Annotated in this window: 47 protein-coding genes and 1 tRNA gene (1 of these 48 running past the window's edge); 4 read left to right on the top strand and 44 right to left on the bottom strand. The window is 42.5% G+C overall.

Annotation, left to right across the window (positions count from 1 at the left end; genetic code table 11):
• Positions 1 to 1,170: the 3' portion of a 6-phosphofructokinase gene (locus LI112_RS09930; protein WP_227190650.1), read on the top strand. Its footprint begins 63 nt before the window's first position; 1,170 of the gene's 1,233 nt are visible here — the last part of the coding sequence; its start codon lies off the left edge, out of view; its stop codon occupies positions 1,168 to 1,170.
• 104 nt (positions 1,171 to 1,274) lie between these two features.
• Here the strand turns inward: LI112_RS09930 and LI112_RS09925 are convergent, their stop codons facing one another.
• From LI112_RS09925 to LI112_RS09890, 8 genes are all read right to left on the bottom strand, one after another.
• On the bottom strand, positions 1,275 to 2,672 hold the full coding sequence (locus LI112_RS09925) for a uracil-xanthine permease family protein (RefSeq protein ID WP_055056311.1): 1,398 nt from the start codon (positions 2,670 to 2,672) through the stop codon (positions 1,275 to 1,277).
• Positions 2,673 to 2,911: 239 nt separating this feature from the next.
• Positions 2,912 to 4,600 (bottom strand): S8 family peptidase, encoded by a 1,689-nt coding sequence (locus LI112_RS09920; protein WP_227190649.1) that lies wholly within the window; start codon positions 4,598 to 4,600, stop codon positions 2,912 to 2,914.
• Between the two features lie 100 nt (positions 4,601 to 4,700).
• Positions 4,701 to 5,456 carry a prolipoprotein diacylglyceryl transferase gene (locus LI112_RS09915; RefSeq protein WP_227190648.1) on the bottom strand — a complete coding sequence of 252 codons (756 nt, stop codon included), beginning with the start codon at positions 5,454 to 5,456 and terminating at the stop codon, positions 4,701 to 4,703.
• On the bottom strand, positions 5,453 to 6,286 hold the full coding sequence (locus tag LI112_RS09910; protein WP_055056308.1) for an arginase family protein: 834 nt from the start codon (positions 6,284 to 6,286) through the stop codon (positions 5,453 to 5,455). The genes LI112_RS09915 and LI112_RS09910 overlap by 4 nt, the downstream gene beginning before the upstream one ends.
• Positions 6,287 to 6,379: 93 nt before the next feature.
• The gene (gene fba, locus LI112_RS09905; protein WP_005424805.1) at positions 6,380 to 7,243 is read right to left on the bottom strand and encodes a class II fructose-1,6-bisphosphate aldolase; all 864 of its coding nucleotides are present in this window, start codon (positions 7,241 to 7,243) and stop codon (positions 6,380 to 6,382) included.
• A 124-nt stretch (positions 7,244 to 7,367) separates the two neighbouring features.
• Positions 7,368 to 8,150, bottom strand: coding sequence for a hypothetical protein (locus LI112_RS09900; RefSeq protein ID WP_022388355.1), 783 nt, complete (start codon positions 8,148 to 8,150; stop codon positions 7,368 to 7,370).
• Complete coding sequence (locus LI112_RS09895) at positions 8,147 to 9,409, bottom strand: DUF5716 family protein (RefSeq protein ID WP_005424802.1); 1,263 nt, start codon at positions 9,407 to 9,409, stop codon at positions 8,147 to 8,149. The genes LI112_RS09900 and LI112_RS09895 overlap by 4 nt, the downstream gene beginning before the upstream one ends.
• Positions 9,406 to 12,957 carry a DUF5717 family protein gene (locus LI112_RS09890; protein WP_227190647.1) on the bottom strand — a complete coding sequence of 1,184 codons (3,552 nt, stop codon included), beginning with the start codon at positions 12,955 to 12,957 and terminating at the stop codon, positions 9,406 to 9,408. The genes LI112_RS09895 and LI112_RS09890 overlap by 4 nt, the downstream gene beginning before the upstream one ends.
• 158 nt (positions 12,958 to 13,115) lie before the next feature.
• Between LI112_RS09890 and sigK the strand changes: the two genes are divergently transcribed.
• Positions 13,116 to 13,736, top strand: coding sequence for an RNA polymerase sporulation sigma factor SigK (gene sigK / locus LI112_RS09885; RefSeq protein WP_044925652.1), 621 nt, complete (start codon positions 13,116 to 13,118; stop codon positions 13,734 to 13,736).
• Positions 13,737 to 13,809: 73 nt separating this feature from the next.
• A complete protein-coding gene (locus tag LI112_RS09880; protein ID WP_227190646.1) occupies positions 13,810 to 15,954 on the top strand; it encodes a DUF5722 domain-containing protein in 2,145 nt (714 codons plus the stop codon).
• 95 nt (positions 15,955 to 16,049) lie between these two features.
• Here LI112_RS09880 and LI112_RS09875 read toward each other — a convergent pair whose 3' ends face one another.
• The 9 genes from LI112_RS09875 to mtaB form a co-directional block, all read right to left on the bottom strand.
• Complete coding sequence (locus tag LI112_RS09875; protein WP_005424796.1) at positions 16,050 to 17,276, bottom strand: U32 family peptidase; 1,227 nt, start codon at positions 17,274 to 17,276, stop codon at positions 16,050 to 16,052.
• The gene (locus LI112_RS09870) at positions 17,273 to 17,920 is read right to left on the bottom strand and encodes an O-methyltransferase (protein ID WP_022388351.1); all 648 of its coding nucleotides are present in this window, start codon (positions 17,918 to 17,920) and stop codon (positions 17,273 to 17,275) included. Before LI112_RS09870 ends, LI112_RS09875 begins: the two co-directional genes overlap by 4 nt.
• Complete coding sequence (locus LI112_RS09865; RefSeq protein ID WP_022388350.1) at positions 17,917 to 18,318, bottom strand: endolytic transglycosylase MltG; 402 nt, start codon at positions 18,316 to 18,318, stop codon at positions 17,917 to 17,919. The genes LI112_RS09870 and LI112_RS09865 overlap by 4 nt, the downstream gene beginning before the upstream one ends.
• Before the next feature lie 47 nt (positions 18,319 to 18,365).
• On the bottom strand, positions 18,366 to 18,701 hold the full coding sequence (locus LI112_RS09860) for a YlbF family regulator (protein WP_022388349.1): 336 nt from the start codon (positions 18,699 to 18,701) through the stop codon (positions 18,366 to 18,368).
• Between the two features lie 5 nt (positions 18,702 to 18,706).
• Positions 18,707 to 20,554, bottom strand: coding sequence for a ribonuclease J (locus tag LI112_RS09855; protein ID WP_227190662.1), 1,848 nt, complete (start codon positions 20,552 to 20,554; stop codon positions 18,707 to 18,709).
• A gap of 290 nt (positions 20,555 to 20,844) precedes the next feature.
• Positions 20,845 to 21,102, bottom strand: coding sequence for a DUF1292 domain-containing protein (locus LI112_RS09850; protein WP_005424787.1), 258 nt, complete (start codon positions 21,100 to 21,102; stop codon positions 20,845 to 20,847).
• Between the two features lie 15 nt (positions 21,103 to 21,117).
• Positions 21,118 to 21,540 carry a Holliday junction resolvase RuvX gene (gene ruvX / locus LI112_RS09845; RefSeq protein WP_022388347.1) on the bottom strand — a complete coding sequence of 141 codons (423 nt, stop codon included), beginning with the start codon at positions 21,538 to 21,540 and terminating at the stop codon, positions 21,118 to 21,120.
• A 3-nt stretch (positions 21,541 to 21,543) separates the two neighbouring features.
• A complete protein-coding gene (locus LI112_RS09840) occupies positions 21,544 to 21,816 on the bottom strand; it encodes an IreB family regulatory phosphoprotein (protein WP_005424783.1) in 273 nt (90 codons plus the stop codon).
• 111 nt (positions 21,817 to 21,927) lie between these two features.
• Positions 21,928 to 23,250, bottom strand: coding sequence for a tRNA (N(6)-L-threonylcarbamoyladenosine(37)-C(2))-methylthiotransferase MtaB (gene mtaB / locus LI112_RS09835; RefSeq protein WP_022388346.1), 1,323 nt, complete (start codon positions 23,248 to 23,250; stop codon positions 21,928 to 21,930).
• A 170-nt stretch (positions 23,251 to 23,420) separates the two neighbouring features.
• Here mtaB and LI112_RS09830 point away from each other — a divergent pair, with 170 nt between their 5' ends.
• Complete coding sequence (locus tag LI112_RS09830) at positions 23,421 to 23,657, top strand: HPr family phosphocarrier protein (protein ID WP_005424779.1); 237 nt, start codon at positions 23,421 to 23,423, stop codon at positions 23,655 to 23,657.
• A gap of 106 nt (positions 23,658 to 23,763) precedes the next feature.
• Here LI112_RS09830 and thiI read toward each other — a convergent pair whose 3' ends face one another.
• The 27 genes from thiI to LI112_RS09695 form a co-directional block, all read right to left on the bottom strand.
• Positions 23,764 to 24,945 carry a tRNA uracil 4-sulfurtransferase ThiI gene (gene thiI, locus LI112_RS09825; RefSeq protein ID WP_022388345.1) on the bottom strand — a complete coding sequence of 394 codons (1,182 nt, stop codon included), beginning with the start codon at positions 24,943 to 24,945 and terminating at the stop codon, positions 23,764 to 23,766.
• 19 nt (positions 24,946 to 24,964) lie between these two features.
• A complete protein-coding gene (locus LI112_RS09820) occupies positions 24,965 to 26,119 on the bottom strand; it encodes a cysteine desulfurase family protein (RefSeq protein ID WP_005424776.1) in 1,155 nt (384 codons plus the stop codon).
• A 36-nt stretch (positions 26,120 to 26,155) separates the two neighbouring features.
• Positions 26,156 to 26,899, bottom strand: coding sequence for a 16S rRNA (uracil(1498)-N(3))-methyltransferase (locus tag LI112_RS09815; protein ID WP_005424774.1), 744 nt, complete (start codon positions 26,897 to 26,899; stop codon positions 26,156 to 26,158).
• A gap of 4 nt (positions 26,900 to 26,903) precedes the next feature.
• Positions 26,904 to 27,857 (bottom strand): 50S ribosomal protein L11 methyltransferase, encoded by a 954-nt coding sequence (prmA, locus tag LI112_RS09810; protein ID WP_022388344.1) that lies wholly within the window; start codon positions 27,855 to 27,857, stop codon positions 26,904 to 26,906.
• Between the two features lie 168 nt (positions 27,858 to 28,025).
• Entirely contained in the window at positions 28,026 to 29,207 is a 1,182-nt protein-coding gene (gene dnaJ, locus LI112_RS09805; protein WP_005424768.1) for a molecular chaperone DnaJ, read from the bottom strand.
• Positions 29,208 to 29,347: 140 nt separating this feature from the next.
• A complete protein-coding gene (dnaK, locus tag LI112_RS09800; protein WP_005424767.1) occupies positions 29,348 to 31,231 on the bottom strand; it encodes a molecular chaperone DnaK in 1,884 nt (627 codons plus the stop codon).
• A 170-nt stretch (positions 31,232 to 31,401) separates the two neighbouring features.
• Positions 31,402 to 32,046 carry a nucleotide exchange factor GrpE gene (gene grpE, locus LI112_RS09795; protein ID WP_044925649.1) on the bottom strand — a complete coding sequence of 215 codons (645 nt, stop codon included), beginning with the start codon at positions 32,044 to 32,046 and terminating at the stop codon, positions 31,402 to 31,404.
• Positions 32,047 to 32,076: 30 nt separating this feature from the next.
• Entirely contained in the window at positions 32,077 to 33,129 is a 1,053-nt protein-coding gene (hrcA, locus tag LI112_RS09790) for a heat-inducible transcriptional repressor HrcA (protein WP_022388958.1), read from the bottom strand.
• A 264-nt stretch (positions 33,130 to 33,393) separates the two neighbouring features.
• Complete coding sequence (locus LI112_RS09785) at positions 33,394 to 34,551, bottom strand: pyridoxal phosphate-dependent aminotransferase (protein ID WP_005424755.1); 1,158 nt, start codon at positions 34,549 to 34,551, stop codon at positions 33,394 to 33,396.
• A 120-nt stretch (positions 34,552 to 34,671) separates the two neighbouring features.
• Positions 34,672 to 36,672, bottom strand: coding sequence for an excinuclease ABC subunit UvrB (gene uvrB, locus LI112_RS09780; RefSeq protein ID WP_117592773.1), 2,001 nt, complete (start codon positions 36,670 to 36,672; stop codon positions 34,672 to 34,674).
• 91 nt (positions 36,673 to 36,763) lie between these two features.
• Positions 36,764 to 37,312: a hypothetical protein gene (locus tag LI112_RS09775; protein ID WP_227190645.1), complete on the bottom strand. Its 549-nt coding sequence runs from the start codon at positions 37,310 to 37,312 to the stop codon at positions 36,764 to 36,766.
• Between the two features lie 92 nt (positions 37,313 to 37,404).
• Positions 37,405 to 38,916, bottom strand: coding sequence for a CoA-transferase (locus LI112_RS09770; RefSeq protein ID WP_055056298.1), 1,512 nt, complete (start codon positions 38,914 to 38,916; stop codon positions 37,405 to 37,407).
• A gap of 204 nt (positions 38,917 to 39,120) precedes the next feature.
• Positions 39,121 to 40,929, bottom strand: coding sequence for a Na/Pi cotransporter family protein (locus tag LI112_RS09765; protein ID WP_005424740.1), 1,809 nt, complete (start codon positions 40,927 to 40,929; stop codon positions 39,121 to 39,123).
• 278 nt (positions 40,930 to 41,207) lie between these two features.
• Complete coding sequence (locus LI112_RS09760; protein ID WP_005424739.1) at positions 41,208 to 42,176, bottom strand: hypothetical protein; 969 nt, start codon at positions 42,174 to 42,176, stop codon at positions 41,208 to 41,210.
• 127 nt (positions 42,177 to 42,303) lie between these two features.
• Positions 42,304 to 43,677 carry a fibronectin type III domain-containing protein gene (locus LI112_RS09755; RefSeq protein ID WP_173904312.1) on the bottom strand — a complete coding sequence of 458 codons (1,374 nt, stop codon included), beginning with the start codon at positions 43,675 to 43,677 and terminating at the stop codon, positions 42,304 to 42,306.
• Between the two features lie 117 nt (positions 43,678 to 43,794).
• A complete protein-coding gene (locus LI112_RS09750; RefSeq protein WP_173904311.1) occupies positions 43,795 to 44,967 on the bottom strand; it encodes a S41 family peptidase in 1,173 nt (390 codons plus the stop codon).
• A 156-nt stretch (positions 44,968 to 45,123) separates the two neighbouring features.
• On the bottom strand, positions 45,124 to 46,029 hold the full coding sequence (gene ftsX, locus LI112_RS09745; RefSeq protein WP_117592769.1) for a permease-like cell division protein FtsX: 906 nt from the start codon (positions 46,027 to 46,029) through the stop codon (positions 45,124 to 45,126).
• Entirely contained in the window at positions 46,019 to 46,702 is a 684-nt protein-coding gene (gene ftsE / locus LI112_RS09740; protein ID WP_044925660.1) for a cell division ATP-binding protein FtsE, read from the bottom strand. The genes ftsX and ftsE overlap by 11 nt, the downstream gene beginning before the upstream one ends.
• Before the next feature lie 228 nt (positions 46,703 to 46,930).
• A complete protein-coding gene (locus LI112_RS09735; protein WP_005424730.1) occupies positions 46,931 to 48,019 on the bottom strand; it encodes a CdaR family transcriptional regulator in 1,089 nt (362 codons plus the stop codon).
• A gap of 142 nt (positions 48,020 to 48,161) precedes the next feature.
• Positions 48,162 to 49,025: a YitT family protein gene (locus tag LI112_RS09730; protein WP_055065964.1), complete on the bottom strand. Its 864-nt coding sequence runs from the start codon at positions 49,023 to 49,025 to the stop codon at positions 48,162 to 48,164.
• Between the two features lie 104 nt (positions 49,026 to 49,129).
• A complete protein-coding gene (locus LI112_RS09725; RefSeq protein ID WP_227190644.1) occupies positions 49,130 to 49,531 on the bottom strand; it encodes a PqqD family protein in 402 nt (133 codons plus the stop codon).
• Positions 49,510 to 51,408, bottom strand: coding sequence for an OPT family oligopeptide transporter (locus LI112_RS09720; RefSeq protein WP_005424727.1), 1,899 nt, complete (start codon positions 51,406 to 51,408; stop codon positions 49,510 to 49,512). The genes LI112_RS09725 and LI112_RS09720 overlap by 22 nt, the downstream gene beginning before the upstream one ends.
• Positions 51,409 to 51,557: 149 nt before the next feature.
• Positions 51,558 to 53,351 (bottom strand): nitric oxide reductase activation protein, encoded by a 1,794-nt coding sequence (locus tag LI112_RS09715; RefSeq protein ID WP_171030245.1) that lies wholly within the window; start codon positions 53,349 to 53,351, stop codon positions 51,558 to 51,560.
• Positions 53,344 to 54,261, bottom strand: coding sequence for an AAA family ATPase (locus tag LI112_RS09710; protein WP_117592765.1), 918 nt, complete (start codon positions 54,259 to 54,261; stop codon positions 53,344 to 53,346). The genes LI112_RS09715 and LI112_RS09710 overlap by 8 nt, the downstream gene beginning before the upstream one ends.
• Before the next feature lie 20 nt (positions 54,262 to 54,281).
• Positions 54,282 to 56,396 carry a glutamine synthetase III gene (locus LI112_RS09705; RefSeq protein WP_005424721.1) on the bottom strand — a complete coding sequence of 705 codons (2,115 nt, stop codon included), beginning with the start codon at positions 56,394 to 56,396 and terminating at the stop codon, positions 54,282 to 54,284.
• Positions 56,397 to 56,452: 56 nt separating this feature from the next.
• Positions 56,453 to 57,358, bottom strand: a complete 906-nt coding sequence (locus LI112_RS09700; protein WP_022388140.1) for a diacylglycerol kinase family protein — start codon at positions 57,356 to 57,358, stop codon at positions 56,453 to 56,455.
• Positions 57,359 to 57,518: 160 nt separating this feature from the next.
• Positions 57,519 to 57,592, bottom strand: a tRNA-Met gene (locus LI112_RS09695).
• Positions 57,593 to 57,671: the final 79 nt, after the last annotated feature.

Here is a 57,671-nt window from a genome sequence, read left to right as displayed (position 1 = left end):
CTCTACGGTGTCGTTTCTGAAGGTCTCTCCCATCCTGACACGATCGAACATGTATATGGTATGGTAAATGGTATCGAAGGCTTTTTAAATGACTGTATTCTTGATTTCGAAGAAGCTCTTCCGGGCGAAGATCTGAACGGACTCAAATCAACTCCGGGCGCCTATCTTGGTTCCTGTCGTTACAAGCTTCCGGAATCTCTGGAGGATCCGGTCTACCCGGCTCTTTTTAAAAAATTTGAAGAATTAAATATCGGCTGGTTCTTCTATATTGGCGGCAATGATTCCATGGATACCGTCAGCAAACTTTCACGCTATGCCGAACACATCGGAAGTTCTATCCGCGTAATTGGAGAGCCCAAAACCATCGACAATGATCTTGTACACACCGATCATACTCCCGGCTTCGGAAGTGCTGCGAAATATGTCGCTTCCACTGTCCGCGAGATCACAACCGATGCCAATGTATATGAAAAGAAATCTGTAACGATCATCGAGATCATGGGACGGCATGCCGGATGGCTGACTGCCGCCAGTGCACTGGCCCGCAAATACGATGGAGACAATCCGCTGTTTATCTATCTTCCGGAAGTTGCTTTTGATCAGGATGTCTTCCTTAAGGATCTGGAGAAAGCATTCGAAAAGAACTGTAATCTGATCGTATGTGTCTCCGAGGGAATCCATGACGCAGATGGTACTTTTATCTGTGAATATGACAGTTCCGTAGGAACCGATACTTTCGGTCACAAAATGCTTGCAGGCTGCGGCAAATATCTCGAAAATCTGGTACGCAGCCGTCTCGGTGTCAAAGCCCGTTCCGTTGAACTGAATGTCAGTCAGCGCTGCTCTGCATCTCTGATTTCTGCCACAGACCAGAAGGAAGCCATAACTGCAGGAAAGTTTGGTGTTCAGGCTGCTCTTAACGGTGAAACAGGCAAAATGGTATCTTTTATCCGCCAGACAGACTCTGAAGGTAATTATCAGATGGTATGCGGACTTGAAGATGTCAACGCAATCTGCAATGAAGAAAAAACAGTTCCACTTACATGGATCACTTCTGACGGACATGATGTCACAGAAGATTTCATCCGTTACGCCCGTCCGCTCATTCAGGGAAATATAGAGATTCCTCTCGGCGAGGACGGACTGCCAAAATTCGTATACCGAAAATAAAATGCATCCTCTCGGAGCGTTTGGGGCTTTATTGGAATATTACAAAGTAATTTCTTATAAAGTCCAAAATCTCCACTCCCGATTGACAGAGAGTGGAGATTTTATTATTCCTGTTCAAATTCTTCATGATCCTGCTGGATCTTTTCTTTTACTTCTTTCTTTAATTCTTTTTCGTGTTTTTTTTCATCGCGGCTCTTCGGAAGAATAATATTCAGAACAACAGCGATCAGCGTTGCAAGCACCACCGGTGATTTTCCAAAAATAGTAGTTACCCAGTCCGGGAAACTGGCAAGTGCAGCAGATGCCTGAGAGACACCAACTCCAATTGCAGCGGCAAGTCCGACAATGGAAGAATTTCTGTAATCCATTTCTGCTGATGCAACCAGCTTCATTCCTGTCATAGCTATCGAAGCAAACACAGAAACAGTTGCTCCTCCGAGTACACATTGCGGAATAGTGGTAAGAAGTGCCGAAAATTTCGGTACGATTCCGGCAACTCCAAGAATTGCTGCAGCCAGTCCAAGTACCCAGCGATTGATAACTTTAGTCGTTGTTACGATACCAACATTCTGACTGTAAGTCGCTGTCGGAAGTCCTCCGAGCAATGCCCCCAGAATATTTGTCACGCCATACGCCATGATGCCGTTCTGCAGTTCTCTGTCCTCCGGAACTCTGTCCATTGCTCCAATCGTTGTCGCAGAGTAATCTCCGATGGCCTGTACAGAATTAATGGCAAACAGAAGCCCGATCGCAACGCATGCAGAAATCTCAAAATGGATTCCAAAATGCATAAACTGTGGAAGCTGAAATACTTTTGCTTCTCCGACACTTGAAAGATTTACCATTCCAAAAGGAATCGACACCACATATCCTACGAGAATACCGATCAGTATCGAAGCAAGCTTCAGGATTCCCTTTCCAAAATGATTCAGTGCAGTAACAACGGCAAGAGTCAGAAAAGCAACCACCCAGTTCTGCCATGAACCATAATCAGGGTTACTTGTTCCGCCCGCCATATAGTTAATTGCTGTCGGATACAGGGAAAGTCCAATGGTAAAGACAACTGTTCCTGTGATCAGTGGTGGAAAAAATACCCGGATTTTTTTTACCAGGATTCCCATAACAAAAGCAACAATGCCACCTATGATCTGCGCACCAAGAATCGAACTGATTCCATAACCTTCTGCAATTGCCTGCATACTTGGTACATAAGCAAAACTTACCCCCATGATCATCGGCAGTCCTGAACCTAAAGTAAAACCATTCTTCTTTCCAATCGGAAAAAGCTGAATCAGGGTTGACAATGCGGATACAACCAGAGATGCCTGTATCAGGATAACTCTGTCTTTTGCACTCAGGCTATTTCCGCCAACAGCACCTGCCACAATGATTGCCGGTGTTACACATCCTACGATCATGGCAACGACATGCTGCAGTGCCAGCGGAAGTGCTTCCTGAAACTTCGGGATACCATTCAGTTCAAAAATACTACCTCTTTTCATGATTCCTCCTGCCCGGTTTTCAATATTGTTTTCTCATCTGTGTATTGAAAATCCTTTTTCTGACTGTAATTGCTCGAACAGTCTTATTTTTTTAGTAATTATAACAAATTTAAGGCTTAAAAACAATTCGTAAGCCTTAAATATTTTGCTGTCATAGATACTAAAGTTTACTGCCTTTTTTTGTATACTTTTTCTCAATACTCAAATTAGCTAAACAATATTTAACCAATCCTATCTTTTCACGTCAGCAACTCAAACGTATGATACAAGTCTACTCTGCCATATCCCCACTCCGGGTTGGGATAGACCTCCCCAGCCTCTCGCACTGCACCTCTGCTCAGATAGTGTTTTACACTGTTTCCAGTAAAATATGGCTCATTTCCCCGGACCAGTGCCCACTCAAAAAGGAGTGCTGCGATCCCCGCCGTCTGTGCGGCTGCAAGACTTGTTCCGGTAGCCGGTGCAAACTCCTTTCCCGGACCGATTGAAGCCGTCAGAATTCCTACCCCTGGAGCAGCAAAATCGGGTTTTACGATATTTTCTGCATTGTATCCACGGCCTGCCTGAATGAACAGGCTGTTATCCCGATGCTGATATGCTGTGACGGTCATCGCATCTTCAGTATCTCCAGGAGCAGTGACCGTATAATCCGGTGATGACTGCAAAAAATAGGTTTCATCAGAAATCATCCCTCTTACCGGAAGCCATATATGAAACCTGCTTTTTCCCGGTATTTTCTCTTCCACCAGAAACTTCCAGATTCCCGATGCTGGATGCTGAAATCGAATAAAGATCAGCGTGTTTCCTGTTCTTCTTTCAATTGGCACATAATTCACCAGTACTTTTGTTTCTACAAATACAAAAGACAGTTCCTGCGTTCTGTTCTTTAAAGATGTGCTGACTGACAGTTTTTCCCCTGTCGGTGACTGAATCGTCATATAATAAGAACCGGGAGAGTCCCCCCAGAATTCTGTCATAAATCCTCTGGTACTCTCCCGGTCACCAACTCGTAGTTCTACAGTATCTTCTGTATCATTCGGTCCAAATTCTCTCAAATAATGGTGTCTGGCCGTTCCTTCATTTCCGGCAGGAACAGATACTGCGTTCTGTGTAAATGCTGCAATACTATTTATATATTCATTCAAAGGCCCTTCTCCCTGATGTGCCCCCATACTGGTTCCAAGGCCTATACAAATGGAAAGTGGCATCTGCTGTTCCTGGGCGATGCGCAGCACATAAGAAATTGCCAGCATAATATCATCTTCCTGAAAAATATCAGTATCACGCGGTAAAAGATAAAAATCCCGAAGATAATTTTTTGCCTGCTTCAGCTTCACAATTACAAGTTCTGCCTCTGGCGCTGCCCCGCAAAAATTTTCTTTTTCGATACGATATCCGGCAGCCGTTGCTGCACTTCTCGTCCCATGTCCATTTGTATCACTGGAAGGCACGATTTCCCATGGATTTTCTGATGCAAGCGCCTGTTCAATCTGTTGTCGGCTGAACTCTCTTCCAAACGGAATTCTGCCATCCGCTCCCCCTTCCAGTGTCTGATCCCAGATACTTAAGATCTTACTTTGCGCACCATTATGAAATGCCGGATGAAGATAATCGATTCCAGAATCAATGACCGCAACCAAAGTTCCCTTTCCCTGCAATTTGAGATATGGATGGTTATGCAGTCTTGTCACACCAGATGCACTCAGTACACCTGTGTCCATATATGTATAGCACCGTGGTATGGATGAGTAGGAATAACTACTCAGTTCCAGTTCCGGCACTTCCTTCATCGGTACATACAAAATCCCGAACAGATCATTTACGATCTGAAATGTCTCATCAGACTCGTAATCAAAACCACCCTGTGTATTCTGTTTATATCGGATAATAAAATTTTCATACTGTTGATTCTGTGCCGGTACAGGCATTATACTCACGCTCCGGTCATTTCGGTCTTCCTTACTAACCTATGGCCGCAGACTATTTTTTATACTGATAAAATCAAACTCAAAAATCCGTATTTCTGATTTAATCTGCCTTCTTTGATCTGACTGCCAGTATCACGATACCTGCTACCAGGATAAACAAACTGATAAACTGCGAAGTAGAAAGCATTCCCACACTTCCCCGAATCAGATCACCCCGGAAAAATTCCAGGACAAACCTGCCGATACTGTAAAAGATCAGATAACAGGCGGCCACCTGTCCATCCTTTTTTTTATGCTGCGCAATATAAAGAAGGATTCCAAAATGCAGAAAATCCAATATACTGGAATAAATCTGTGTCGGAATCAGCGCCACATGATTCGGTGCAAAATCTGAATTCTGAAATGTAATAGAAAATATGCTATTTGTCTCACGACCATAGCAGCAGCCTGCCAACAGGCATCCGATCCTTCCAAATCCCTGCGCAAGTGCCACAGATGGCATCACCAGATCAAAGTATTTCCAGAAATCTGTTTTTTTGATATAGCAATACAGACAACCCGCCAGAATCCCGCCGATAATACCTCCATACACAACAAATCCATCTGAAATTGTATCCAGAATATAATGTGGATCCTGCACAATACTTCTCCATTCCGTGATCCAGAATAAAATTTTTGCACAGAACAGTCCTCCCAGCAGGCACCAGATCACTAATGAAAAAACATGGTCCCGGTCCAGCCTCTGTCTCTTTGCTCTGTAATCTGTAACGATCCAGGCAGCAATCACACCCAGTGCGATCATAAAGCCATATCCATATACCGTCAGTGGTCCTATAGTAAACAGTTCATTTCTCATATATCCTGTCTCCTCTCCCGGATCTGCGGAAAGTATTTTTTCCACAATTCAAGAAGTTTCTGATTCGCCCTGTCATTCAATAGATTTCTCTCGCATGCATCAGGATCACATTCTCCACAGATATCCATTCCCAAAATCTGCTGTTGTTGCAGCACGATTTCCAGAAACTTTTGAAGTTTCTCAAGGCTCATATCACCCTGGCTCCATGTTGTTGACGCATCTGCTGTACACAGCACATCTTTATCCACGGAAATATACATTGGAAGATCTGCACGCAGATTCCTGAAAAATGTATTCTTTTCCTCACCTGTCATTGCCAGCAACTTTTCTCTGGACAAAAACTGTACTTTCTGCTGAAATTCCGGTTCAACCTGCGTATAGGCCTCTTCATCCGGTCCAACAAGAATTACCTCTTGCAGCATCGGTACTTCTTCCAAAGATGCCGCAATCCATCCACCACAGGATAAAAGGCCTCCAAAGGCCGGCAGTTGCATATCCGTATGATTATCAAATACCAGAAGCCGGAATGGATGTTCCATCTTTGACAGCCACAGCCGGCTTACATAATGATAATTTCCTGAATCAATGAAATGTATACCATTTCCCGTATAGTTCTTTATATCATCCAGTATCCGGTTTTGCGCTTCCTCATCACAGTAACAGTTACTTCCCGGTAAATCCTGTACCTCCAACCAGGATATATCTTCCTGCATTTCTGCATGGTTCCGGTAAAACTGCTGTTCTTTGTAAATTCCGGAAAAATTCATGATCACAATTTCATTGTTCTCTGTTCTGTTTTGTTCTTTATTAATAGTCTTATTTTCTGCCATAGAAACATCTTACCATGAAAATGCAAAAAAAGGAACCAGTGTCTGGAGACACTGATTCCTTTATTCTTTTCTACCTTATAAAAAGTGTACTTCTCAGGCTTTGTTAACGGATCCGAAAAGTTCCATTTTTTCTTTAACTGTAGCTTTGATTGCTTCAGTTCCTGGAGCAAGAAGTTTACGTGGGTCAAATCCTTTACCCTGCTCGTCCTTGCCTTCTTCGATATATTTACGTGTAGCTGCTGCGAATGCAAGCTGGCATTCTGTATTAACATTGATCTTGGATACACCAAGGTCGATTGCTTTCTTGATCATGTCTGCCGGGATACCTGTACCACCGTGAAGTACAAGTGGCATATCTCCTGTCAGCTTCTGGATAGCATCCAGTGTCTCAAAGCTCAGACCTTTCCAGTTAGCCGGGTATTTACCGTGGATGTTACCGATACCTGCTGCAAGGAAGTCGATACCAAGATCTGCAACCATCTTGCATTCCTTAGGATCTGCACATTCACCCATACCTACTACACCATCTTCTTCGCCACCGATAGAACCAACTTCTGCTTCCAGAGACATTCCATGCTCTGCAACGATCTTAACCAGTTCTTTTGTTTTTTCTACGTTCTCTTCGATCGGATAATGGGAACCATCAAACATGATAGATGTGAAACCGGCTTCTACGCATTTCAAGCATCCTTCGTAGCTGCCGTGATCCAGGTGAAGTGCAACCGGAACTGTGATATTGAGTTCCTCGAGCATTCCTTTCACCATACCAACAACAGTCTTATAACCTGTCATGTATTTTCCTGCACCTTCGGATACACCAAGGATAACCGGAGAGTTGAGTTCCTGTGCTGTAAGCAGGATTGCTTTTGTCCACTCAAGGTTGTTAATGTTGAACTGACCTACTGCATAGTGACCAGCTTTTGCTTTTTTCAACATTTCTGAAGCGTTTACTAACATGATAAATTCCTCCTAATCTTTTTGGGCGGTATTACCAAACCCAAATTATAAGTCTAGTTTAACAGATTAAATCTGTTTCGTCTACTATAATCGTGCAAAAAAACTGTATACATTGTTACAATTTTCACGAACCCGTACTTCTGTGATATTCTCGTGTCAGTCTGGTGAGTATTTCGTCCATATTTGTCTTATTCACCACCAGCTCCGGTGTTTTGGAAAACTCCTGAAGTCTCTCTCGGATATTCTGCAGAACTTCCTTCTCTGTCCCTATTGATTTTGCCATTTTTTCATATTCTGAAGATGTTCTTGTCATTCCAAAAGCGATCAGATAAGCTTCCAGTGCCTCCCGGCTCCTGCTTCCCTCGTATGCTTTTCGAAAATACTCTGTAGCTTTTTCCATCTGAAACAGATAACTGTAAGCACAGCCAAGATTGTGGTACACTTTTTCTGTCATCCCCTCACGGATTTCCTCAAGATCTTCCCTTTCCAGAAGATTCTGGTAAACCTGTATCGCATGTACATACATTTCATTCTCCATTAATGCATCTGCCTTCTGTTTCTCACGCATTGCCGGAGTTTCTTCATTCATCTTCTGCAGACGTACATTCAGTTCTTTCAGTTCTTCATATGTCAAATAATTGATTTCTTTAAATACCGGATAAACAATATCTTCCGCACTTGCAAATTTGCTGATCTTGGAACGAAGTTTGGCTGCCAGTGCCGGAAGTTCCAGTTCCTCCTGTATCCAGCTGCACAATCCTTCATTCATGATCGTCTGGTCGATCAGATACAGATTATGATACAGATAATAGCAGAGTTCTTCAATGGAATACACATTGGTACTGATATTTTCTATGAAATAAGGCAGCTTTGCCCGTTTTGTCTGACACAGTATATATCCGCTCACTTTGTCTCCTCCTGCCATCTGGTCGTTTCTGTCCACTCTTTGCCACTTGATGGAAACATCTCACCAAATCCAAGATCCTTTACTGTAACCCTGCACTCATCCTGTGAAGTATACTGCAGATTCACACCAAGTCTCGTTGTCCGCTCTGGTCTCTCCGGCAGCCCCGGCAATGCCATTGCGATCCGTTTCTTTTTTGCCTCGCCCATTGTATCTACAATAAAAACAAGTTCCTTCGTTCCATCCAGGATCAGCTCGACATATGCATTACTTTCATACCAGTTTCTGCCTGATTCGATCAACGGATAATAAGCCGGTGCTCCCATGACACGCAGTTCCATTCCAACATCAGAAAGTACCAGCGAACTGCTCATATAACGATAGTCTTTCAGGTCATGATTGATCACCCGTTCTGCTCCTGCGCTGCAGGCTCCTCTTGCAAACAGGTTATTTCCATAAAAAACTTTTCTTCTCTGATAACATAACAGCTTCACAGATTTCTGTGCCCATTCCTGGTCAAATCCCTCTCCATTGATCTGAATACTGGAATACAATTCTTTACCAAGTGTATTCTTGATAAATGTATAGAATTCTGCATCCCGCTCCTCTACCTTCGCACTCAGAGTCGTTGTAACAGGCTCTTCCAGATGTACCAGTACCGGTCGTGTTCCTGAATTCATGGACATGCGTCGAAAACTTACCTTCTGCTGTTCAAAGCTGTACCAGCCTACACTTCTGTTCCAGGTTTCTATCTTCTGTGTCATAACATAATAATAAAAACTCTCTTCATAATCCAGAAGAATCGTACGTTCTTCCGGGATTCCCAGTTCTCTGCATGCCCGCTGAAGATTTTCTACCTGTACAGCATTCAGACTGTCCATGGCAATCGACAGACTCCGGATGTTTTTTTCTACTTCCGCAATCCCTGTAAGTTTCAGCATCTCATGCAGATAATGTGCAAGAAGCTCCCATGCTTCTTTTTTTTCACCTCCAACCGCTACCGGTCCGTTCTGTGCTGATATCTCATAAAGGTTTCCAGCGAGAAATCCACCTTTTTCTCTTGCAAAATATTCTGCTTCCAATCCCGCACAATATGTCTTGCGGTCTGGGCGCAGGCAAAGACAGGTCGGCATTTCAAACTGGCTGCTTCCCACTTTTACGGGAAGTGAACGCGGTTCCTCTGCCTTGCGGTCATAATAACAGATCTGAGAATATTCTTTTCCAAAATCAATTCCTATTATCAAGTCTCTTGTTTCATTCATCTTCCGCTTTCCTTCTCTATGCTAAACATGTTTTTCACATACTGTTCCTGTCTGAGATAATCTTTCAGACTGTCTGTCACTTCCTGCGTTTTGTCCAGTCTTCTTGCAGACAACATCTGATTCAGCATCTGATACTTGCTTCCAGAGGCACCCTCGACTTTTTTCATTGAAACGCTGCGTTCCGAAGTCTTCTTTGTATTGTCTTTATCTCCCTCATCGATCTGGAAATAATACTGCAGTGTCTCCCCGTAAAACAAAGTAAATGTCCTTACAAATATGCCCTGATACATTTCTTTCAAAGGTTCGCATTTATATGCTGTCTCTGCTCCAAGTCCGGTATCCAGTCTGTAAAACAACGTAACCTTTGCCCCAGGTACTGCACGACATTCCACAAATGTTTTGTCATCCAACTGATATGGACTCAAAAGTTCCGGTGAAAGTTTGCGGAAAAACGCAAAATTCAGATTTTCTTTTGCACACTCTTCCAGTATGCTCTGTGCTATTCCCACATATTCCGGTTTTGGATCTTTTTCTCTGGAAATTTCCTGCAGAAGCGCCAGTCTGCAGATAAGATTAACCGGCCACTTACTGGTAAATGCATATTCCAGCCTGCTTCTGATGAACGTACTCATTGTATATTCTCTGACAAAAACGCCATAAGAAACCAGTGTAAGGTATGCTCCTGTGATTCGTTCTTTTCCGGACTGTTTCACATAAGATTCCAGTACAGCTTCCCCCTCTTTACGGTAATCTTCCGTAAAGATCAGAAGACTTAAGATTCTTTCTTCCAGATCATAGGTATCCATTTCGAAACCTCTGGCACTCTTCCATATCGAAATAAGTTCATCCAGTGGTCCAAACCGATACAACATAAGATAATGCAGGATCACTTCATCATATTTACCCTTCCGGTAAACCTCGGATGCCAGTGCCAGAAGTTCGTCATCTTCTGCCATGTCACTTTTCAGGATCATCCGGCTGGTCATCTTGAGAAGGCAGCTCAGATCCAGTCCTTCATAACCAAATTCTTCCACAATCACCATTGCCTGCCGGAACATTCTTCTGGTAATCAATATTTCAAGCAGTGTCGTACGTTCAACCAGTGCATACTGACGGAAATCCATTTTTTCAAGATATTTATCAAGCTTCTGGTCCTGCACATTCGCAGCATAATAATCCAGGATCTGTTTTCTTACAGAATTCCTATACTCTTCTGTACAGTCCTCAAGTTCTGCCAGACTCTGAAAATACTCCAGATTATCCGCATTCAGCGTTGTCGATTCACAATAATGCAGCAGAAGTCCTCGTTCTCTGACTCCCAGTTCCAGAAGTTCCGGTACTGCCTTGCTTTCATCTGTGAGTTTTGTAAGATTGTATGGGATTGTAGAAACATAACGTCTCTGTTTATCATCCTGGAACAGGATCACTGCATCATCTGTATAGATTCTCGGATATGCAATTCCTTTATTGCAAGGATAGATTTCTTCCTCTGCAAACTGACTGTGTCGCACGATCACCTGCCGGACTTTGCTGTCATCACAGTACAGGCGATAGGTAAACATTTTCGGAGCGATTGCTTCTCCATCTTCAGCACTTACCGGATCAAACAGGAATTCCTGATACAGGATCGCATAATTTTCATCCAGCTGGCCTTCTCTTAGTTTGCGATAGGCAAACCGTTCCATGTTATCCTTATAATTTTCATATGTTTTGGGGTCTTTTTCTTTAAATGCGATCACACTTGCATATACATAAGCCTTGCGTGCATCACCAAGTGAATTGTCATTGTACGCAAAATACATCAGAAGCGGCTTCGGCAGCTGTCTTCTGTATGTAATATCCATGGTTTCCACATAATATTCAAACAGTCTGGTGATACGTAATCCTCTGCTTACTGCAAGCGAGAACCATTTGAAATATACCGGTCTGCGTGGTTCCCCCTTCATGATATATTTGCAGACAGCCTCCAGCACATCATCTGATGAAAATTTCTCATATCCGGATGCAAGTGCCTGATACAGGCTTCCATAGAATCTTTTTTCATATCCGGAAAGATATGCCATACGCATCACAAGTTCTTCGGTAAGTAGATCATGTTTACCAGCATAGCAGAATACCTGCATCCAGAACGGGGTAAGACGATGAAGCAGAGAAACATCCTCACTGATCATCTTCCATGCTTCTATATAAAGAAGCGGACTCGTACAGCCTTTTTCATATAGTTCTTCCATCATGAACAGTACTTTCGATGGTGTGGTACGATATGTACTGTCAAGTTGAAGCAGCAGCCACAACAGCTGGAAACTGTCCTCTTTCTGCCTGAAAAAGTTCTGCAGTTTCCATACAGCCTGCCCCCGGTCCTTATACAAACCGGTCACTGTACAGAGATAGAGATAAGTTCCGGCTGTTTCCAGTTCTTCTCTTGTGAACTCTTTACCACGAAAATTCCTGAGGATTTTTTTTGCCACATCATCTTTTCCTTCCAGATGTGCCATATATGCCTCCAGAAACTGGTACTCCGTATATTCACAGCCAGCTTCCCTCAGCTGATTTAATTCAAACCCTGCATTTTCTTTCCATATCTGAAAATTGATCTTATTTTCCTTATATTCAAGATAATCCTTCACAAGTGCAAGCTTGTGCCTTTTTTCTTCTCTGTGTACATCAATATGAATGCGTGCTCCCCTGGATGCAAGGACATGATACGTCAGTTCCTGATACGGACTCCTCACAATGATCTCGCCTATGTGATTCTCTCTTTTTAACTGATCTGCATGAACAAGATAGTTGATCTGAACACTGCTGCCAATAAAATCCTCATCCGTTATCACATGGCGCTCCGGCTCCAGAAACTCCCCCTTTGACTCGATCTCAAGGCGAAGATGTCCCCATCCGCTTCTGTGTATCTCAAAAGATTCCTGCATATCTTCTTCTACATTATAAAATTCTGCTGCTGTAGTTTTTAAGGATACGGAAACAGGATTTTTTTCCTTCAGACTGATCAGGAATTCCTCCAGATGCTGATAAGTTACTGGCTGTCCGGACAGACCTGCATACAACGCTTTCTGCTTTTTGTCTGCTTTCCTGAACATCATACAAAAATCTTTTTCGGTAAAAAGATGATAAGCTTCTCGAAAATCTTTTCTGGCAATCTCGCAAAATGTCTGCATATCATCAACTTTTCCTACAGAACTTATGATTTCTTCTTTTATTGCCTCAATTGCAAACGGAAGCTTGTACTCTCCTATGCTGGAAGTCACACAGAGCCAGCCTCTGCATATATCACCAGCCTGCATTCCCACTGCGTCAATTCCATAAGGCAGCCGTACGGTTGTACCCGAAAACCGACTGTTTCCCGGAACAAATCTTCGATCTGAGGAAGTAATATATCCCTGTATCTTATCATTGTTCTCCGTTCCAAGATACAGCTCCCCCTGTGTAGTCGTTCCTGCTTTGATCTTTATCTCCAGTTTTTCTTTTGAAAAAAGGAGTTCCGGCTGATCATGTTTGAATTTTCCATTGAGTATCTGTTCTATCTTTTTTTTCAAAATAGTTCACCTGATTATCCTTGAAAGTGTATTTTTCTCATATAAAATTTATTATACACTACATCCTGAGGATACGCAAATCATATAATTTTATGGGAAAAGCACGTTGCTCCAGCCTCTGACATATTCTATATAGAAGCCCCTTTTGAGGTGGATATTTGAAAACTTTTCAGAAACCTTTGACCGCAGCAGAGGAACGGCTCTGCCTCAGACGCTGCCAGGAAGGGGATCCGGAAGCAAAACGTATTCTGATCGAACGTAATCTTCGTCTGGTTGCCCATGTTGCAAAAAAATATCAGGGAAACGGAGAAGAACTGGAAGACCTGATCTCTATCGGTACGATCGGACTGATCAAGGCTATTTCCACCTTCAATTCAGAACGTTCTGCCAGGCTGTCCACTTATGCCGCCCGCTGTATTGATAACGAACTTCTTATGATGCTGCGTGCAAGAAAAAAATGTTCACGTGAAGTTTCTCTTTATGAACCGATCGGAACAGACAAAGAGGGAAATGAGATCAGTCTGCTGGATATTATCGAAAGTCCGCCGGTGGATATCGTAGAAGAATATTCTACCCGTCAGGATATACGATTTCTTTTTTCTTCTATGAAGGATATCCTGACACCAAAAGAATACCAGGTCATCTGCTGTCGTTATGGACTGTTTGAAAACAACGAAATGACACAGCGTGAAATCGCCGATCAGCTTCATATCAGTCGTTCCTATGTCTCCAGAATCGAAAAAAACGCATTAAAAAAATTAAAAACTCTCTTCGGTTGATTTTCTGTCAGAAATACTCTAAAATTAGAAACAGACTGAGATGTCTTCAGTCGGAAGGAGGTTTTCTATTCATATGACAGATACAACTGAACGATCAGGCTTTGTATATATGCACAAACTATTGAAACAACTGATGATTCTTCTGCTCTGTACTGTTTTGATCGGAACAGGTTTTGCACCCGCTTCAGTCTCTGCAGCCTCACGGCCTGTAACGATCAGTAGCTGTAAGATTTCAGGAAAAAGCAAAGTCCGCGTAACCGCTGTCACGGCAAATCCACGTAAAATATCCGGATCTCGCTGTTACCTTTTTGCACTGACTCCGGGCATGTCGGCCAGGCCAGTAGCATCCTGTAAAAAATCAAAAAAAATGACATTTACCTGTAAATTAAACTCCGGTGGTGTCAACCTTCTGAATTCCGGTTTTGCTGTCGCTTCTCGGAATTCCAGTGGGAAATATACTTATATCAGCACACGCAGATTTATTTCCAACCCCGGTGCACTGGCCAAATATCGATATCGTTTTCCAAAGTCCATCTCCAAAAAGGGACTTCAGGTCAATGCTGACATGATGGAAGATGCGGAAGAACTGAATGTACGAAATTCTGTGATCAATATTGATTTCAGTCAGCTGATCGCACCACCGGCACTTCAAAATTCCAGGTACTCTTACTCCTGGAAATACCAGGGACAAACTTACTGGTTTGTAAAAGATTCTGTCTCTTATTACGACAGACAGCTGCTTGCACTGAATTCCACTTCATCTGTAAATTCTGCTGTTCTGCTTCTGAGTTGGCGCAGTGACCTGACCAGCCTGATCTATCCACAGGGACGCCAGCAGGGACATGCTTTTTATGCCTGGAATACCAAAGACCGTTCTGCGAGAAAGCAGCTGCAGGCAACACTGAATTTTCTGGCCAGACGTTACAGTACTTCCACAAAAAAATACGGACAGATTTCCAACTGGATCATCGGAAATGAAGTCAATAATTACAACACTTATAATTACGCCGGTTCCCAGACACTGAGACAGTATTCTCAGATTTATGCAGATCAGTTTCGTCTTGCCTATAATACACTGGTCAGTGTTTATTCTAATGCAAGAGTTTATATTTCACTTGATCATCTGTGGAATACAAATTATGTGAATGGAACCTTTGCTTCACGAAAAATGCTGGATTCTTTTGCTTCAAAAATACGTGCCGGTGGAAATCTGCAATGGAACCTTGCATATCACCCATACAGTTCTCCACTGACAGAGCCTCGTTTCTGGGCGAATACAAACGGGCAGCTCACCAAATCACTTACAACGCCTGTGATCAATATGGGAAATATCCGCCTGCTGACCAGCTATATACGTCAGAAATATGGTTCAAAAACAAGGATCATTCTGTCCGAGACCGGTTATACTTCTGTTCAGAGAAAACACAATGTTGAAAATCTGCAGGCAGCTGCGGTTGCCTACAGTTACCTTCTTGCTGAATCAGATAATATGATCGACTCACTGATCATTCATCGTCAGATCGACCACAAAGAAGAGATCAAACAGGGACTGAATCTTGGATTATGGACAACCGACGCCAGATCTGCTGATTTTGAATCTGCCAACACAAAGAAAAGATCCTGGAGTGTCTTTAAATATATGGACAGCAGTCGTTCTGCTTCCGAAACCGCATTTATTCCATCCACGATCGGTGTCAGCAACTGGAAATCGCTGATCCCTTCATACAGTTCCAAACTCTATAACAAATCAAACTGTACCATCGGAGCACTTGAACAGGTAAATGCATATCGCCGCGGTGCTTCCATATATCAGAGCTGGTCTCCTTATGGTGCTGTTACAACTTCACATAAAACAGGAAATACCTTTACTGCTCTTCATGATATCCGACGAAACAAAAACAGTTTATGGGGATTCTCACAAAAAATGAAACGCAGTCTTTCCTTTAAATCATATCCAAATTTCTGCACAACGCTCCGCGTAAGTGGTGCACAGAATGGATATGTACAGATCAAATTGCGCTTTTACAGTGGAAAACATATCTTCGAATGTGCCAGAATTGTACCTGCTGATCAAACTGTCCGTTTAAAAACGTCTCTTGCGAAATGGAAATATCGCAGTAAAGTAACTAAAATTCAGGTTATGGCAGCCCCTGTAAATGGTAGTCAGTGGAATGCCAACGCTCAGCTTGTTATGAATGCCCCTGTGCGCAGTCGCTAAATTTTTCATTAAATAAAAAAGAGCAGATATCACTTCTCATGAGGATATCTGCTCTCTTTTTATTCTAAGTTCTGTTTTACAGATTCGTCTGTATTTTATGCCTCGGCCCTTCGAAGGAGATCATACTTTTCAATCTCTGTTCCAAGGTCTACGGCAAGTTTCTGCTGCGGATGCGGTGCACTTTCTACAGAATTTCCATCTTCATCATAGATTGCACGAACGGTTGCTGTGATATTTCTGCCATCCGGTTTCATGATCTCAATCATCTCACCAACAGTAAACTTATTTCTCTGCGTAATATGTGCGAAACCATTTTCATCAACTTCTTCTGCATATCCCAGATAAGTATATTCTTTTACATACGTATTGTTGTCATAAATCTGCGTATGTTCATCTGGTTTGCCATAAAAGAATCCTGTCGTAAACTGACGGTACGTACAATTGGAAATCTGTTCCTGATACCAGGACATATTTGCCTTATATTTTTCCGGAGCCTCCATATAATCATCAATTGCCTTGCGATAAGTTCTTGCAACAGTTGCCACATAAAGAGCAGTCTTCATGCGTCCTTCAATCTTCAGGCTGTCGATACCACTGTTCAGGATATCATCCATATGCTCTACCATACAGAGATCCTTGGAGTTGAAGATATAAGTTCCTCTCTCATTCTCAAATACCGGCATATATTCACCAGGACGTTTTTCTTCCACAATAGAATATTTCCAACGACACGGATGTGTGCATGCCCCCTGATTCGCATCTCTTCCAACCAGATAATTGCTGAGCAGGCATCTTCCGGAATAAGAAATACACATTGCTCCATGAACAAAAGTCTCGATTTCCATATCATCCGGAATATGTTCACGGATCTCACGGATTTCTTTCAAAGAAAGTTCCCTTGCCGTTACGACACGTTTCGCGCCGAGCTTATACCAGAAACGGTATGTCTCATAGTTTGTATTGTTTGCCTGTGTACTGATATGGCATTCTATTTCCGGACAAATTTCACGGGCATAGGTAAAAATTCCCGGATCTGCAATGATCAGTGCATCCGGTTTCAGTTCTTTCAGCTCCTGCAGATATTCTCTGACTCCCGGAAGGTCGTCATTATGCGCCAGAATATTTACTGTCACATAAACCTTTACTCCATGTTCATGTGCAAACGCAATTCCCTCTGCCATATCTTCATGTGTAAAATTCTTGGCTTTTGCGCGGAGGCCAAATGCTTCTCCACCTATATATACCGCATCTGCACCAAATACAACGGCTATTTTCAGTACTTCAAGACTGCTTGCAGGTACCAGTAACTCTATATTTCTCATGCTTCCTCCTTAACGCTCAAAGACACGCCGTCTCCCAGCGGAATAATACTTGTCATAAGCTGTGGATGGTGTTTCAGTTCATACAAATACTCTCTCATACGCTTGTAAATCGTACGGTTTCTTCGTTCCACAAGATAATGGGATTCAATCAGCTCGCCCTCCTGAAGTACGTTATCTGACATCAGGACTCCGCCCGGGGCAAGCAGCCGCACCACATCCGGCAACCAATGAATATACTGTCCCTTGGCCGCATCCATAAAAATCAGATCATATGATCCCGAAAGTTCTTTCAGAATTTGCCCTGCGTCTCCTTCCAAAAAGGTAATCTGCGACTCACGGCCGGCTCTTCGGAAATTCTCCCTTGCCTTTGGAATTCTCTTTTCATAATTTTCAATCGTTGTGATATGCATTTCAGGCTGACTGTACTCACACATAAGAAGTGTGGAGAAGCCAACGGCTGTCCCCACTTCCAGAATACGCTGCGGCTTCTTAAGTGCCAGCAGTGTCTTTATAAAGCTCTGCATCTCCTTACGAATGATCGGAACTCCCTCAGACAACGCAGAACACTCCAGTTCATCAAGAAATGGAGTGTTCCCTGCATCAAGGGAATTAATAAACGTACGCATTCTCTCTTCTACGATCACGAAGTTGCTCCTTCCTGCTCTGCATCACCTGCAAGAATTCCCATGATCCTGTTTGGTGTATAGGCAGTACTGAGTAGATATGTGCCTGGTTTCATTTTCCCACTGTAATTTGAAAGTTTTTCCTGTACCCAGAACACCAGCGTATCCTCGATCAGTCCTTTACTCTTTAATGTCTTTGCGATATCATAACTTGTTGCATCTTCTTTGATCACAACAGTTACTTCCTGTCCTTCTCCCGGGTTCATCGCCTGCTGGTTAAAAACGTTATACCCAAACTGGTAGGTAACCTTACCGATCCAGATCACGAGGACAGCCACACAAACATACAAAGCTATTTTAAAAAATCCTCCTGCAACGATCACTCCAGCCGCACCTACCCGGTCTTTGGTATCTCCCATATCTGCTCCTTTCTGTGTACTGATTATATCTCATCAAACTGCACTGCTCAGATTTCCGGCACCTTGATCTCAATTCCATCTGTCAATGTCTTACAAATCTGCTGCATCATCCTGCAAAGTGCCAGTTCCGCATCAAGATAAGCATTTACCTCCGGATTTCTTCGAAGTTCTGCTGATTCTCGTGCCAGCTGTTCCGCATCCTGAAGCAAATTTCCTCTTTCTTCATTCTGAAGCCGGAAGTTATCTGACCGGAAATGCTGCACTCTCGAGACCAGTTCCGGATTTTTTTCCAGGATTGCCTCCTGTTTCTTGTAAGTTCTGTACACATCGCTCTTCTGGATAGAATTCAGAAGAAGATGAATGTTTCTGTTTACAGCATCCATGTTATTTATGCCTCCATAATGATCGGCAGGATCATCGGACTTCTCTTTGTTCGCTTCCACAGGAAATCACTGAGTGCATCTTTTACTGTATTCTTGATCTTGCCCCAATCTGTAATGTTACGTTCCAGACAGGAATCTAACGCATTTTCTACGACTTCTTTTGCATCTTCCATCAGATCCTCGGACTCTCTTACATAGACAAATCCTCTGGATACAATATCCGGTCCGGCAAGAACCACATTGCTGTGGCGTTCAAGTGTCATAACAACAATCATGATACCATCCTCTGACAGATGCTGACGGTCACGAAGTACGATATTACCGACATCACCAACCCCCAGACCATCTACAAAGATCGCACCTGTATGAACAGAGCCGGTAACTGCTGCACTGTTTGCATCCAGCTCCAGAACATTACCGGAAGCAAGGATAAAGATATTCTCTTTCGGAATACCAAGATCTTCTACGACATGTTTCTGTGCAGTCAGATGTCTGTATTCACCATGAACCGGAATCGCATATTTTGGTCTTACCAGAGAATAGATCAGTTTGATTTCTTCCTGGCAGGCATGTCCGGATACGTGAACATCCTGGAAAATAACCTTTGCACCCTTCATGGACAGCTCATTGATAACCTTGGAAACGGCTTTCTCATTTCCAGGAATCGGATTTGAACTGAAAATGATAGTATCATTCGGTTTAATTGTAATCTTCTTGTGGATATTCGCAGCCATTCTGGAAAGAGCCGCCATGGATTCACCCTGGCTTCCTGTTGTGATCAGAACAACTTTTTCATCCGGATAATTTTTTACCTGGTCAATTTCGATCAGAGTATTTTCCGGAATACGAAGATATCCGAGTTCAGAAGCAACGGAAATGATATTGACCATGCTTCGTCCTTCTACAGCTACTTTACGTCCAAATTTATATGCGGTATTAATAATCTGCTGTACACGGTCTACATTAGATGCAAATGTCGCAATGATGATTCGTGCATTTTTGTGTTCATTAAAAAGATTATCGAATACATGTCCTACCGTACGCTCTGACATGGTAAATCCCGGACGTTCTGCATTCGTACTGTCACACATCAGTGCAAGTACACCTTTCTTACCGATCTCGGCAAAACGCTGCAGATCGATCGCATCACCAAATACCGGTGTATAATCCACCTTAAAGTCACCTGTATGGACAACAATTCCTGCAGGTGAATAAATTGCGAGTGCAGAAGCATCCTGGATACTATGATTTGTTTTGATAAATTCAATGGAAAAATCACCAAGGTTGATAACCTGTCCATGTTTTACTTCTTTTAGTTTTGTGGAACGTACAAGGTTGTGTTCCTTCAGTTTATTTGTGATCAGTCCAAGTGTAAGTTTTGTCGAATAGACCGGAACATTAACCTCTTTCAGGATATAAGGAAGCGCACCGATATGATCCTCATGTCCATGTGTGATCACAAAGCCTTTTACTTTGGAAATATTTTCTTTCAGATAAGTAACATCCGGGATGACCAGATCGATACCAAGCATATCATCTTCCGGGAAAGCAAGACCACAGTCAACAACTACAATACTATCTTCATACTCAAAAGCAGTAATGTTCATTCCAATCTGTTCCAGTCCACCTAACGGAATGATCTTCAGTTTTGAAGTACCCTTACGGCCACGACGCGCATTCCCTCTTGGCTGTTGTGTTTTATTGTTTCTGGAAAACGGCTTCGTTACTGCCTTTGGCTGCTGTACTGCTGCTACTTCTCCTGCAGCAGCTATTTCCTGTCTGTCAGAATGTTTCTCATAATGTCTGCTATTCGTTTTCTGCTGTTTATAACGGAAATTTTTCTGTTTTCCCATCGGTTTCTTTGTATTATTATCACCTGGTTTACGATTTCGGCTGTTATATTTTCTGGTTTTATTATATTCTCTGTGATTTTCTCTTTCTTTATTTACGCTCACATTTTCATTTATATTTTCGCTCAATCAAGCACCTCCATATTCTGTGCAATGCAGAAAACACCTGTCATGTGTCCTCTGGAATCAAACATTTTGGCACACTAATGCAGGAATGCGCTCACATTCCTTCTTAGTCTGCCTGTCACTGATTCTTACGTTCCTAGTGACGCCTGTTTCTTATAGTATGTTTCTTACATTTCAAAATCCACGTCTTCAAGCATTTGTTCAAAAACTTTATAAACAGCCTGCAGTTCGTCCTCATCTTCGAGCATTTCATAGCAGGCCTCCGGATCTGTATCCTTCGATACATCCTTCAAAATATAGGCAGACGCTTCATCTTCCATAGAATCCGATACAAGAAGATACGATACTCCTCCGATTCTTGTCTGTTCCTCAATAAAAAACTCTTCTACTGTCCCATCGGCCAGCTGAAATCTGATTTTTTCCATACTATCACCTTTATGTTACATTTTAAGGGAATCCAGATATCCCTGTAAAATAAATACTGCTGCAATTCCGTCGAGATACTCTTTACGATTTTCTCTGCGCACACCAGCCTCCATCAGGGTCCGATCCGCCGAAACTGTTGTCAGCCGTTCGTCCCACATGATCACTTCAAGGCCTGTACGCTTCTTAAGCATCTCCCCGAATTCCAGAGCTTTCTCTGCACGCTCACCGACAGTATTGTTCATATTCTTAGGATATCCAAGAACGATCTTTTCTATTTCGTACTCTTTCACGAGTTCTTCTACTTGGGCAAGCGTCCGGCGAAGTTTATTTTCCTGTTTTCGCCAGATTGTCTCTAATCTCTGAGCAGTCACTCCCAACGGGTCACTGACTGCCACACCTACGGTCTTTGAACCATAATCTAATCCCAGGATCCGCATCACTTATCGTTCCCAGGATTTATTCTTAATGTATTCATTAAGAAGTTCTTCTACCAGCTCATCTCTCTCAACTTTCATGATCATGCTTCTCGCACCCTTATGACTGGTAATATAGGTAGGATCTCCGGACATAATATAGCCGACGATCTGGTTCACCGGATTATATCCTTTTTCATCCATTGCATTGTAGACCAGGTCCAGAACCTCTTTTACTTCAAGATCTGCATCCGGTTTTGTTCTGAAATACTGTGTATTTCCTAAATTGTTTTCTGCCATTTTACTCACGTCCTTAATAAGATTTCCCTTTTATTTTAATATAATTCCATATAAAATACAAGAACACATTTTCAGAACATTTTTTTCTCATAGATCAAATAATATATAAGCTTACACTTCTTTTGTTTCCAAAATGTGATCTCTGACAAAAGCAACTGCTTTTACTGTAACAAGGTCATTTACCCTATGTGCATCCGTTTTGCTGACGACTGCACGCACATATTCTCTGCTGTGGCCAACATACCATGGTCTGCCATCAATCTCAATCTCTTCCTCCAGGAGAAGTTCCATTTTTTTTCCGATCATCGCCTCTTCATATTCTCTGGCACGAATCTCATGCAGTTCAAGCATCCGGTCGCTGCGCTGCGCCTTTGCCGCTTCAGTCAGCTGACCATCCATGGATGCCGCTTTTGTTCCATGTCTTCTGGAATATTTAAAAATATGCGTCTCATAAAAATGAATCTTCTTTACGAATTCATAAGATTCTTCAAAATCCTCTTCTGTTTCCTGTGGAAATCCCACAATCACATCTGTTGTAAGTGCAGGTGCCGGATAAAACTTGCGGATCAGTTCACATTTTTCCGCATACTCCTGTGCACTGTAACGGCGATTCATATTTTTCAAAGTTTTATTGCATCCGCTCTGCAGGGATAAATGAAAATGCGGACACACTTTTCCTGTTTTCACAATACCTTCCAGAAATTCTTCTGTGATAATTCTTGGCTCCAATGAGCCAAGACGAATCCTGCTGATTCCTTCCACTCTGCTTACTGCCTGAATCAGTGAAAGAAGACTTTCTCTTTCTTCTTTCGGGAAATCCACTCCATAGGAACTTAAATGGATTCCGGTAAGTACAACTTCCTTGTAACCTTTTGCAGCAAGTGTTTCCACTTCACTCAGCACTTCTTCGATTTTTCTGCTGCGGACACGTCCTCTCGCAAACGGAATGATACAGTAAGTACAGAACTGGTTACAGCCATCCTGTACTTTAATGTATGCGCGGACATGTTCTGCGGTAGATGATATGGAAAGTTCTTCATACTCTTTTGTATGGTTAATTTCAATCACCTGCACCTGTTTTGCATGCTCTTTTTCATATTCTTCCAAAGCTTCCACAATCTGTGTTTTCTGATTGTTTCCAAGGATCAGATCCACAGCAGTATCTTCTTTCAGTTTCTCTGTGTCAGCCTGTGCATAACAACCTGTAGCCACCACGATCGCATCCGGATTCATTTTTTTTGCTTTATGAAGCATCTGTCTGGATTTACGGTCTGCAATGTTGGTGACCGTACAGGTATTGATCACATAAACATCTGCACCTTCTTCAAAAGGAACAGTTTCATATCCTGCATTTTCCAGAAGCTGCTGCATCGCTTCTACTTCGTATGCATTTACTTTACAGCCCAGATTATGAAGGGCAACCTTTTTTTTCATATTTTACCTCTTATATTTTCTGATAGTTTCATTTTGTTTCTTATTTTAATTGTTTTTTTGTACATACAGGCAAAAGATTAACCAAAATTTCATCTCTTTTTCCCTTGACTTTTCGAGGGGGTACGGGTAAGATAAATGGCATAATAACACTAAATAGGGAGGTTCTCAAAATGAAAACATTAAAAATCTCGCTGAATTCTATCGATAAAGTGAAAGCATTTGTAAACGAGATCAGTAAATTTGACTGTGACTTTGATTTAGTATCCGGAAGATATGTAATCGATGCAAAATCCATCATGGGTATCTTCAGCCTGGATTTATCCAAACCGATCAACCTGAATATTCATGCAGAAGGAAGCACTCTTGATTCGATCATGGCAATCGTTCAGCCATATGTAATTGAGTGATCTGCACCGATTTTCTTTTGAAATACCAAATATGATACAGTTATAAAACAGCTTCTTTGCTAAACGCATGAGAAGCTGTTTTTATTTCTGCCTATTTCGTTTCTGTTTACTGAATCTCAATTACTTCTGTACTTGCCAGTGCCTCTTCCATCAGCTGATCGATCTTTTCGTTTAATTTTTCTTCAGATCTGTGAATCACTTTCAGATTTGGTTTTGTAACCGGATGTTTTGCCACAAAAATAGTACAGCAGTCTTCAAATGGCTGGATGGAAGTCTCAAATGTATTGATCTTTCTGGAAATCTGTACGATTTCTTCTTTATCAAATCCGATAACCGGACGATATACCGGAAGTCCACATACTTCATCTGTTGCTGCAAGACTCTGTAAAGTCTGGCTGGCCACCTGTCCAATACTCTCCCCCGTAATCAGGCCAAGGCATTTATCCTTGCGTGCAAAATGCTCTGCAATACGCATCATATAGCGGCGCATGATGATCGTCAGTTCTTCATGCGGGCACTGATCATAGATATACAGTTGAATATCTGTAAAGTTAACTACATGAAGACGGATCGGACCACTGTAACGTGCCACAAGTTTTGCAAGATCTACGACTTTCTGTTTTGCACGTTCGCTTGTATACGGCGGAGCATGGAAATAAACAGCCTCTATCTTGACTCCACGTTTGGCGATCATATAACCAGCAACCGGACTATCAATTCCACCGGAAAGAAGAAGCATTGCCTTACCATTTGTTCCAATCGGCATACCACCTGGTCCCGGAAGTGTCTCTGAATATACATAAATCTTATCTCGAATCTCTACTGAAAGTGTCATTTCCGGATTATGCACATCTACGGATGCATCTGGGAAAGCATCCAAAATCTTTTCTCCGATTGCCGCACTTACTTCCATCGATGTGATCGGATAAGATTTCTTGGCTCTTCGTGTGTAAACCTTGAAAGAACCATTGTATCCAGGATATCTTGCTTCCATATAGGAAACAACATCTTTTGCCATCTGATCAAATCCCTGGTCTTCATAGATCACAACCGGACTGATTCCCACAATTCCAAATACACGCTGCAGTGCCTCTACTGCTTCATCAAAATCATATTTTTCCGGGCAGAAAACATATACACGCCCCTGCTCCTTAGTTACTGTAAATTCGCCTTCTACCGGCTCCAGAGCCAGTTTCATCTGTTTGACAAGTGCATCTTCAAACAGATATCTGTTTTTTCCTTTAATGGCGATTTCTGCATATTTTATCAAAAATGCATGAAATATCATATCTGGTATTTCCTCCTGTTTATTTTCTTGAATAACGTCTGAGCATCGGAACCAGAGTCTTCATGGTATCCAGGAAATAATCCGCTTCCTCGATCGTATTTTCTTCACAGAAGCTCAGTCGTACTGTACTTTCAATCTGGTCTTTTGACATTCCCATAGCACTTAATGTAGCGCTTGGTTTTCTCTTATGACTGGAGCATGCACTTCCTGCCGAAATGTATATACCCTTGTCCTCGAGAGAATGCAGCAATACCTCACTCCGTACTCCCATAACACTGATACTCAAGATCTGCGGTGCACCTTCACGAAGTGGCATTCCGTTGATACGGATATCTTCGATTTCAGAAAGGCCTTTCGCAATATGCTCCTTTAACTGATACATGTGTTCCACATTCTCATCCAGATTTCGGTAAATCTGTCCTGCTGCCACACCAAGCCCGGCGATTCCCGGTACATTGTCTGTTCCGGAACGCATGCCACTCTGCTGTCCGCCACCAAGAATCTGTGGAATGATCTTCACTTTTTCGTTGATATACAGAAAACCGACACCCTTCGGACCGTGAATCTTGTGTCCGCTGACTGCAAGAAGATCGATTCCCATACGTTTCGGATAAATGTGGTATTTACCAAATCCCTGAATTGCATCGACATGATACAGTGCCTTTGGACTCTTCTCATGTACCATCTTCGCAATCTCTTCGACTGGCATCACAGCTCCGACTTCATTATTTACAAGCATGGTAGATACCATGATCGTATCTGGTCTTAAAACAGCTTCCAGCGCACTCATTTTTACCCTGCCCTGCGCATCTACCGGAAGATATGTGATTTCAAATCCCTGTTCCTGCAGATATAATGCCGGCTGGCTGACTGCAGCATGCTCTACGGATGTGATAATGATGTGGTTTCCGTTACGCTTATTTGCAAGTGCACCACCGATCAGCGCAAGGTTGTCTGATTCTGTACCACCTGAGGTAAACAGAATTTCTTTTTCCTGCACTTTCAGAATTCCTGCAATGGTCTTTGTCGCTTCTTTTACATACTTCTCTGCTTCTACACCCTTGAGATGCATGGCAGACGGATTTCCAAAATCCTCTGTCATCGTTTTTACCACGATATCCTTTACAGAATCATAGCATCTGGTCGTTGCAGAATTGTCAAAATATACTTCCATATACTGCCTCTTTTATCTTAATCGTTTCCTGTTTTACTAATTTTCAAGCTGAAACATCAGAACTGACAAAATTGCAAGCCCTGCTGTTTCTGTGCGAAGAATACGTTTACCCAGTGTGATTGGTTTTGCCCCTTCGCTGATTGCAGCTTCTACTTCTTTTTCCTCAAAACCGCCTTCTGGGCCGATAAAAATCCCAATAGACTGTCCCTGTTCAATTGCTGCAAGGATTTCTTTTGTTTCCTGCATGCCTTTGGCAAGCTCATACGGAATCAGACGAATATCCATAGATTCCGCATACTTTAGTGCTTCTTTAAAAGAAAGTACCTGGTGCACATTTGGAATCAGCATACGCTTGGACTGTTTTGCCGCACTCTCTGCAATCTGCTGCCAACGCTCTACTTTCTTCGCAGCCTTTTTGCCATCCAGCTTCACAACACAGCGTTTCGTCTCTACTGGAATGATTTCATACGCACCAAGCTCAACTGCCTTCTGTATGATCAATTCCATCTTATCTGCTTTTGGCAGTCCCTGAAAGAGGTAGATTCTGCTCGGCAGTTCATAATCTGGTTCCTGTGCATAAATAATGTGAAGAAGCACTTCATCTGCACTGAATGCCTCTATCGCACAGCGGTATTCTTTTTGTCCACCATCACTGATCCAGACTTCCTCTCCCTGTTTCATACGAAGAACATTGGAAATATGGTTGACATCCGTTCCAATAATATGAATCTGATGTGCCGCTTCATCGATCTGATGTGGCTCTACAAAAAATCTCTGCATGAGATCAGTCCTTTCTTGCAGTTACGCATACCCACTCACCCTGTCTGGTAACTTCTACCAAGGTAAGTCCGGCTTTCTGTACTGCTTCTTTGACTACTTCCTCTTTGACATCAAGTATACCTGATGTAATGTAATATGCACCCTTCTTCATCTGGTGAACGATCACTGGTGTCAGAGGCACCAGTACATCTGCCAGAATATTAGCTGCAACAATATCGTATTTCTCATAGCCAACCTGATCCTGTACCTCTTTGTCATCAATGATATTTCCGATCATCATATCAAAAGTATCATCCACGATCTGGTTTGCTTCTTTGTTATCCTGAACTGCCGGAACCGCGCATGGATCAAGGTCTGTTCCTACAACGTGACCTGCACCAAGCTTCAACGCTGTGATTCCGAGGATACCACTTCCTGTTCCTACATCAAGAAGTTCGATACCTGGTTTAACATATTTTTTTAACTGACGGATCACAAGCTGTGTAGTTTCATGCATTCCTGTTCCAAATGCAGTACCCGGATCAATATGAAGAATCATCTTGTCCTTATCTTCTTCTTTGATTTCTTCCCATGACGGAACGATCAGGATATCATCCACATAGAACTGATGGAAAAATTCTTTCCAGTTGTTGATCCAGTCCTTATCCTCTGTCTGAGACTCTTCAATCGTACCCTCACCAATATCCATAAATGTACGCAATTCTTCCAGGGCATTTCTGACGTCACGTAAAATCACATCCTTATCCGCATCTTCCTCCAGATAAAAATTCAAATATGCAACTCCATCATCTTCTGGACCTTCCGGCATGATATCTACAAACATCTGTGCCTTATCTTCCTCTGTCAAAGGCTGGTGATCCTGAATCTCTGCACCTTCGACACCTATTTCTGCCAATGTACAGATAATCATGTCTTCGGCATCTGTTTTGGTTTTAATCGTAAAACGATTCCATTTCATATATTATAATCTCCTGTCTTAACTTATACAACAATTGCAATTGCCTTATCGTGCAAGCACGAACAGCTTCTGTATTTTTAACCCTGCTATCTAATATACATGATAACCCAAAAAAAGAAAAGAGGGGTTTTCCCTCTTTTCCCGAAAAGTTTCTTCTATTTTATAGAATTAATCCTCAAAAGTCTCTTTGATTTTGTCCATGAAACTCTTTTTCTTCTTTTCTGATTTCTCAGATCCGTCTTTTGGCTCAGTGGCCGGTCTATTTCCACATGCCTCATCAAACTTACGAAGAGCTTCTTTTGCCTCTTCATTCAGCTTGGTCGGTACCTGTACCACCAAAGTCACATAGTGATCACCGCGAATATTCTTATTTCTCAGGGACGGTACACCTTTGCCCTTCAGACGGATACGTGTATCTGTCTGTGTTCCCGGCTTCACTTCGTATGCCACATCGCCATCAACTGTATTGATATGGATTTCTCCACCCAGCGCTGCCTGCGCATAAGTAAGCGGGGCTGTGGAGAAGATATTCATATCCTGTCTCTGGAAGATTGGATGACGGGCTACATTCACTTCTACGAGCAAATCACCTCTCGGACCACCATTGGTTCCAGGTTCTCCTTTATCACGGATACGGATACTCTGTCCATTGTCAATACCGGCCGGAATAGAAACCTGAATCTTCTTTCTGGAAGAAGTATATCCTGTTCCACGGCAGGAAGTACATTTTTCTTTGATAATCTTACCGGTTCCATTACATTCCGGACAAGTCTGTACATTTCGAACCATGCCAAACATAGACTGCTGTGTATAGACGATCTGACCTTCTCCGTTACATTTCGGACAGGTAGTCGGCTGTGTTCCCGGCTTTGCACCAGTTCCATGACAGGTCGTACATTCATCCTTCAGAACGATCTCCAGTTCCTTGTCACATCCAAACACTGCCTCTTCAAATGTAATATTCACACGGGCGCGTAAATTTGCACCCTTCATCGGTCCATTATTGGCACGACGTCTTCCACCGCCGCCAAACAGATCTCCGAAAATATCCCCGAAGATATCTCCCATGTCTGCACCGTTGAAATCAAATCCACCAAAGCCGCCGGCACCACCGCCGCCCTGTTCAAACGCTGCATGACCAAACTGATCGTACTGGCGTCTCTTTTCTGCATCACTTAAGACACTGTATGCCTCTGTTGCTTCTTTGAACTTAGCTTCTGCTTCTTTGTCTCCCGGATTAACATCTGGATGATACTTCTTGGCTAATTTTCGATATGCGCTTTTTAATTCTGAATCACTGGCAGTCTTGCTGACACCCAGGACCTCATAGTAATCTCTTTTATCAGCCATCTTTTCTCTTTCCTATATGTTAGATTTGCGTTATTGTTCTTATGCAGCTATATGCCACACAAAATATTATTATAATCCCCCAATGCCACTCATGCAAGCATGAATGGCATCTAAGGTTTTACATCTTATTTTTTACTTTATTATACTTCCTTGTAATCAGCGTCTACGACATCATCACCGTATCCAGCTTCGTTGCCGCCCTGTGCAGCACCTGCACCAGCACCAGCTCCCGGATTCGGTCCAGCCTGACCGCCTGCCTGCTGTGTCTGCTCATACATTTTTGCGAAAAGTTTCTGAGCACTTTCCATCATCTTTTCCTGAGCAGCTTTGATATCAGCGATCTGTGCATCTGTCATTTCTGCATTTGCTGTCTGAGCAAGGAGATCTTTCAGTGCATTCAGATCTGTTTCAACTGCAGCTTTATCGTTTGCATCAATCTTATCGCCAGCTTCTTTCAGTGCATTCTCAACCTGGAATACCATAGAGTCTGCATTGTTTCTTGTGTCGATTCCCTCTTTACGTTTCTTATCCTGAGCTTCGAACTCAGCAGCTTCTTTAACTGCTTTGTCGATTTCAGAATCAGACATATTGGAACCAGCTGTGATTGTGATGTGCTGTTCTTTACCTGTTCCAAGGTCTTTGGCAGAAACATTTACGATACCGTTGGCATCGATATCAAATGTAACTTCGATCTGCGGAACACCACGACGTGCTGGCGGGATTCCATCCAGACGGAACTGGCCAAGGGATTTGTTGTCCTTCGCGAACTGACGCTCACCCTGTACAACGTTGATATCTACTGCTGTCTGGTTGTCTGCTGCTGTAGAAAAGATCTGGCTCTTCTTTGTCGGGATTGTAGTATTTCTCTCGATCAGACGAGTTGCGATACCACCCATTGTCTCGATAGACAGTGACAGTGGAGTAACATCCAGAAGAAGAATGTCACCGGCACCTGCATCACCAGCAAGTTTTCCACCCTGTACGGAAGCACCAAGTGCAACACATTCATCCGGGTTCAGAGATTTGCTTGGTTCTTTACCTGTGAGCTGTTTTACTTTGTCCTGTACTGCCGGGATACGTGTAGATCCACCTACCAAAAGTACCTGGCCAAGCTCAGAAGCTGTGATACCTGCATCTGACAGTGCACGGCGAACCGGTTCTGCTGTCTTTTCTACCAGATCATGTGTCAGTTCATCAAATTTAGCTCTTGTAAGGTTCATATCAAAATGCTTCGGTCCTTCTGCTGTTGCAGTAATGAACGGAAGGTTGATGTTTGTTGTTGTTGCAGAAGAAAGTTCTTTTTTAGCTTTTTCAGCTGCTTCTTTCAGTCTCTGAAGAGCCATCTTATCTGCGCTTAAGTCTACGCCTTCTGCTTTCTTGAATTCTTCGATCATCCAGTCTGTAACTTTCTGGTCAAAGTCATCACCGCCAAGACGGTTGTTACCAGCTGTGGAAAGAACTTCGATAACACCATCACCGATCTCGATAACAGATACATCGAATGTACCACCACCTAAGTCGTAAACCATGATTTTCTGTTCTTTTTCGTTGTCAAGTCCATATGCAAGAGCTGCTGCTGTAGGCTCGTTGATGATACGTTTTACATCAAGACCTGCAATCTTACCGGCATCCTTTGTTGCCTGACGCTGAGCATCATTGAAGTAAGCCGGAACTGTGATAACAGCTTCTGTTACGCTTTCTCCAAGATATCCTTCTGCATCTTTTTTCAGTTTCTGAAGGATCATCGCGGAAATTTCCTGCGGAGAGTATTTCTTGTCATCGATTGTTACACGATAATCGGTACCCATCTCTCTCTTGATGGAAGAGATTGTTCTCTCTGCATTTGTTACTGCCTGACGTTTTGCAGGCTCACCTACCAGACGTTCTCCTGTTTTTGTGAAAGCAACTACAGACGGTGTAGTTCTTGCTCCTTCTGTATTTGCGATAACGGTTGGCTGTCCACCTTCCATTACAGCTACACAACTGTTTGTTGTACCTAAGTCAATACCAATGATTTTTCCCATGATAATATTCCTCCTGTATATATTCTAAGATTATTATATATTCTAGTTTGTCCTTCCAGAATCAAGATGCTCTACGCATCTTTCGTGCTATGCACTTATGATTCTGTCAGGATCGTGCCAGAAAAAGTAAATGTCTGCTTCGCAGCCGCTTCCTTTTTCCTTGAGCACGATCAGTTTGCAACTTTTACCATGCTGTGGCGGACTACAAATCCCTTGTAGGTGTATCCTTTCTGAAGCTCCTCCACAACAATATTTTCTCCAACAGATTCATCCTCCACATGCATCACTGCATTGTGGAAATCCGGATTAAATTCTTTTCCAACAGCTTCGATCGGTTCTACTCCCATGCCTTCCATTGTAGTGGTAAACTGTTTGTAGATCTTCTGCATTCCCTCTGCAAATGGATCATCTTCCGGAGCCTGTGCAAGGCCTCTTTCAAAGTTATCTACAACCGGAAGGATCTTCTCGATGATATCCTTTGCTCCGATCACATACATGCTGGATTTTTCTTTTTCCGTACGTTTACGGAAGTTATCAAACTCAGCCATGTTACGCTTCAGCCTGTCAGTCAGATCTTCAATCTGCTGTTCCAGCTTATTGTCTTTTTTCTTTTTGCCAAAGAAAGAATTTTTTCCTTTGGTTTCTTTATCAGATTCCTTATCGTCTTCAGCTGCACTCTCGGTTTCCTCTGTGGTTTCCGTTCCTGCGGTTGCCTCCGGCGATTCTTCTACTGGTTCTGTAACAGGTTCTGTTTCCGGAAGGTCTTTCTCTGTTTCTTCCTGTACGCCAGCTTCTTTTTTATTTGTTTCTGACACGTTCTTTCTACCGCCTTTCCAGTCTGACAGCTAACTGTCTTGATTACTTTTATTTTTTTTGAATACCTCATCGAGTTCGACCTTGAGAGTCTTCAGACTATTTACTACATTTTCATAATCCATTCGTTTCGGTCCTACGATACCGATTGTTCCATGCATGCCCTCTCCCAGTTCATAAGTTGCAGTAACAACACTGCAATCTTTCATGGTAGAAATCGGAAGTTCATCTCCGATATACACCTGAACACCGGTATTGTCATCTGCCATCCGCTCCTTGACCAAATCAACCAACTGCTGTTTTTCTTCAAAAGTAGAAATCAGCTCAGTGGCTTTGGTCTTATCCGACAGTTCCGGATATTTAAAGAAGTTCGTTGCACCAGACGTATAGATTTCCAGATCGTCTTCATCGACATGAATGGTTGCTGCAACTGCATCCAACACTCTTGCTACCAGTCCACTGTGGATTCCTGCCTGTTCTTTCAGTCTGGCAATCATGCCCAGATTAATGTCCTGTATCGGCAGGCCATTCAGATTGGTATTAAGAAGAAGGTTCAGCTTCAGAAGTGTCTCATCATCCATTTCTTCATCCAGATCAATGATTTGATTACGGATGACATTTCCTTCGCAGACAACCACAGCTACTAACTGCAACTCATTGACACGGGACAGCTGAATAAATTTCAATTTATTGCCGCTGTACTGAGGAACTGAAACCATCGTCGCGTAATTGGTATTGGAAGCCAGGACACGTGCTACATTCTTAAGCACTTTTTCCATTTTATCGGTCTTCTCAATCATCAGATTACGGATTTCTGCAATTTCATCTTCCTTTTCTCTCATCAATTCATCCACATAAAGCCGATAGCCTTTATCAGAAGGGATTCTTCCTGCCGATGTATGTGGCTGAACGATGTAGCCCATGTCTGTCAGGTCAGACATTTCATTTCGGATCGTTGCTGAGCTGACATTCAGGTCTGCATCCTTGGATATTGTCCTGGATCCTACCGGTTCGCCCGTTTCCATGTATGTCTTGATGATCGCTTTCAGAATTCTTTTCTTACGATCCGTCAATTGTTCATCCATGTTCTCAGCTCCTTTCCTATTAGTCTGTTAGCACTCATTAATGAAGAGTGCTAACATCTATATTGTTAAGATAGCACTGTCGTAATTGTTTGTCAACATCTAATTTATATTTTTTAAAAAAATCGAAAAAAATCACAGTACGGACACAAATCGGGAAAATCTACCTTTCCACTCTGTTACTTTGTGTCAAAAGTACTGTGATTATGTGAATTTCTGTTCTTAATTTATTATGAATGCATTTTTTAATATGCTTCGTTTACTTTCTCAGATTCCGCTTTTACGGATAGCTTCTACAACTTCGCGGATTTTTTCCGGTGGCAGGACGAGAGCGAAACGTACATATCCTTCACCATGCGGTCCAAAACTTGCACCAGGAGTCACAATAACACCGGCTTTTTCCATCAGTTCCATGCAAAATGCCATACTGTCTGTACGTCCTCCCGGGATTCTTGCCCATACGAACATCGTTCCCTTACCATTCGGAAGGTCCCATCCGATTTCACGAAGGCCATTACAGAGTGCATCTCTTCTTTCCTGATACATTCTGCACTGCTCCTGCACACTTTCCAATGGGCCATTCAATGCTGCGATCGCTGCCTTCTGAATTGGCAGAAACATTCCAAAATCGATCTGGCTTCTCAGCTTGCGAAGTGCCGCGATCACATCTGGACGCCCAACCAGAAAACTGATTCTTGCTCCTGTCACATTGAAGGATTTCGAAAGGCTGAAAAATTCCACGCCGATTTCTTTCGCTCCTTCTGTTGCAAGGAAACTTCCGCCATGTGCTCCGTCAAAGATGATATCACTGTATGCGTTGTCATGAATGATCAAAATATCATATTTCTTCGCAAAGGCAATGATTTCTTCATATAATCCCGGTGTTGCAATGCTTCCTACCGGATTGGAGGGCAGAGAAACTACCATGTATTTTGCTTTCTTTGCAACTTCTTCCGGAATATCCTTTACATATGGAAGAAAGTCGTGTTCTGCCACCAGCGGATAATAGTATGGCACTGCGCCTGCCATCAGACTGCCTGCTGCAAATACCGGATAACATGGATCTGGAAGAAGAACAACATCTCCCTCATCGCAAAGTGCCATTCCAAGATGTCCCATACCTTCCTGACTGCCGTAAACAGTCATAACCATATCCGGTGTCAGATTCACATCAAAACGTTTCTTATAATAAGTACATACTGCTTCCAGAAGTTCTGGCAGATCACGAAGACTGTACTTCCAGTTATTGTCATCCATTGCCGCAGCAGCAAGTGCCTTCTTAATGTGTTCCGGTGTCTTAAAATCCGGAGTTCCCACACTCATATTATAAATTTTCATGCCCTGTGCTTCCAGTTCCATACGTCTGTTATTCAGGGCTGCAAAGATTTCTTCTCCAAATCTGTCTAATCTTTTGGAAAACTGCATATCGATTACCTCTTTCGTTTAGTGCTTGTTCCATTTTAGCACTCTCTCCATTACTGTACAAGAGTAAAGTAAAACTTTTTACAGACAGGGGGAATTTCTCTTTGAGCTTATAAACTTTTTCTATTCATCCATTTCATCGAGGCTTTTCTTCAATTCGATCATCTTGTCACGCAACTCTGCCGCCTGCTCAAAGTTGAGATCTGCTGCTGCTGCACGCATCTGTTTCTCCACCTGACCTATCAGCTTCGTCAGTTCTTTTCTTGTCATGGACTCCGGATCTTTCTTAAGCTTGTCTTCCGTCTCGGCGACTGCCTTGGAAACCGTGATCAGATCACGAACTGCTTTCTTGATCGTAGTCGGCGTGATTCCATGTTCTTTATTGTAAGCCTCCTGAATCGTTCTTCTTCGCTCTGTCTCCTGAATGGCTTTTCGCATGGAATCTGTCATGACATCTGCATACATGATAACATGCCCCTCACTGTTACGGGCCGCACGTCCAATCGTCTGGATCAGAGAAACTTCTGAACGCAGGAATCCTTCTTTATCCGCATCAAGAATTGCAACCAATGTAATCTCCGGAATATCCAATCCTTCTCGCAAAAGATTGATACCAACCAGCACATCAAAGACATCCAGACGCATGTCACGAATGATTTCTGCACGTTCCAAAGTATCAATATCCGAATGCAGATAACGAACACGGATGCCGACATCTTTCATGTAATCGGTCAGATCTTCTGCCATTCGTTTTGTCAAAGTTGTGATCAAAATCTTGTGACCTTTATCGACTTCTTTATTTACTTCACTGATCAGATCATCAATCTGTCCTTCCACCGGACGAACTTCTACTTTCGGATCCAGAAGCCCAGTCGGACGAATAATCTGTTCTGCACGAAGAAGTTCATGTTCTGCTTCATACTGTCCTGGTGTCGCCGAAACAAACATAACCTGATCGAGTTTATTTTCAAATTCCGCAAAGCTCAATGGCCGGTTATCCTTCGCTGACGGCAGGCGGAAGCCATAATCTACCAGTGTCTGCTTACGGCTCTGGTCACCTGCATACATTCCTCCAACCTGTGATACAGTCTTATGAGACTCATCTATAATAAGAAGGAAGTCATCTTTAAAGTAGTCCATCAGAGTATATGGCGGCTGCCCCGGAGCAAGTCCTGTCAGATGTCTGGAGTAGTTCTCAATTCCAGAGCAGAATCCCGTCTCTTTCATCATTTCTACATCAAAATTGGTTCTCTCGGCAATTCGCTGTGCTTCGATCAACTTATCTTCACTTTTAAAATAAGAAACCTGTTCTTTCATTTCTTCAAGGATTGCGTCTGCAGCCTTCTGGATTTGGCTCTGTGGAACAACGTAATGAGATGCCGGAAAAATCGCCGCATGTTTCAGTTCATTGTGAATCTCACCGGTCAACACATCTACTTCTGTAATTCGATCAATCTCATCTCCAAAGAATTCCACACGAATTGCCCGGTCAGAATAGTTGGCCGGGAAGATTTCCAGCACATCTCCACGTACCCGGAACGTACCACGATGGAAATCCATTTCATTACGGTTATACTGAATATCGATCAGTTCTTTGATTACCTCATCCCTGTCTTTCTCCATTCCCGGACGAAGTGAGATCATCATATCAAAGAATTCTTCCGGTGCACCCAGACCATAGATACAGGATACAGAGGAAACCACAATAACATCTTTCCGTTCACAGAGAGCCGCTGTTGCAGAAAGACGGAGTTTATCGATTTCATCGTTCGTGGAAGCATCTTTTGCTATATAAGTATCCGTAGATGGAACGTATGCCTCCGGCTGGTAATAATCATAATAGGAAACAAAGTATTCCACTGCGTTCTCAGGGAAGAATTCCTTCATCTCACCGTAGAGCTGTGCTGCCAGTGTTTTATTGTGCGCAAGTACCAAAGTTGGCTTGTTTAACTGGGCGATGACGTTCGCCATGGTGAAGGTCTTACCGGAACCTGTGACACCCAGCAAAGTCTCGAACTGGTTGCCTTCTTTAAAGCCTTTGACCAGTTTTTCGATTGCCTGGGGCTGGTCACCGGTTGGTTTGTATTCGGAATGAAGCTTGAAGATTTGTTGTGAATTCTGCACAAAAACACCTCCTGGTTTTATATCAAAAAAGTTCGTCTAAATTGCTATGAGCCAAACAAACTGAAAGTCATATCAATATACCGCTATTTGATTATACACGCTTATAAATTATTGGTTCATCATATCCAAAAGTTCTCTTCCCATTAACTTCCATGCTTTCAGATACTTCCAGGAAATCATCGGAAAACTTTTCCCAAAGTTTAAAGGTCATTACCGGAGAAAACTGGCTTGTACTGCCTCCCTCCCAGATTCCGTCCTTTTCATGATAAAGTGCCGGAGTAAATTTTTCAGATTTTTTTAGTTTAGCGTAATCAACCTTCTTCATAGAATCATATGAAAATGTATTTTTATCTTCTCCTTTTGGAATTTCATAAGAAGAAAGTAAAATTCCCTGTTCTATTTCCGTGATAAGGAAAAGATGCGGGGATGCATGACGTTTCCCATTAATTTCATAGTAACTCTCTTCAACAACAAATATGTCTTTGAAATCTTCAGGAAGACTATTTATTTTGTCATTACAGATTGTATTTATATGTTCAGCATATGGATATGTTTTTCCCTCTTCCTGCATCTTATCAAATTGATCCTTATTATCAAAATGTCCTGTCATCATTCTTACAAAATTTTCAAGTTTCGTCATTTACTTTACCTCCCGCTATTTTCATATATTTATCTGATTCAAGAATAAAAATCGCCGCAAATCAAACATTTGTTCTTCACTGTTTCATTATCTCAGACTTCTACCTCAAATGGCAGCCTGTCTATAATATCTTTCTTCATATCCACACCCGGATACACTTCGATTAATTTCAGACCTTTCGGAGTAAGGCGGAAAACACAACGTTCTGTCACATATAGAACTTTCTGACCGTTTTCAATCGCACGTTTTGCTGAGAAACTGACGCTGGAGACTTTCTCTACGAATTTGGATATCTCGCCTTCTTTGTGAATCGTCACGACGCCTTTCTCCTGGGTGACTTCAAGTCCTTTGGCGTTGAATGTCATACAGAAAACAACTGTCGGAGTTTTGGCGGTGATATTGGCAAAACCGCCAATACCCGCAAATGCTCCTGTGCCTCTGTGTGCATTGATATTTCCATATTTGTCAACTTCCAGTGCACCCATAAAACAGACATCCAGTCCACCATTGTCATACAGGTCAAACTGGTTTGCCATATCATAAACCGAGGCCGCACCGATCATAGCTCCAAATGCCTCACCCGAAACAGGAAAACCTCCTATTCCGCCGGACTCTACTGTAAGTGTGATCATATCCAGCATTCCACTTTTTCTGGCAAATCTGGCAACTGTCTCCGGTATTCCAATTCCGATATTTACGATATCGTCCACTCGTAGTTCCTTTGCTGCTCTTTTTCCGATGATGTTTGCCGGAATATTGTTTTTTCGCTGTTTCTGAGAAAGATCATTGATTTTCTCATTCCAGGTATGCCATTCTTTATATGGGATCTCGAAGCTTCCGGTAAGTGCCATATACGCTTCGTTACGCTCTTGCGGTTCTGCCACAACGATTGCATCGACCAGACATCCCGGAATAATGGCATTACGCGGACGAGACGGTGTATCTACAAGACGATCCACCTGCACAATGACTTTTCCACGATTTGCCTTAACAGCCTGACAGATGGACAGTGCATCGCCAGACATAAACATATCATCAAATGTAATATTTCCTTTTCTGTCTGCAGCCGTTCCCTTGATCATGGCTATCGTGATCTTTGGCAATTTATAATAAAGAAATTCATCTCCGTCTACTTCCACATGCTTGACCAGCGAATCATCAATCGAAATACGATTAATTCCAGGTCCTTCTCTTCGTGGATCAACAAAAATATCCAGTCCAACCTTCGATAAAGCTCCCGGAAGTCCCCCCGCCTGTGCACGGATTGCATGAGAAATGCATCCAAGCGGCAGGTTATATGCCTCAAATCTATCTTCCAGTACCAGTTTCTTGGTACTCATCATCGCTCCAAAATGGCCACAGATCAGCTTGTCCACCGCACCTTCACGGATATATCCTTCCGCATTGTGTTCGTCATCCCAAACGCCGAAACCAGCGCTGGATACGATTGTCAGATGCGTCGGCGACTGCATTTTCTGGTATCTTCGATACAATGCCTCATGAAGTTCCGTCGGGTTTTCGATTCCTACAAATGAATTCACGCAGATACAGTCCCCGTCCCTGATCAGGCGAATAGCTTCATCTGCACTCATGATCTCATACATACTGTGTTCTCTCTTTCAAATTTCTCTTTTGTATACAGCTTCATAAAAGCTTCTTTCACCTGTCGAAGCCAATGTCACCTTTTATAAACTAACTACAAAAGTTTTTTGCTCAGTATAGCATATCCATAAATATATATCCATACAAAAAAATTACAGAGCATTTCTAATCCTGCTCTGTAATTTCTGTTTACTCTGTTATTTTTATTATTCTACCTCTTCCGGTTCCATGCTTAAAACATGTTCAGCATTAGCAATCACATCATACTTCTGTCTGTACTCATTGAAATATGTGTAATACTCCCAGCTGTCTGTCGGATAGATCTTGGAATCATGGATATGCGGATCCGCATCTGTATCACCGCTCTTTAAGAGTGCGGTCATTGCGCTTGCGCTGTGCGCTGCAATACGGCCAAAGCTGTTCAGGATGTCGTTAAAAACGGTTCCTTCCTCAAGTCCGCATTCTCCCTTACTGAGACGTTCTACATGGTGCATCTTTAACTCGTCACAAAGGTTTGTGATCACAGCCCCTAAAGGTGCAACTCTCTGAGCTGCTTCCTTGTCATCTTTCATAAATGCATTACAGGTGACATTGATCTCCTCTCGAACTGCCTCCATAACGATATTCAGTTCATCCCAGGCTGCCTGAGAAAACTGTGTATGATTATCATGCATTTCATTTGCCATATGTGCAATATAGGAAGCATGGTCACCAATTCTCTCAAAGTCATTGATCGTATGCAGATACAGAGAAACCTGTGTTGTTTGTGCTGTATTCATCTCACGTTTGGTAAGCTGAATCAGATATTCTCCCAGACGGCTCTCATACTTGTCGATCAGATCTTCTTTACGTTGAACCTTATCGTACTTATCCTGCTGATAATCATTCAGAAGATTCATGGCTCTGTTGACATTCTTGCGAAGTTTTTTGGACATGCCGTTCATCGCACGGTGACACTGAGCAATTGCAAGTGCCGGGTAATTGATCAGACGTTCTTCCAGAAGATCGAAGTCTGCCTCATCCTCCAGTTCCTCTGCACTGTTTTTCACTAGCATGCACACCAGTTTTTCAAGCTTCGGAATAAATGGAAACAGAACAACAACTGTAGCTACACGGAACACGGTATTCAGTGCTGCGATCGTTACCGGGGTCATGATCATATCCATAAATCCGAAATGCACGATAGCATTTGCGGTATAGAAGATAATAGACCACAAAATCAGACCGAATAAGTCATTCATCAGATAGATGAGTGCAGTTCTCTTACCATTCTTATTAGCTCCGATTGCAGAGATCAGAACTGGACAGGCTGCTCCAACACCGATACCAAGGACGATCGGGAATGCACTGGCAAATGTCAGGATTCCTGTTACGGAAAGTGCCTGCAGTACACCGACTGTCGCAGATGCACTCTGCAATACGGCCGTGAAAGCAATACCTACCAGAATACCTGCGATCGGATTGGAAAACATCGTCAGCATGTCAATAAAGACCGGGCTTTCTCTCAACGGTGCAACAGCACCACTCATGGTCTGCATACCCGTCATCAGAATTGCGAAACCAAGCATAATGTTTCCGATATTCTTATGTACGGATCTTTTGCAGAACATACGAAGAATAATACCAATGACTGCGACTACTGCTGAAATGGTTGCAGTAGAAAGAATACTTGCAATACCACCGGAGCCCTGAATGTAGGACAGGCACAGGATCCATCCTGTAATGCTGGTTCCGATGTTTGCTCCCATGATGATACCGATCGCCTGTTTCAGTTTCATCATACCGGAGTTAACAAAACCGATGACCATAACGGTAGTTGCTGAAGAAGACTGGATAACACTGGTAACACAAGTACCAAGTGCAACTCCCTTCAGCGGAGTATTGGTCATACGGTACAGAAATGCCTCAAGCTTATTACCTGCTACAAGTTTCAGGCCGTCTCCCATCAAAGACATTCCAAACAGAAATAATGCTACTCCTGAGAGCAAAGATAAGATCATTGAAAATACTGCCATTTTTTTCTCCTCTGTGGCCGTCCCGTCAGCTCTGTATTTCTTTCGGAACAGCTCCTTCTGTAAAGTATTTTTTTACATTTTCTTAACTTTGTTTTTTCTTATTTTTAACCTCATACATATTTATTATGCCATATCAATGACTCGATTACAATATTTGATTCCTTTGTATTTAAAAAAAATTATCTTTTCCACTGCGAAATGCTCTGCCTTCCCGTCTGTGAAAAAAGAGAGAGCACTGAATACTCTCTCTTTCGCTATCCTTATTTATCTGTTCTTCTTTATCTTATAAAAATACCATCTGCACCCATATAAGCACCATCCGGACAGATTTCTTCCTGCACATTTTTTCTTATTTCAGCTACCGCAGAATAATCTTCTTCCATCAGACAGTTCAATAATTTTCTGGAAATTCCAATACATATCTTTCTTTCATCCGGTTCTCTGTAATTTTCTGTAAAATATGGCACTTCCAGTGATACTTCCGCATAGAGATCATGTAATCTGAGGTTGCTGCCTTTATCCAGAAAAAGTTCACAGATTGGTTCATAATATGCCTTATAAAAATCCTCCTCAGTGAACTTCAACTGTTCCCCTTCTGTATTGCCTTCCGGTTCTCTCAATATTCCGCAGAGATAGCCATGATCATAATAGGTCATGCAGACTGCCGCCGGATCCGGGCGCACCCCATTTACAGTGCCAATTGCCTTCAGCTGGTCAGCACCTTTCTTCAGAGCCTGCTCTCTGTAGTTGCTTCCACCTTTTGCTTCCCAGACATTCCAGGCATCAGCATCCGGTCTGTAGCCTATCATCTCTGGGCGCCATTCACTGGCAAAAAAATCAATAAATTCTTTGTGATCCGGTGTCTCAATCAGATTCAGATTTGTCAGGTACTCAGATCCATACAGTCGGCGACTGATCATCTTTGTAAAAAACATTCCCATATAGTAGGAAATCACACTCTTTTCAGAAGAATCCAGATATGCGATCTTCTTTGATTTTTTCAGGCGGTCTCCCTCTGCATCAAGAGCTGTTTCTACAAGAAAAAGTTTGTATAAGAATTCAAAACGTTTCTTCTCCGGAAATGCAGCTGTCAGTCTCTGGATCGGCATTCCACAGGTAACAATTGCATGTAATAACTCTTTGTTTGTAAATTCCAATTCTATCGTATTATTTGTTAATCCGCTGTCACGATTGACAGATTCCGTCTCCAGTGACATGGTATAGATCTTATCTTCAGTTAAAATCATTTCTTTTCTCCCTGCATTCTGCAAAAATTCTACATCATTATAACATTTTACACTTGCCATACGCAATGGATTTTCACAAAAAGAAAGGGCTGATCTCTCATGCGAGATCAGCCTTAATGTATTCTTATTATTTCATGTATGTCAGCAGCCACTGATATACTTTTGCCTGCCTTGTCTTATATGTACCTACCTGTCCACCGGAATCTGTGGCAAGTGCTCTGTACACATTGATCAGATTAACCGGCTTTGCAGTTTTTCCAAGGACTCGCGTAACAGCTCCGTATCCACCTTGATGACGGATGTTGATAAACATCCCTACAGCCTGTGGATCCGATACACCAAGTTTCCGTACTTCTGCTTCATATTCGTCGATCTGCTGATACATCAGCTGGTCCTGACATTTGATTCCAACATCTGTCTGAAGCAGTTTTACAATAACTCTTGCTCTCCAGGAGCTTTTGGGAATTCGATATTTTGTCCAGTCTTCATTACATATAGCTGTCCATACATAATGATTTCCTGTATCGATCTTATTCCACTCATCCTCTCCCATCGTTGCATGAATCAGTTTCAGAAGACGCTGCGCTTCTGTACCATACCACTGACCTGCACCAATTGTGATCGCATACTCTGTACTGCTGTTTGTAAAAGCCTCTGTGAAATCACCATATTTCTGATTTCCATAAACCTGTCCACCTGTTTCCACCGCATAGAGGATTTTTTTCATGACATCCTTCTGTGCTGCAGTAAACCTGGTATTTGACATAACACTACTGTTTGATGTGTTGCCTGACGGCGTAACCTTGGGTGCCGCTGGCGTTGATGCTTTATTACTCAGCTTCACGGCTGACATATATTTTACATTACCGCCTTTTTTATATGGGCGTACTGTATACACATATTTCGTACTTGCATTCAAGCCTGTATCTGTATATGAAGTCAGATTTTTGGCCACATCAGCAACCAGAACCCATTTTCCGGCAGCAGGTCTTCTGTAAATACGGTAACCATCTGCTCTCGAGCTCTTCTTCCATGTCACTTTCATCGTTGAACTGGAAGCTGCCTTGATCGTTGTCTTCACGGTTGCAGGACGTGTAGCACCTGTTACCATAAGATATCTGCTGTATACATATTTCCCATTTTCCTTACGTATCGCACGCACTGCATACTGATACGGTTTGCTTGAGGTCAGTCTTTTATCAATGTAGCTTGTCCTGCTGGCGCTGACTTTCTTTATTCTTCTGAATGCTTTTCTTGTAGATTCTCTTCTGTAGATCACATATTCCTGTGCAAGCGGGCATTTCTCCCAGCTGATCTTAAGTGCTGTATTGCTGGAAGCTTTTATCTCTGCCTTCTCGGTAACTGCACTGATGCTTGAAACAGTGGCACTGTCTGTCGTATCTGCACTTACCGGAATGTCTGTTACAAATAATGCAGCCAGTAGCATAAGAAGTGTCAGGACTCTGGCAAAGTCTCTTTTGTACTTGTCTGTGTTATTCATGAAATCATTCCCTTCCTTATACAAAATAGCCTTTATATATTTTAAGAAATAATTGAATAAAAAGCAAGTATTTTTTACATTTTTTTTAAATTTGTTAATTTTATCTTACGTGCTGATCTATTGCAGCGTTTTTAAAGCCTCCTGCAGCTGGTTATCCTCCTCATGACTGATTTCCGTCTTATTCAACAGTTCTGATGCAAGTTTGACCTCGATATCCGGCTTGATTCCTACTTTATTAATAGAATTTCCTTTTGGTGTATAATAGTTTGAAACAGTAAGTTTCACTGCGCTTCCATCACGAAGCTGTCTCAGCTCCTGCACAACGCCTTTTCCATAAGTTGTTGTTCCGACAATCTTTCCGATCTCATAATCCTGGACCGCACCGGCAAAAATTTCCGAAGCACTGGCACTGCTCTCATTGACAAGAACAGCCAATGGCATATGGAGTTCATTTTTGCCATCACAAGTCTCTTCTTCCCGATTTCCATCCTTATCCTCAGTATAAACAATCAGTCCTTCTGGAAGAATATCCCGCAATATCTCACATACTGACGTCAGAAGTCCACCTGGATTATCACGAAGATCTACTACCAGTTTCTGCATTCCTTTCTGTTTTAGATCCACAAAAGCATCTTTATACTGCTGTGGTGCAATGCCTGTGAACTGCGTGATCTGGATATATCCGGTCTCATCATCCAGCATTTCACTGAATACGGCCGGAAGTTCCACATCTGTTACTTCTACAGTGATCTGAAGAGGTGTCTCCTCATCTTCCCTCTGGACGGTCAGAACAATGTTTTTGTCTTTATTTTCTTTGATCAGGCTGACTACCTCAGAGAGTTCCATATCCGTAACATCGGTATCGTCAATCGCAGTGATCACATCTCCTACGATCAGTCCGGCTTTCTTTCCCGAACCGCCCTCGTAGCACTCTGCAATCTGTACGCCACCATTTTTATTTTTCTGGATAGATACCCCTATTCCTACATAAGAGCCATCTGTTGTTGCGGTCTCCTGCGCATATTCCTCCGCTGTATAATATCTGGAATACACATCTCCCAGGCCATAAATCAGTCCTGCATAAATTCCCTCTGCCAGTTTATCTTGATCAACATCCCCCAGATATTCCTGATCGATCAGTTTCTCCAGATATTCTACTTTTTCTACGTGCGCTGAATCCGCCAGAACACTCCCACTTTGATTCTGATGTACATAGTTTAACCCACCTGCTGCAAGTGCAGCAGCCAAAACTCCTGTCACAACTCCTGTCACGTATTCTTTATGCTTCATTACGACTGCCTTTCCTGTTGTATTGTTAATTTTCGTGCCTTTAACCCTGGTATCTAAATATAACATAAGCGGCACAGAACTTAAAGTCCCATGCCGCTTTTCTTTTATTTACTTATATGCTCCCTGATGGTTATTTCACACCTTGCACTTTCACAATTACACTCTCAGATGTTTTCTTGTTGTCATCATACTTCCAATGAAACCAATGCCAATTCCAAGAGCAAGTCCAATCGGAAGAAGTATCTGATAAATCTGCCATACCGGAATAAAAGCAACCACACCTGTAAGCACACTGAATTTATTCAGGATATACTCAACAACACTATTGTACAGGAAATACAGTGCTACCAGTGGAATCGCTGCACCGATCACTCCAAGGACCATACCTTCAAGAAGGAACGGTGCACGGACAAATGCATCCGTTGCTCCAATGTATTTCATAATTCCAATTTCTTCTTTACGAACAGAAATACCAACAGAAATGGTATTACTGATCAGGAAAATAGAAATGATCAGAAGGAGCGCAATGATCACGATCGATGCATAGGAAACCAGCTTGTTAAAGCTTCCCAGCGTATTTGCTGCCTGTTCAGACTGCTCAACATCTCGCACATGCTCCAACCCCTGAATATAGTTTACTAACTCTGTCTGTTTCTCGATCTGGTTCAGGTATACATGATAGTTTGAAGAATTGACAAGCGGGTTGTCATCCTTAAATCCTTCTGCCGCATCAGATCCCTGGAAATATTTATCCTTAAAGTTCTCCCATGCCTGCTCTGCTGATTCAAACTCAACTCGTTCCACTTCCGGACGTGCCTGGATCAGATTGCCGACTTCCTGCATCTGTTCTTCAGTCGTTCCCTCATCAAAAAAAACAGTGACTGGAACTTCCTGCTCTACTTTCTGTGCAATATTATCTACATTTGTTACCAGTGAATAAAATACACCTACCAGAAAGATACAGGCTGCCATGGTCAGAATAGATGCAATGGAAAACATCCAGTTTCTTTTTATATTTTTGATACCCTGTTTGAGGGTATACCAGATTGTACTAGGCCTCATGATATCCTCCTTCTTTCTCATCACTGATGATCACGCCGTCATGCATGGTAACCACTCGTTTCTTCATCTGATTAACGATTTCTTTGTTATGTGTTACCACAAGCACAGTCGTACCACGCTCATTGATCTGTTCCAGAAGCTTCATGATTTCTTCAGAAGTCTTCGGATCCAGGTTTCCGGTCGGCTCGTCAGCCAGAAGGATATCCGGACGATTTACAAGTGCCCTGGCAAGCGCCACTCTTTGCTGCTCACCACCAGAAAGCTCATCCGGGAAGGATTTGTATTTTTCAGCAAGTCCTACTTCCTGAAGGACCTCCGGGACACGTCTGCGGATCACTCGCGTTGGTCTCCCGATAACACGCTGTGCAAATGCAACGTTTTCGTATACATTGCGGTCTTTCAGAAGACGGAAGTCCTGAAATACTACACCAAGCTTACGACGGTATTTCGCAACTCGACGATGTTTCATCTTCTCCAGACGCTCACCGCTGACTATCATCTGTCCACTTGTACTATCAAGTTCTTTCATAAGAAGTTTGATCAGTGTAGATTTTCCTGACCCACTGCTTCCTACTACAAAAACAAATTCTCCTTTATCTACGTGCAAATTAGCATGGTTCACAGCCGGAAGGCCTTTACCATACGATTTTGTCACATCAATCAGATCGATCATCGTTTCCATAATATCCTCCTCTATCTATATCCGGTCCAAAAGTGCTGCAACTGCCTAAAACAAATATGTCTCTCTGGACTCCATAAAAAATGCTGCCAGAATCCCGGCAGCATTTCATTGCATCCTGCGGTATAGTTTATTAACATTTCGTAACAATGTTGTAACATATATTATGCTGGAATGCAAGCATTTTTATTGAATTCACAAAATTTTCATATCGACGTGCGATCAATATTCAAGCGTTTCCATGTACTTCATATAACGTACGACCATCAGTGCGATCTTGAATGTAATCGCATCTTCAAATACACGAAGATCCAATCCGGTACTCTTCTGTAACTTATCCAGACGATAGACCAGTGTATTTCTGTGGATATATAACTGTCTGGATGTTTCTGAAACATTCAGGCTGTTCTCAAAGAATTTGTCAATAGTAACCAGTGTTTCTTCGTCAAAATCATCTGGCGATTTATTCTCAAAAATTTCTTTGATAAACATTTTGCACAGCGGAATTGGAAGCTGATAGATCAGACGTCCGATTCCAAGCGAACTGTAAGCAATAACATCTTTTTCGCCAAAGAAGATCTTGCCAACATCCAGCGCCATTCTTGCCTCTTTATAGGAACGGGAAACTTCTTTCAGTTCATTTACGATCGTTCCATATGCAATATGAGTCTCTTCATTCTGGTTCAGCCCAAGGGTATCCAAAATTGCATGGGCAAGCTTATCCATCTCTGCATAACCTTCGCCATCTTCCAGTTCCTTAACAATGATGATACTCTTTTCATCGACCGCTGTGATAAAGTCTTTGCTCTTGCCGCCAAAGAAACTTTTCACACTCTCCATGGAACTGTGATCCTTTTCCTGCTGCAATTCCAGAATCATAACAACACGACGAACATCTGCATCAATATGCAGTTTCTTCGCGCGATTATAAATATCTACCAGAAGAAGGTTATCAAGAAGGAGATTCTTGATAAAGCTGTCTTTGTCAAATCTTTCTTTATATGCAACGATCAGATTCTGGATCTGAAATGCTGCAAGCTTGCCAACCATATAAGTGTCTTCATCGTCACCATGTGCCACAAGTATATATTCCAGCTGGTAGTCATCACAGACTTTAAAATACTGGAATCCCTTCACAAGCTGGCTGTCTGCCTGGGATTCCACAAATGCCTGTATATCCCCCGGCTGAATTGAAAAATCTGCAAAAGTTGTTGCAAGGACTTTCCCCTCTGTGTCAATAATGCAGAATTCTGTCCTGGATATTTCTTTTAATCCCTCTAGTGTATTCTGTAGTACCTGATTTGATATCATCTGCTTACATCCCTTCCCGCCTTTTTATGCGTATTTCTCCTTTTTCCCCATAGCTTTCCTTCGTTATCTGTTATTTTAATATAAAATTACCAAAAATGAAAGACCAAAACTTAATTTTTTTGCATTTTTTTGTATAAAATTCCTATTTTTCTATAAAACCTTCCCCATGTACCTCTCGTGCATCCCCAACAATGACAAAAGCATTCTCATCAATTTCATCAATTTTCTCTTTCAAATGTACCAGTTCCTTCTTTCCGACTACGCAGAACAGCATCAGCTTGTCCTCACCGGAATACATCCCTTTTGCAGAAATACCGGTAATTCCACGATCCAGATCTTCCATGACCATTCTGGAAACCTCATCCGGTTTGTCCGTAATAATATAAACAGATTTGGAGAACTTCAAACCTTCAATGATACCATCCGACACTTTTGTAACAAGAAATACTGCAATGATCGCGTAAAGAGCACGTTCCACACCAAACACATACATACCCACAACAACTATCGCACCATCTATAAACTGCATGATCTGTGCAATAGAATAATGTCGCAGATATTTCTGGATGATTGCAGCCAGCATATCTGTTCCGCCAGTCGTTCCACCACCGAGAAATACAAATCCAATTCCAATTCCCTGCAGAAGACCGCCATATAACGCGACAAGGAGAAAATCTTCAGACAGTTTCCAGGCAGGAAGAATGGCAAGCCATATTGTAAGTGAAATATCTCCCAGCAGTGCTTTCCTTACAAAAGCAAAACCTTTTATTTTAGTAGCGAGAAGAAACAATGGAACATTCAGAATCAGGTTTGTTATCCAGAGTGGAATTCCATTTCCATACAAACCTTTTGTCCAGGCCTTTACCAGAATTGCAATACCAGAGAAGCCACCGGTTACCATTCCTGCTGCATCAAAACAGGAAGTGATCGCGGTTCCCATAAGTCCGGTTCCGACAATAATAAGAAGATATTCCAGATACCAGGGTTTTTTTCCAGCAATTTTCATAAGTACTCCTTTCTCTGTTGCTATATCTCTATATCTTAATAAAGTATCCCTTAACCTAAAAGAACGGGATACAGCGATTCGCTGCTTCCCGTTCTTAGTCTGCCCTATTTGGAAGGCATATTTGCAAATTTAATAAAATGATAGCTCTCAACAATCTGGAAATATTTGATAATTCTTGGATAAAGCGGTTCTGCCGCTTCACCAAATTCTTCTTTTACCAGCGCCGCGATATCGGTCACCGTACGTTTTCCATCGATCAGAGGCCAGATAAAAGTACCCTGAGCATCCAGATGCACCTTGGTGTACTGCGGTTTGTTGAATACAGTCTGTGCAATCTTGTTGAACCATCCTGTATTTTCCACATCCAGAATCACGCGTCCCTTGATATCCTTGTGCCAGTGAAGCTCTTCTGATCTGACTGGAATTAAATCCAGATAATTAATCTCTATCTTTTGTTTTTTGCTTTTTTTACTCTGTTTTTTCATCAGGCTTTTTTCTTTTTCCATAAGGAGAATTTCAGCAGTGTCAGGATCATGATAATCATGAGAACAACACCACCGATGTTGCCAAAGTTAACAACTCCGGATACATCCAGGCTGATACCAGCAACTGCAAGGATAGCAAGTGCGATACCTACCAGACCTTCTCCGGCGATCATACCAGCACAGTACAGTGTACCATCTGTAACCTGATCGTTCTTTGTTTTTTCATCAACGTTCTTTCTGCCATCCATAAACATACGAACAACACCACCGATCATGATGGTTGCATTCAGATAAATTGGAAGGTAAAGACCGATTGCAAATGGCATTACCGGAATTCTTAAGATTTCCATACCAATTGCAAGGAATACACCGATGAATACAAGTGCCCACGGAAGATTTCCACCCATGATACCTTCAACGATCATCTTCATCAGACCTGCCTGAGGAGCCGGAACTTCTGCTCCACCATATCCCCATGCTGCATCCAGAAGATACAGAACACCACCGATTGCAAGACCGGAAGCAACAACACCGATCAGCTCACCGATCTGCTGTGTCTTAGGAGTTGCACCAAGAAGGTATCCTGTCTTAAGGTCCTGAGAAGTATCACCGGCGATTGCTGCAATGATACAGATAACAGAACCAATTGCGATTGCTGCTTTCATACCATCGATTCCAGTCTGTCCGCTGCTCTTGATCACAATTGTAGAGATCAGAAGTGTAGCGATTGCCATACCAGAAACCGGGTTGTTAGAGCTACCGATCATACCTACCATACGGGAAGATACAGTTGCAAAGAAGAATCCGAAGATTACGATAAGGAGTGCTCCAAGCGGATTAACCGGAATAGCCGGTACTGCCCAGATAATAACTACCATTGCAACGATACCGATCAGAATGAAATTCATCGGAAGATCTCTGTCTGTTCTTGCAGTTCCTTTTACGGATCCGCCCTTCATGCTCTTCATGGAATCACGGAATGTGCTGATGATCAGTGGCATGGATTTGATCAGGGAAATGATACCACCTGTAGCGATGGCACCTGCTCCGATATATTTAACATATTTGCTCCAGATTGCTGCCGCACCGCCAGCCGCATACAGCTGTGAAATAGTCACACCCGGATCAGCCGGATACAGCCATGTGTCTGGTCCGAACAGACAAATCATCGGAATGATCACGAGCCATCCGACAATGGAACCTACGAACATGAAAGATGCTACACGTGGTCCTACGATATAACCAACACCAAGAAGTGCCGGATATACTTCCATACCAATCTCACCCTTAAGGGATGTAAATGCTGCAGAAACGTCTGCCGGGATAACCTTCAGACCGTCAACAACAAATTTGAAGACTGCTGCAAGTCCCATACCGGAAAATACAGTAGAAGCGTTTGCGCCGCCCTCTTCACCTGCAAGAAGTACGTCTGCACATGCAGTTCCTTCCGGATAAAGAAGTGTCGCATGCTCTTTAACAATAAGAGCGTTACGAAGCGGTACCATGAAAAGTACACCAAGGACACCACCGCAAAGTGCGATCAGAGTGATCTCAACCAGACTCGGTTTATCACAGAGACCTTCTTCTGCCCATAAAAAAAGAGCAGGCATTGTAAAAATAGCACCTGCTGCAAGTGACTCACCGGCAGAACCGATCGTCTGCACCAGGTTGCTCTCCAGAATGGAGTTTTTCTTCATGATGACACGGATAACACCCATAGAAATAACTGCTGCCGGAATGGATGCGGAAACAGTCATACCGACACGAAGTCCGAGGTATGCGTTAGCTGCACCGAATACGATAGCAAGGATGACACCCATGATCACAGATGTTACCGTCATTTCTGCGGTTACTTTTTCAGCAGGAATATACGGTTTGAACTCTTTGTTTTCGTTCATTGATTTCCTCTCCCTTATTTTTTTTGGTCTATTAACCTCATACCATTATAACCGACTTCATGTTGATTATCAAGGGCGATTTTATGAATTTTTTATATTTTCGTTCGTTTTATTTAACACTTTTTGGAAATGTTGCACATTTTTGTCTATTATCCATCAATTTCCAGTTGTTTTGTCAGATATCTGCCGACAATTTTCGAAAAGTTCGCAATATCACGGATGTAAGCAAAATCCTTACCAAATATCTTTTTTTCCGTTGCGAGATCTTTTTCCTCTCCTGCGAATACCCCCAGAACACTGACATCAAGATTACGCAGACGCCGCACTTCTGTTGCTGTATCCGCGATTGCAGCCTTTCCCTGATAAGGCTCCGGATTTTTTGCATTCGGTCGGTTTATGATCACATCATATGGACGTCCATCACTCAAAATGATCATAATCTTCTTTTCTTCTTCTCTTTGAAGGAGATCATATCCGGCAGTCCTTATGGCCAATCCGTCACGATTGTTCGAAGACGTAACATAATTAAAGATGTTATCATTCTCTGACCGCGGATCATCGTATCTGCGAAACCGATGCATGATCGTATAATCCCAGAAGGTACAAAAGCTCATCACCCGATACGGAATATCAACATTACTCAGTGCCTCGCTGATAATATAAGCCTGCAGTGCCACATCACCCTGCCGCTTCATCTGTGATCCGCTCGCATCGATCAGAACATCCACAACAAAATCCGATATTTCTCCTTTCAGTTCCTGTTGAAACAGTTTTGCATCATTAGTCCGGCCAATCCGCCACAATCTGGAAGGTACGATCATTCCACGATCCGAAAGAACAGTCTGTGTCTCACTTCTGAGTACCAGAGATTTCCGGAGTGTTTCTGTCAGGACAGTAATATTATGTTTCACGATCCTGTGTTTGTCATGATAAAGCCAGATATTTTTGTTTCGCAATCGTTTTGCATACTCGTACTGATAATTGCTTTTTACCGGATTTTTGAGAATTCCCTCCGTAAAGTACAGACTGCAGTCACTGTGAATTCCCCGGCACATCTGATAATTGATCTTCTTCTCTTCTGCTTCACTTAAATAAGACTTTCCATAATTTAATTCCACATATGTGTAAGCTTTCTCCAACATCTCCGGAGTAACTACTTTGACCGAACGCTTCTTTTGACGTTTTTCTTCCATTTCTTCTGTAACTGCAGAATTTTCAAGGCCGGAAACAGAATTTGTCAGCTGCTCTGCATAACTTTCCAGTACCTCTTCATACATTTCCTCTGAAAGAAAATCCTCCCAGGAATATTCCGTAAGATCTTCCATCGTCACTGCAAGCACCTGTTCCAGTGTCCCATGCATACTTTCAAAATTCGGATCCATTAATCGATTATACAGTTCATCGATCACACGGATCAGTTCCAGTGTATCTGTACTGTTACCAGCTCTCTCTATCAACTCCATAAATGGCTGTAATTTTTTCTCCACATGCCATTCTCCGTTGTTCAGTCTTCTGCGGAGCACTGCAACTTTCAATCTTCCCGGAATATCTCTAAGATCCGGCAGTATATCAAATTCCTGTTCCAGAATATCCTCCATACACTGTCTCTGCATATCACGGATACCCGGCCGTTCTTCACAGATCTTGTCTCCTATAGCCTCTTCAATACAGAGCTGTGCCACAAACGTCAGCTCATTCTCTCCTGCCTGAAGAAATATTTTTTTAACAAGATAAAGCCCGAGCATATCCTTATCATAATATCTGGCAAGAGCGCCCTGCTTGATTCCATCATACAGTGCAATTGCCTTTGATCTGAGAAAAAGCGATACGTCAGGCTTCATATCCAGTTGGTAATCTCCGCTTACTGTCCACAACAGATTACGGATCCTATTCTCCAGTTCCAGGCGATATTCATCAATTTCAACTGGTTCTGTATTATTCATATACATCTTCTCTGGTCCATTCCGATGGAATTCTGGTACTTACCACATCTTCTACGATTTCTTTTTCGAATACATCAAACGTTTTGTTAACTACTCCCATTCGGACAGCTTTTGCCGGGGAAAGTCCCACATCCACGATTTTCATTGCCGCAAGGAGTCCTCGAAGATCCAATGCTTTTGTTGAAATTTCACTGTTCAGTGCCTTCAGCTGCAAGTCCAGAAACAATCCAACAAACTGCTCTACCGCACTTTCTCTGGCATTTGGGAACATCTGATGAAAAATAAATCCCAGCGTTTCTTCCGTCTGTGCCGGCATGTCGATAACCAAAAATCTGGATACAAGTGCTTCATTTAATTCTTTTGTTCCTGCATACCCATAATTCATCGTACCGATAAATCTTGCTGCAGGATGAAGATCGATCTTGTCATATCCCGGAACATCAATAGAACGCCGATAGTCCAGCGTTGCATGAAGAACAGAGACTGCATCATTTTTTGCCATATTGATCTCATCAAGGATTCCAAACCCGCCATATTCTGCACACCGGTAAATGCTTCCCTTTCGAAGCTTTACTTCATTATCCTCAAAAGTGTCCGTACCGATCAGATCCCCACTGTTTGTATTGACGTGAAAAGAAATATTATAAGAAGGCCGGTTAAATATATATGCCAGATTTTCTGCCAGAATATTTTTGCCGGTGGCTTTTGGTCCGGTCAGAAGCAGATTCTGTCCCTGCAGGATCCCTGCAATGGCCATCTCCAGAATATCTTTTCCATAAAATGGAATTGCAGGTTTGATAATTCTGTTTTTCACCTCATCAGAAACGGGATATACTTCCCGAAACTTTACAATTTTATTTATTAAAGAGGAGGAGACACCCTGCTCCTCCAGAAATTTCAATTCATTCACTTAAATTTCTCCTTTGAAGATCACACTTCAAAAATCAGATCGCCATAAGACGGCATCGGCCACATTTCTTTGTCCACCAGCATTTCCAGTTCATCCACCGGTGTACGAAGTTCTGTCATAGCCTTGCATACTTCATCTTTGCAGTACACTGCACGTTCTCTGCCTTCCGGAATCTCCGGAACCTTTGCCACGACCTTGGACAGTCTGTTCATTGCACTGTTCGTATCCTTCAGAAGTGCCGTACATTTCTCAAGAAGATCCATCTGTACACTCACATCGATCGGGCCTGCAGCTTTCACTGCATTGATGGAACCTGCCAGAACAGTCGTATATTTGATCACTGCCGGGATAATCTGTTTCGTTGCAATATCGATCATAGTCTTCGCTTCGATATTAACCGCTTTTGCATAGATTTCATATTGAATCTCTGCACGGGATTCCAGTTCAGTCTTTGTAAAGACATGGAACTCCTCAAACAGCTTCACTGCCTTTGGTGTAGTCAGCGCCGGAATCGCATCTACCATAGACGGCAGATTCGGCAGTCCACGACGTTTTGCTTCTTCTGCCCATTCCGGTGCATAACCGTTGCCGTTGAACACGATTCTCTGATGATCAATTGCATATTCTTTGATCAGATCATGTACTGCCATATCAAAATCTTCGGCAGCTTCCAGACGATCACATGCTTCTTTGAACGCTTCTGCTGCAATCGTATTGAGTACAACGTTACATTCAGAAATAGAATCTCTGGATCCTACCATACGGAATTCAAATTTGTTTCCGGTAAACGCAAACGGTGAAGTACGGTTACGGTCTGTCGCATCTTTCATGAAATCAGGAAGAGTCTTAACACCTGTCTCCAGAAGGCTGCCTTTCTTACTGTGCGTAGCCGTTCCAGTGCTGATCAGCTGATCAAGCACATCTCCGAGCTGTTCTCCAAGGAATACGGAAATAACAGCCGGCGGAGCTTCGTTTCCGCCAAGTCTCTGATCATTTCCAACATCTGCTGCAGATTCACGCAGAAGATCTGCATGTGTATCGACAGCTTTAAGAATACATGTCAGCACAAGAAGAAACTGTATATTCTCATGTGGAGTCTTTCCTGGATCCAGCAGATTGATTCCGTCATCAGTAGTCAGTGACCAGTTATTGTGCTTACCGGAACCATTTACACCCGCAAACGGTTTCTCATGAAGCAGACAGCGCATGCCATGGCGGCTTGCTACTTTTTTAAGAATACGCATCATGATCTGGTTATGATCTGCAGCAATATTGACCGGTGCATAGATCGGCGCAAGTTCATGCTGTGCCGGAGCAACTTCATTATGCTGTGTCTTGGCTGTTACTCCAAGTTTCCAGCACTCTTCATTTACTTCTTTCATATATGCGGAAATTCTCTGACGGATAGTTCCAAGATAATGATCATCCATCTCCTGACCTTTCGGCGGCATCGCACCAAACAGAGTTCTTCCTGTATATGTAAGATCTTTTCTCTGCAGCCATTTTTCTTTATCTACAAGAAAATATTCCTGTTCAGCACCAACAGATGGTGTTACCTTCTTTGAAGTTGTATTGCCAAAAAGGCGAAGAAGACGTAAAGACTGTGTATTGATTGCTTCCATAGAACGAAGAAGCGGTGTCTTCTGATCAAGTGCTTCCCCTGTATAAGAGCAGAATGCAGTCGGGATACACAGAGTTCCGCCAGCTGCATCATGACGTACAAATGCCGGTGAAGTACAATCCCATGCCGTATAACCTCTTGCTTCAAATGTTGCTCGAAGTCCACCTGACGGGAAAGAAGACGCATCTGACTCTCCCTTGATCAGTTCTTTACCCGAAAAACTCATCAGTACTTTGCCGTTTTCCTTTGGAGCTGTGATAAAAGCATCATGCTTTTCTGCAGTTACTCCTGTCAAAGGCTGAAACCAGTGGCTGTAATGTGTGGCGCCTTTCTCGATTGCCCATTCTTTCATCTCATGAGCAACGACATCTGCTACTTCCAGAGAAAGTTCCTTTCCCTCTTCTATCGTCTTTTTCAGCTCTTTGTATACTTTTTTCGGAAGTCTTTCTTCCATGACAGCGTCATTGAATACATCACATCCGAAAAGTTCGGTTACATTCACGTAGTCTGACATCTTCTATCTCCTTTGGTTTATGCTTTGCTGTATGTTTCTCAGTTTTGATCTTATGATCATTCTTTGGTTTTGGTACTTTTTAAATAAAGGTTCAGTGCTTTATGCCTGTTTTCAATCTCCACATAAGTGTGATCACCACCAAACTCTCCGTCCAGTGTCCACGGCACTTCCTCTTCTGTCTCTATCATAAGCTTCTTTGACTTGAATGAATAGATCATGTCCGTGTTGTCCTCAGCCATCACCAGTGCAGTCATGATTTCCTGCAACTGAAGAGGATTCTTCGGATGTCTGATCAGTGTCACCTCAAAAAGCCCATCATTCATATCTACATTTTTGCCAGTAAGATTTTTAAATCCTCCAACAGATCTGGAATTTGTAATCATTCCTACGATAAAATCATCTTCTACCTGAATCTCTTCAGAGGTTACTTTCATATGGTAGGATTTGATATCGAACAGTCGTTTTACCCCTTCCAGAAGGTATGCCACATGTCCAAGAACATTTTTCAGATCCTGGTCTGTTTCATAGGATACATCTGTAAACAGACCAAAAGCAGCCACATATGCAAACGTCTGGCTGTTAAATCTTCCTATATCACAGTGATACAGTTTTTCTTCCATGATCATCTGAGCAGCCTTCACCATGCTTTTGGGCATAAAGAGACTGTTTGCAAAATCATTGGTACTTCCTGCCGGAATATATCCAATCGGTACATTACTGTTTTTCTCTGTGATTCCGGTAACTACCTCATCCAATGTACCGTCTCCTCCGCTGCACACGATCAGATCAACAGAGTCCGCATATTCTTTTGCTTTTTCATATGCATCTTTCGGTGCCTGTGTTGCGCGGATAATGACCTCATAATCATGACTGCTGAATATATCAACAATATCCAGTAAATGCATCTTAATCCTGCCTTTTCCCGCTTTTGGATTAAACACAAAGAGCATTTTCTTTGCCACGGTCTGATGTCCCCTTTCTTTTGTTTTATTACGCAATCTATATCATACAACAAATTATTGCAAATTCCTAGATGCAAATTTTTCTGTTGCTCACGCCAAAATTTTTTATGGCAGATTTGACGACAAACAAAAAAAATCCTCTGTAAAACAGAGGATAAAGTAGCGAGAGGGGGATTCGAACCCTCGACACCACGGGTATGAACCGTGTGCTCTAGCCAACTGAGCTATCTCGCCATATACAATATAAATGATACAAAATAGCGAGAGGGGGATTCGAACCCTCGACACCACGGGTATGAACCGTGTGCTCTAG

The organism is Blautia sp. 210820-DFI.6.14 (assembly GCF_020558815.1).
In the GTDB taxonomy this organism is placed as follows: Bacteria; Bacillota; Clostridia; order Lachnospirales; family Lachnospiraceae; genus Blautia_A; species Blautia_A obeum.
Note: the sequence above shows the minus strand (reverse complement) of the source record. Positions and strands in the feature narration are given on the sequence as shown.

Coding starts and splice junctions, on each gene's coding strand:
- LI112_RS09750 (WP_173904311.1), bottom strand. CDS start 44,967: ATGAAGCATAAAGAATACGTGACAGGAGTTGTGACAGGAGTTTTGGCT.
- LI112_RS09720 (WP_005424727.1), bottom strand. CDS start 51,408: ATGAACGAAAACAAAGAGTTCAAACCGTATATTCCTGCTGAAAAAGTA.
- ruvX (WP_022388347.1), bottom strand. CDS start 21,540: ATGCGGATCCTGGGATTAGATTATGGTTCAAAGACCGTAGGTGTGGCA.
- hrcA (WP_022388958.1), bottom strand. CDS start 33,129: ATGGATGAACAATTGACGGATCGTAAGAAAAGAATTCTGAAAGCGATC.
- fba (WP_005424805.1), bottom strand. CDS start 7,243: ATGTTAGTAAACGCTTCAGAAATGTTGAAAAAAGCAAAAGCTGGTCAC.
- ftsX (WP_117592769.1), bottom strand. CDS start 46,029: ATGAGGCCTAGTACAATCTGGTATACCCTCAAACAGGGTATCAAAAAT.
- LI112_RS09875 (WP_005424796.1), bottom strand. CDS start 17,276: ATGAGAAATATAGAGTTACTGGTACCTGCAAGCAGTCTTGAAGTACTG.
- LI112_RS09820 (WP_005424776.1), bottom strand. CDS start 26,119: ATGGAAGTATATTTTGACAATTCTGCAACGACCAGATGCTATGATTCT.
- LI112_RS09910 (WP_055056308.1), bottom strand. CDS start 6,286: ATGGCAGAAAATAAGACTATTAATAAAGAACAAAACAGAACAGAGAAC.
- LI112_RS09765 (WP_005424740.1), bottom strand. CDS start 40,929: ATGGCAGTATTTTCAATGATCTTATCTTTGCTCTCAGGAGTAGCATTA.
- LI112_RS09925 (WP_055056311.1), bottom strand. CDS start 2,672: ATGAAAAGAGGTAGTATTTTTGAACTGAATGGTATCCCGAAGTTTCAG.
- thiI (WP_022388345.1), bottom strand. CDS start 24,945: ATGATATTTCATGCATTTTTGATAAAATATGCAGAAATCGCCATTAAA.
- LI112_RS09730 (WP_055065964.1), bottom strand. CDS start 49,025: ATGAAAATTGCTGGAAAAAAACCCTGGTATCTGGAATATCTTCTTATT.
- LI112_RS09715 (WP_171030245.1), bottom strand. CDS start 53,351: ATGAATAATACAGAACCAGTTGAAATTGATGAATATCGCCTGGAACTG.
- LI112_RS09785 (WP_005424755.1), bottom strand. CDS start 34,551: ATGCAGTTTTCCAAAAGATTAGACAGATTTGGAGAAGAAATCTTTGCA.
- LI112_RS09735 (WP_005424730.1), bottom strand. CDS start 48,019: ATGATATCAAATCAGGTACTACAGAATACACTAGAGGGATTAAAAGAA.
- LI112_RS09865 (WP_022388350.1), bottom strand. CDS start 18,318: ATGGGAGATACCAAAGACCGGGTAGGTGCGGCTGGAGTGATCGTTGCA.
- LI112_RS09725 (WP_227190644.1), bottom strand. CDS start 49,531: ATGGAAAAAGAAAAAAGCCTGATGAAAAAACAGAGTAAAAAAAGCAAA.
- LI112_RS09850 (WP_005424787.1), bottom strand. CDS start 21,102: ATGGAAAAAATCAGATTTCAGCTGGCCGATGGGACAGTAGAAGAGTTT.
- LI112_RS09915 (WP_227190648.1), bottom strand. CDS start 5,456: ATGAGAAATGAACTGTTTACTATAGGACCACTGACGGTATATGGATAT.
- LI112_RS09880 (WP_227190646.1), top strand. CDS start 13,810: ATGACAGATACAACTGAACGATCAGGCTTTGTATATATGCACAAACTA.
- LI112_RS09920 (WP_227190649.1), bottom strand. CDS start 4,600: ATGCCTGTACCGGCACAGAATCAACAGTATGAAAATTTTATTATCCGA.
- LI112_RS09895 (WP_005424802.1), bottom strand. CDS start 9,409: ATGAATGAAACAAGAGACTTGATAATAGGAATTGATTTTGGAAAAGAA.
- ftsE (WP_044925660.1), bottom strand. CDS start 46,702: ATGATCGATCTGATTGATGTGACAAAATCGTATGGTAAAGGCCTTCCG.
- dnaJ (WP_005424768.1), bottom strand. CDS start 29,207: ATGGCTGATAAAAGAGATTACTATGAGGTCCTGGGTGTCAGCAAGACT.
- LI112_RS09705 (WP_005424721.1), bottom strand. CDS start 56,396: ATGTCAGACTACGTGAATGTAACCGAACTTTTCGGATGTGATGTATTC.
- LI112_RS09775 (WP_227190645.1), bottom strand. CDS start 37,312: ATGACGAAACTTGAAAATTTTGTAAGAATGATGACAGGACATTTTGAT.
- dnaK (WP_005424767.1), bottom strand. CDS start 31,231: ATGGGAAAAATCATTGGTATTGACTTAGGTACAACAAACAGTTGTGTA.
- LI112_RS09815 (WP_005424774.1), bottom strand. CDS start 26,899: ATGCAGAGATTTTTTGTAGAGCCACATCAGATCGATGAAGCGGCACAT.
- LI112_RS09755 (WP_173904312.1), bottom strand. CDS start 43,677: ATGAATAACACAGACAAGTACAAAAGAGACTTTGCCAGAGTCCTGACA.
- LI112_RS09760 (WP_005424739.1), bottom strand. CDS start 42,176: ATGATTTTAACTGAAGATAAGATCTATACCATGTCACTGGAGACGGAA.
- prmA (WP_022388344.1), bottom strand. CDS start 27,857: ATGAAATGGAATCGTTTTACGATTAAAACCAAAACAGATGCCGAAGAC.
- LI112_RS09840 (WP_005424783.1), bottom strand. CDS start 21,816: ATGGCAGAAAACAATTTAGGAAATACACAGTATTTCAGAACAAAACCG.
- LI112_RS09830 (WP_005424779.1), top strand. CDS start 23,421: ATGAAAACATTAAAAATCTCGCTGAATTCTATCGATAAAGTGAAAGCA.
- LI112_RS09860 (WP_022388349.1), bottom strand. CDS start 18,701: ATGGATGCTGTAAACAGAAACATTCATCTTCTTCTGAATTCTATCCAG.
- LI112_RS09855 (WP_227190662.1), bottom strand. CDS start 20,554: ATGGGAAAACAGAAAAATTTCCGTTATAAACAGCAGAAAACGAATAGC.
- mtaB (WP_022388346.1), bottom strand. CDS start 23,250: ATGAAAAAAAAGGTTGCCCTTCATAATCTGGGCTGTAAAGTAAATGCA.
- LI112_RS09770 (WP_055056298.1), bottom strand. CDS start 38,916: ATGTATGAGATCATGAGTGCAGATGAAGCTATTCGCCTGATCAGGGAC.